The organism is Pseudoxanthomonas mexicana (genome assembly GCF_001556105.1).
GTDB classification, from domain to species: Bacteria; Pseudomonadota; Gammaproteobacteria; order Xanthomonadales; family Xanthomonadaceae; genus Pseudoxanthomonas_A; species Pseudoxanthomonas_A mexicana_A.
The window spans coordinates 1-54,482 of the sequence record NZ_LSIF01000024.1 but is presented as its reverse complement, the minus strand read 5'-3'; the positions used below and the strand labels follow the sequence as shown (position 1 = coordinate 54,482).

44 protein-coding genes and 1 other RNA gene are annotated in these 54,482 nt (G+C 66.7%); 19 read left to right on the top strand and 26 right to left on the bottom strand.

Going from position 1 to position 54,482, the window contains the following annotated elements:
* Positions 1 to 96 precede the first annotated feature (96 nt).
* Both clpA and clpS read right to left on the bottom strand, forming a co-directional pair.
* Positions 97 to 2,376 (bottom strand): ATP-dependent Clp protease ATP-binding subunit ClpA, encoded by a 2,280-nt coding sequence (gene clpA / locus AX730_RS02945; RefSeq protein ID WP_062351711.1) that lies wholly within the window; start codon positions 2,374 to 2,376, stop codon positions 97 to 99.
* Positions 2,377 to 2,527: 151 nt separating this feature from the next.
* On the bottom strand, positions 2,528 to 2,848 hold the full coding sequence (gene clpS / locus AX730_RS02940; protein ID WP_062351708.1) for an ATP-dependent Clp protease adapter ClpS: 321 nt from the start codon (positions 2,846 to 2,848) through the stop codon (positions 2,528 to 2,530).
* Between the two features lie 34 nt (positions 2,849 to 2,882).
* On the opposite strand from clpS, the gene AX730_RS02935 reads away from it, so the two are divergent.
* From AX730_RS02935 to hflD, 4 genes are read left to right on the top strand one after another with little or no spacing between them, the layout of a single operon-like run.
* Positions 2,883 to 3,422, top strand: coding sequence for a hypothetical protein (locus tag AX730_RS02935; protein WP_062351705.1), 540 nt, complete (start codon positions 2,883 to 2,885; stop codon positions 3,420 to 3,422).
* Entirely contained in the window at positions 3,423 to 3,884 is a 462-nt protein-coding gene (locus AX730_RS02930) for an NUDIX hydrolase (RefSeq protein ID WP_062351702.1), read from the top strand.
* Positions 3,881 to 4,999 (top strand): tRNA 2-thiouridine(34) synthase MnmA, encoded by a 1,119-nt coding sequence (gene mnmA, locus AX730_RS02925; protein ID WP_062351698.1) that lies wholly within the window; start codon positions 3,881 to 3,883, stop codon positions 4,997 to 4,999. The genes AX730_RS02930 and mnmA overlap by 4 nt, the downstream gene beginning before the upstream one ends.
* Positions 4,996 to 5,607 carry a high frequency lysogenization protein HflD gene (gene hflD, locus AX730_RS02920; protein WP_062351695.1) on the top strand — a complete coding sequence of 204 codons (612 nt, stop codon included), beginning with the start codon at positions 4,996 to 4,998 and terminating at the stop codon, positions 5,605 to 5,607. Before mnmA ends, hflD begins: the two co-directional genes overlap by 4 nt.
* A gap of 61 nt (positions 5,608 to 5,668) precedes the next feature.
* Here the strand turns inward: hflD and acnB are convergent, their stop codons facing one another.
* The 3 genes from acnB to AX730_RS02905 form a co-directional block, all read right to left on the bottom strand.
* A complete protein-coding gene (gene acnB / locus AX730_RS02915; protein ID WP_062351692.1) occupies positions 5,669 to 8,260 on the bottom strand; it encodes a bifunctional aconitate hydratase 2/2-methylisocitrate dehydratase in 2,592 nt (863 codons plus the stop codon).
* Positions 8,261 to 8,321: 61 nt separating this feature from the next.
* Positions 8,322 to 8,723: a type II toxin-antitoxin system VapC family toxin gene (locus AX730_RS02910; protein WP_062351689.1), complete on the bottom strand. Its 402-nt coding sequence runs from the start codon at positions 8,721 to 8,723 to the stop codon at positions 8,322 to 8,324.
* Complete coding sequence (locus AX730_RS02905) at positions 8,720 to 8,926, bottom strand: AbrB/MazE/SpoVT family DNA-binding domain-containing protein (protein WP_062351686.1); 207 nt, start codon at positions 8,924 to 8,926, stop codon at positions 8,720 to 8,722. Before AX730_RS02905 ends, AX730_RS02910 begins: the two co-directional genes overlap by 4 nt.
* A 213-nt stretch (positions 8,927 to 9,139) precedes the next feature.
* Between AX730_RS02905 and acnA the strand changes: the two genes are divergently transcribed.
* Both acnA and AX730_RS18750 read left to right on the top strand, forming a co-directional pair.
* Positions 9,140 to 11,905, top strand: coding sequence for an aconitate hydratase AcnA (gene acnA, locus AX730_RS02900; RefSeq protein ID WP_062351683.1), 2,766 nt, complete (start codon positions 9,140 to 9,142; stop codon positions 11,903 to 11,905).
* A 307-nt stretch (positions 11,906 to 12,212) separates the two neighbouring features.
* The gene (locus AX730_RS18750; protein WP_157074070.1) at positions 12,213 to 12,428 is read left to right on the top strand and encodes a hypothetical protein; all 216 of its coding nucleotides are present in this window, start codon (positions 12,213 to 12,215) and stop codon (positions 12,426 to 12,428) included.
* Positions 12,429 to 12,442: 14 nt separating this feature from the next.
* Here AX730_RS18750 and AX730_RS18315 read toward each other — a convergent pair whose 3' ends face one another.
* Positions 12,443 to 12,904, bottom strand: a complete 462-nt coding sequence (locus AX730_RS18315; RefSeq protein ID WP_083537674.1) for a hypothetical protein — start codon at positions 12,902 to 12,904, stop codon at positions 12,443 to 12,445.
* 93 nt (positions 12,905 to 12,997) lie between these two features.
* On the opposite strand from AX730_RS18315, the gene AX730_RS02890 reads away from it, so the two are divergent.
* A complete protein-coding gene (locus tag AX730_RS02890) occupies positions 12,998 to 14,677 on the top strand; it encodes a long-chain fatty acid--CoA ligase (RefSeq protein WP_062351681.1) in 1,680 nt (559 codons plus the stop codon).
* Between the two features lie 268 nt (positions 14,678 to 14,945).
* A complete protein-coding gene (locus AX730_RS02885; RefSeq protein WP_062351677.1) occupies positions 14,946 to 15,812 on the top strand; it encodes a crotonase/enoyl-CoA hydratase family protein in 867 nt (288 codons plus the stop codon).
* Positions 15,813 to 15,996: 184 nt separating this feature from the next.
* On the opposite strand, the gene AX730_RS02880 is transcribed toward AX730_RS02885, so the two are convergent.
* The 4 genes from AX730_RS02880 to prfB all read right to left on the bottom strand — a co-directional run bounded on the left by AX730_RS02880 (position 15,997) and on the right by prfB (position 22,401).
* Positions 15,997 to 18,189, bottom strand: a complete 2,193-nt coding sequence (locus AX730_RS02880) for an ATP-binding protein (protein WP_062351674.1) — start codon at positions 18,187 to 18,189, stop codon at positions 15,997 to 15,999.
* A 3-nt stretch (positions 18,190 to 18,192) separates the two neighbouring features.
* Positions 18,193 to 19,278: a cyclic di-GMP phosphodiesterase response regulator RpfG gene (gene rpfG, locus AX730_RS02875; RefSeq protein ID WP_225589368.1), complete on the bottom strand. Its 1,086-nt coding sequence runs from the start codon at positions 19,276 to 19,278 to the stop codon at positions 18,193 to 18,195.
* 411 nt (positions 19,279 to 19,689) lie between these two features.
* Positions 19,690 to 21,213 carry a lysine--tRNA ligase gene (gene lysS / locus AX730_RS02870; RefSeq protein WP_062351668.1) on the bottom strand — a complete coding sequence of 508 codons (1,524 nt, stop codon included), beginning with the start codon at positions 21,211 to 21,213 and terminating at the stop codon, positions 19,690 to 19,692.
* Between the two features lie 62 nt (positions 21,214 to 21,275).
* Positions 21,276 to 22,401, bottom strand: a protein-coding gene (gene prfB, locus AX730_RS02865) for a peptide chain release factor 2 (protein WP_157074069.1) whose coding sequence is annotated in 2 segments (ribosomal slippage) — positions 21,276 to 22,325 and positions 22,327 to 22,401 — 1,125 coding nt in all. Because the reading frame shifts where the segments join, the coding sequence is not laid out codon by codon here.
* Between the two features lie 129 nt (positions 22,402 to 22,530).
* Here prfB and AX730_RS18745 point away from each other — a divergent pair.
* Together AX730_RS18745 and AX730_RS19105 are read left to right on the top strand one after the other, a co-directional pair.
* Positions 22,531 to 23,889: a tetratricopeptide repeat protein gene (locus AX730_RS18745; protein WP_062351662.1), complete on the top strand. Its 1,359-nt coding sequence runs from the start codon at positions 22,531 to 22,533 to the stop codon at positions 23,887 to 23,889.
* Entirely contained in the window at positions 23,877 to 24,413 is a 537-nt protein-coding gene (locus AX730_RS19105) for a GGDEF domain-containing protein (RefSeq protein ID WP_062351659.1), read from the top strand. The genes AX730_RS18745 and AX730_RS19105 overlap by 13 nt, the downstream gene beginning before the upstream one ends.
* A 2-nt stretch (positions 24,414 to 24,415) precedes the next feature.
* On the opposite strand, the gene recJ is transcribed toward AX730_RS19105, so the two are convergent.
* The 13 genes from recJ to hrcA form a co-directional block, all read right to left on the bottom strand.
* Entirely contained in the window at positions 24,416 to 26,143 is a 1,728-nt protein-coding gene (recJ, locus tag AX730_RS02850) for a single-stranded-DNA-specific exonuclease RecJ (protein ID WP_062351656.1), read from the bottom strand.
* On the bottom strand, positions 26,140 to 27,093 hold the full coding sequence (locus AX730_RS02845) for a hypothetical protein (protein WP_062351653.1): 954 nt from the start codon (positions 27,091 to 27,093) through the stop codon (positions 26,140 to 26,142). Before AX730_RS02845 ends, recJ begins: the two co-directional genes overlap by 4 nt.
* A gap of 4 nt (positions 27,094 to 27,097) precedes the next feature.
* Positions 27,098 to 27,562 carry a transcription elongation factor GreA gene (gene greA, locus AX730_RS02840; protein ID WP_198146996.1) on the bottom strand — a complete coding sequence of 155 codons (465 nt, stop codon included), beginning with the start codon at positions 27,560 to 27,562 and terminating at the stop codon, positions 27,098 to 27,100.
* Positions 27,563 to 27,570: 8 nt separating this feature from the next.
* Positions 27,571 to 30,816, bottom strand: coding sequence for a carbamoyl-phosphate synthase large subunit (gene carB / locus AX730_RS02835; RefSeq protein WP_062351647.1), 3,246 nt, complete (start codon positions 30,814 to 30,816; stop codon positions 27,571 to 27,573).
* 89 nt (positions 30,817 to 30,905) lie between these two features.
* Positions 30,906 to 32,033, bottom strand: a complete 1,128-nt coding sequence (gene carA, locus AX730_RS02830; RefSeq protein WP_062351644.1) for a glutamine-hydrolyzing carbamoyl-phosphate synthase small subunit — start codon at positions 32,031 to 32,033, stop codon at positions 30,906 to 30,908.
* 225 nt (positions 32,034 to 32,258) lie between these two features.
* Complete coding sequence (gene dapB / locus AX730_RS02825; protein WP_062351642.1) at positions 32,259 to 32,978, bottom strand: 4-hydroxy-tetrahydrodipicolinate reductase; 720 nt, start codon at positions 32,976 to 32,978, stop codon at positions 32,259 to 32,261.
* Between the two features lie 53 nt (positions 32,979 to 33,031).
* Entirely contained in the window at positions 33,032 to 34,342 is a 1,311-nt protein-coding gene (locus tag AX730_RS02820) for a sensor domain-containing phosphodiesterase (RefSeq protein WP_062351639.1), read from the bottom strand.
* A gap of 126 nt (positions 34,343 to 34,468) precedes the next feature.
* Complete coding sequence (locus AX730_RS02815) at positions 34,469 to 35,596, bottom strand: prephenate dehydrogenase (protein ID WP_083537673.1); 1,128 nt, start codon at positions 35,594 to 35,596, stop codon at positions 34,469 to 34,471.
* A gap of 19 nt (positions 35,597 to 35,615) precedes the next feature.
* Positions 35,616 to 37,493, bottom strand: a complete 1,878-nt coding sequence (locus tag AX730_RS02810) for a DUF3857 domain-containing transglutaminase family protein (protein ID WP_062351636.1) — start codon at positions 37,491 to 37,493, stop codon at positions 35,616 to 35,618.
* Between the two features lie 167 nt (positions 37,494 to 37,660).
* The gene (gene dnaJ, locus AX730_RS02805) at positions 37,661 to 38,782 is read right to left on the bottom strand and encodes a molecular chaperone DnaJ (protein WP_062351633.1); all 1,122 of its coding nucleotides are present in this window, start codon (positions 38,780 to 38,782) and stop codon (positions 37,661 to 37,663) included.
* A 97-nt stretch (positions 38,783 to 38,879) separates the two neighbouring features.
* Complete coding sequence (dnaK, locus tag AX730_RS02800) at positions 38,880 to 40,799, bottom strand: molecular chaperone DnaK (protein WP_062351630.1); 1,920 nt, start codon at positions 40,797 to 40,799, stop codon at positions 38,880 to 38,882.
* A gap of 107 nt (positions 40,800 to 40,906) precedes the next feature.
* On the bottom strand, positions 40,907 to 41,428 hold the full coding sequence (gene grpE, locus AX730_RS02795; RefSeq protein WP_062351719.1) for a nucleotide exchange factor GrpE: 522 nt from the start codon (positions 41,426 to 41,428) through the stop codon (positions 40,907 to 40,909).
* A 41-nt stretch (positions 41,429 to 41,469) separates the two neighbouring features.
* Positions 41,470 to 42,519 (bottom strand): heat-inducible transcriptional repressor HrcA, encoded by a 1,050-nt coding sequence (hrcA, locus tag AX730_RS02790; protein ID WP_062351627.1) that lies wholly within the window; start codon positions 42,517 to 42,519, stop codon positions 41,470 to 41,472.
* Positions 42,520 to 42,609: 90 nt separating this feature from the next.
* On the opposite strand from hrcA, the gene recN reads away from it, so the two are divergent.
* On the top strand, positions 42,610 to 44,277 hold the full coding sequence (recN, locus tag AX730_RS02785; protein ID WP_062351624.1) for a DNA repair protein RecN: 1,668 nt from the start codon (positions 42,610 to 42,612) through the stop codon (positions 44,275 to 44,277).
* A 101-nt stretch (positions 44,278 to 44,378) separates the two neighbouring features.
* Here recN and fur read toward each other — a convergent pair whose 3' ends face one another.
* On the bottom strand, positions 44,379 to 44,783 hold the full coding sequence (gene fur / locus AX730_RS02780; protein ID WP_062351615.1) for a ferric iron uptake transcriptional regulator: 405 nt from the start codon (positions 44,781 to 44,783) through the stop codon (positions 44,379 to 44,381).
* A 102-nt stretch (positions 44,784 to 44,885) separates the two neighbouring features.
* Between fur and AX730_RS02775 the strand changes: the two genes are divergently transcribed.
* A complete protein-coding gene (locus tag AX730_RS02775; protein ID WP_062351613.1) occupies positions 44,886 to 45,287 on the top strand; it encodes an outer membrane protein assembly factor BamE in 402 nt (133 codons plus the stop codon).
* Positions 45,288 to 45,299: 12 nt separating this feature from the next.
* Here the strand turns inward: AX730_RS02775 and AX730_RS02770 are convergent, their stop codons facing one another.
* Complete coding sequence (locus tag AX730_RS02770; RefSeq protein ID WP_062351611.1) at positions 45,300 to 45,545, bottom strand: RnfH family protein; 246 nt, start codon at positions 45,543 to 45,545, stop codon at positions 45,300 to 45,302.
* A 1-nt stretch (position 45,546) separates the two neighbouring features.
* Positions 45,547 to 45,975 (bottom strand): type II toxin-antitoxin system RatA family toxin, encoded by a 429-nt coding sequence (locus tag AX730_RS02765; protein WP_062351716.1) that lies wholly within the window; start codon positions 45,973 to 45,975, stop codon positions 45,547 to 45,549.
* A 41-nt stretch (positions 45,976 to 46,016) separates the two neighbouring features.
* On the opposite strand from AX730_RS02765, the gene smpB reads away from it, so the two are divergent.
* The 7 genes from smpB to AX730_RS02730 form a co-directional block, all read left to right on the top strand.
* Positions 46,017 to 46,505 (top strand): SsrA-binding protein SmpB, encoded by a 489-nt coding sequence (gene smpB, locus AX730_RS02760; RefSeq protein ID WP_062351608.1) that lies wholly within the window; start codon positions 46,017 to 46,019, stop codon positions 46,503 to 46,505.
* A 228-nt stretch (positions 46,506 to 46,733) separates the two neighbouring features.
* Positions 46,734 to 47,087, top strand: a transfer-messenger RNA (tmRNA) gene (ssrA, locus tag AX730_RS02755).
* Positions 47,088 to 47,217: 130 nt separating this feature from the next.
* A complete protein-coding gene (locus AX730_RS02750; protein ID WP_083537671.1) occupies positions 47,218 to 47,898 on the top strand; it encodes a DUF3348 family protein in 681 nt (226 codons plus the stop codon).
* Positions 47,895 to 49,982: a DUF802 domain-containing protein gene (locus tag AX730_RS02745; RefSeq protein WP_062351606.1), complete on the top strand. Its 2,088-nt coding sequence runs from the start codon at positions 47,895 to 47,897 to the stop codon at positions 49,980 to 49,982. Before AX730_RS02750 ends, AX730_RS02745 begins: the two co-directional genes overlap by 4 nt.
* Complete coding sequence (locus AX730_RS02740; protein ID WP_062351603.1) at positions 49,979 to 50,620, top strand: OmpA family protein; 642 nt, start codon at positions 49,979 to 49,981, stop codon at positions 50,618 to 50,620. Before AX730_RS02745 ends, AX730_RS02740 begins: the two co-directional genes overlap by 4 nt.
* Positions 50,620 to 51,246: a DUF2894 domain-containing protein gene (locus AX730_RS02735; RefSeq protein ID WP_062351600.1), complete on the top strand. Its 627-nt coding sequence runs from the start codon at positions 50,620 to 50,622 to the stop codon at positions 51,244 to 51,246. Before AX730_RS02740 ends, AX730_RS02735 begins: the two co-directional genes overlap by 1 nt.
* Before the next feature lie 170 nt (positions 51,247 to 51,416).
* On the top strand, positions 51,417 to 54,482 hold a 3,066-nt coding region (locus AX730_RS02730; RefSeq protein ID WP_062351597.1), incomplete at its 3' end, for a hypothetical protein.

Here is a 54,482-nt window from a genome sequence, read left to right as displayed (position 1 = left end):
GCCATGAAAAACCTCCGAAGGCTGGATGGGTGTCCAACTTCCGGGGGTCAGTTCAAGAGGGCCGCCTTTCTTTTTTTTTCGAGGACAGTCGTATCCTCACACCGTCGCGGGAAGCAACTTTTCTGGCTCCGCCTGCGCATCGACCACCAGATCGCCATCGCGCACGTCGATACTGACGCGGCCACCGTTGACAAGTTTTCCGAACAGCAATTCGTCGGCCAGCGGACGCTTGACCTTGTCCTGGATCAGGCGGGCCATCGGTCGGGCACCCATCAGCGGATCGAAGCCATGCTGGGCCAGCCAGTCGCGAGCGGCCGGCGTGGCAGAAAGGCTGACGTGCTTCTCCTGCAGCAGCATCTCCAGTTCGATGACGAACTTGTCCACCACGCGCAGGATGTGCTCGAAACCCAGTCCCTGGAACTGCACGATGGCATCCAGGCGGTTGCGGAACTCCGGCGTGAAGCTGCGGCGAATCACTTCCATCGCGTCGGTGGAATGGTCCTGCTGCATGAAGCCGATCGTGCGACGGGAAGCCTGTGCGGCGCCAGCATTGGTCGTCATCACGAGGATGACGTTCTTGAAGTTGGCTTCCCGGCCGTTGGTGTCGGTCAGCACGCCGCGGTCCATGACCTGCAACAGGATGTTGAAGATATCCGGGTGTGCCTTCTCCACTTCGTCCAGCAGCAGTACGCAATGCGGCGTCTTGACGATCTTCTCGGTCAGCAGGCCGCCCTGGTCGAAGCCCACGTAACCAGGCGGCGCACCAATCAGGCGACTGACCGAATGCGGCTCCATGTACTCGGACATGTCGAAGCGCACCAGTTCGATGCCCAGTTGCAGCGCCAGTTGCTTGGTCACCTCCGTCTTGCCCACGCCGGTGGGGCCGGCGAAGAGGAAGTTGCCGATCGGCTTCTCCGGATTCGCCAGACCGCTGCGCGCCAGCTTGATCGACGACGCCAGCGTCTCGATGGCCGGGTCCTGGCCGAAGATGACCATCTTCAGGTTGCGCTCCAGGTGCTGCAGCACGTCCTTGTCGGACGAGGACACCTGCTTGGCCGGAATGCGCGCCATCTTGGCGACGATGGTCTCGATCTCCTCGACGTCGATCAGTTCCTTGCGGGTGCCCTCGGGCAGCAGGCGCTGCCGCGCGCCCGCCTCGTCGATGACGTCGATGGCCTTGTCCGGCAGCAGGCGATCGCCGATGTGCTTTACCGACAGGTCCACCGCCGCTTGCAGGGCTTCGTCGGCGTACGTGACACCGTGGTGTGACTCGTACTTCGGCTTCAATCCCTGCAGGATTTCGTAGGTCTCGCCCACCGTCGGTTCGACGATATCGATCTTCTGGAAGCGGCGCGCCAGTGCACGGTCCTTCTCGAAAATGCCGCGATATTCCTGGAATGTGGTCGACCCGATGCAGCGCAGGTCGCCCGACGCCAGCGCCGGCTTGATCAGGTTCGAGGCGTCCATGGTGCCGCCGCTGGCCGAGCCAGCACCGATGATGGTATGGATCTCGTCGACGAACAGGATGGCGCCGGGGATCTTCTTGATCGCCGCCAGCACACCCTTCAGGCGCTTTTCGAAATCACCGCGGTACTTGGTGCCGGCGACCAGCGCGCCGAGGTCCAACGAGTAGATGACGGCGTCCAGCAGGACATCCGGCACCTCGCCTTCGACGATACGCTTGGCCAGGCCCTCGGCCAGGGCAGTCTTGCCCACGCCAGCCTCGCCGACATAGAGCGGATTGTTCTTGCGGCGGCGGCACAGGACCTGGATGGTCCGCTCGATCTCATCTCCACGGCCCACCAGCGGGTCGATCCGGCCTTGCCGGGCCATGTCGTTCAGGTTACTGGCGAATTCGGTCAGGGCATCGCCTTTGCCTTCGCCTTCTCCGCCCTCGGCCTTGCCCTCGCCTTCCGGCTGTCCGGCAGCGTCATTCTCCTCGCCCTGCTTGGCGATGCCATGCGACAGGTAGTTGACGATGTCGAGGCGCGTCACGTCCTGCTGGTTGAGGAAGTAGACCGCATGCGAATCCTTCTCGCCGAAGATTGCCACCAGCACGTTGGCGCCGGTGACCTCCTTCTTGCCAGAGGACTGCACGTGGTAGACGGCGCGCTGCAACACGCGCTGGAAGCCGAGGGTTGGTTGGGTATCGCGGCCATCGTCTTCGGCCAGCCGGGAAACGGAGGCTTCGATGGCCTGTTCCAGGTCCGCACGAAGGCGATTGGCGTCCGCGCCGGTCGCCTTCAGGACGGCTTGTGCCGAGGGGTTTTCGAGCAGAGCGAGCAACAGGTGCTCGACCGTCATGAATTCGTGCCGAGCTTCACGGGCGCGCTTGTAGCACTGGCCAATGGTCTGCTCGAGGTCTTTGCTGAACATGGTTGCCTCCGGGGCCTATGCCGACAATATGCGGCTTGGCGGGCGGTTTTCCATCACCCTACCGGATTTCAGTGTTCAGGGATCGTTGCCTTGCGTCGACCTGGCGGTGCCCCCACACCGTAACCGGCCCGGCGTACCCGCGCCGGTCCCCTCAGGACTTCTCCATCGTGCACAGCAGGGGATGCTGGTTCATACGCGAAAACTCGTTGACCTGGGCCACCTTGGACTCGGCCACCTCGCGGGTGTACACGCCGCAGACACCGCGGCCGCGGGTATGCACGTGCAGCATCACCTGGGTGGCTTTTTCCAGATCCAGGGCGAAAAACTGCTGCAGGACGGTGACCACGAAATCCATCGGGGTGTAGTCGTCGTTGAGCAGCAGGACCTGGTACAGGGGCGGCGGTGCGACCTCGGGCCGGCTGGCTTCCACCATCAGGCCGTGATCGCGTTCGTTTTCGTTCTTGCGGGGCATACGCCGATTATAGGCGCCAGCCCGCATTACCCGCATGGACGCCATGCGTGACCCCGGCCACAATGCACTATCCCAACCCGACGAACCGATCATGAAGCCAACGCTGTCCCGCCTGCCCGTCGCCGCTCTGCTTTGTGCCGCCGCCCTCGCGACTCCGGCGCTGGCGGCCGATGCGTCGGTGGATGCGCGCTTGAAGGCACGCGGTGTCCAGTTCGAGGTGGACGCGGACGGCGACTACAAAGTCACCTATTCCTACAAGCAGGAAAACCGTACCCAGCTCGTCTTCGTGTCCGGCCGAGCCGAACAGGTCAATGGCATCAGCGTGCGGGAGGTCTTCTCGCCTGCCGGCCGCCTGGCCGCAGATGGCATTGACGGCGGCAAGGCCCTGGCGCTGCTCGCCGACAGTCGCAGCAAGAAGATCGGCAGCTGGGAGATCTCGGGCGACGTCCTCTATTTCGTGATCAAGCTGCCCGACAGCGTGGACGCTGCAGCCTTGGAAGCGGCGATGGATATCGCCGCGGAAACCGCGGACAACCAGGAGATCGAACTCTCCGGCGACAAGGACGAGCTGTAAGTGAGCTACCGGGAGGGACGCTTCTGGCAACCGGACGTCACCGTGGCCACGGTGGTGGTCCATGACGGCAAGTTGCTGATGGTGGAAGAGCGCGCGCAGGGCCGACTGGTATTCAACCAGCCGGCCGGCCACCTGGAGCCGGACGAAAGCCTGCTGGAGGCCGCCCGTCGCGAGACGCTGGAGGAGACCGGCTGGGACGTGGCGCCGACAGCGTTCATCGGCGCCTACCAATGGAAGGCCGAGACCGGTCGTCATTACCTGCGCTTCGCATTTGCCGCGGATCCCATCCGTCATCTGCCGGAGCGGCCGCTCGACGACGGCATCGTGCAGGCGGTGTGGCTGACGCCAGCCGAACTGCAGGCAGAGTCCGACCGCCACCGTAGTCCGCTGGTCTGGCAGGTCGTGCAGGACTATCTGTCCGGGCGTCGCCTTCCGCTGTCCACGCTGCAACAGATCGCATGAGCGTGCCGCGTGTCATCGTCGGGGTATCCGGCGGCGTGGATTCGTCCGTCGCCGCCCTGCATCTGGTGCAACAGGGCGAGTCCGTCGCCGGCCTTTTCATGCAGAACTGGGCCGACGACGGCAGCGGCGATTGCCGGGCGGAAGACGACCGGCGCGATGCGGTGGCCGTCTGCGGCCGCTTGGGCATCCCGTTCCATTTCCGTGATTTTTCCAGCGAATACTGGCAAGGCGTGTTCGAGCACTTCCTCGCGGAGTACGCCGCCGGGCGCACGCCCAACCCCGATGTGCTGTGCAATCGCGAGGTGAAGTTCAAGCATTTCCTCGATGCCGCGCGTGAGCTGGGTGCAGAGAAGATCGCGACCGGCCACTACGCGCGCGTCGATCAGGTGGATGGCCGCTGGCGCCTGTTGCGCGGCGTGGATCGCAGCAAGGACCAGAGCTATTTCCTGCACCAGTTGGGGCAATCGCAGTTGTCGGCGACGCTGTTCCCGATCGGCGAACTGCAGAAGACCGAGCTGCGGCGCATCGCGCGCGAGGCTGGCCTGCAGACGCACGACAAGAAGGACTCCACCGGCATCTGCTTCATCGGCGAACGCGACTTCCGCGAATTCCTTGGGCGCTACCTGCCTGCACGCGCTGGTGCCATGCGGGATCCTCAAGGCCAGCTGATCGGCGAGCATCCGGGCGTGTTCTATTTCACCCTCGGCCAGCGCGAAGGCTTGCAGATCGGCGGCGTGCGTGGTCGTCCGCAGGCGCCGTGGTACGTCGTCGGCAAGGACGTGACGAACAACGTGCTGTACGTCGACCAGGACACGCAGAGCCCGTACCTGATGTCCACGCGGCTGTGGACGGAGACGGCGCACTGGGTGGCCGGCAGCCCGCCTGCAGGACGGTTCTCCTGCACCGCGCAGACGCGCTACCGCCAGGCCGACGAGGACTGTGAGGTGGAGGTACTGGACGACGGCAGCGTGCGCGTGCGGTTCATGCAACCGCAGCGCGCCGTCACGCCGGGACAGTCGCTGGTCCTCTACGCTGGCGACGAATGCCTGGGCGGCGCCGTCATCGCACGAACGGACGCCCCTCTCGAAATGAAACTTGCGGAGCAAGCAGCTTGAGCAATCGATATTCCGACCGTGTGCTGGCCCTTGCCGGGCTGGCGCAGGCGCTCCATCTGGTTCGCCGCATCGCGGAAACCGGCCAGTCCGAAGGCGCTGCCGTGCAAGCGGCGCTGGACAGCGTGTTCCGCATCGATGCGGCCACGCCATTGGCCGTGTACGGCCGCGTGGGAGACGTCACCCCCGGCCTGCGCGTGTTGCGCGGCTACCTGGCAAAGGAAGCGCAGGACGACGGTCTGTCGCGCCTGGCGATGTCCGTGCTGCAACTGGAGCGCCGCTTCGTACGGGAAGAGAACACCGTGCATGCGGTCACCCGCGGGCTGGCCGAGATCGCGCCGCGCGCCGAGCAACAGGGCAGCACGCATCCCGATGTCCTGTCGGCATTGGGCGGCCTGTATGCCGATACCATCAGCCATCTGCGCCCGCGCGTGATGGTCCAGGGCAACCCCCACTACCTCGGACAGCCGGGTGTGGTGGCGGAAATCCGCGCGATCCTGCTCGCCGCCGTGCGTTCGGCAGTGCTGTGGCGCCAGATGGGCGGCACGATGTGGGACTTCGTCTTCAGCCGCCGGCAGATGCTGGAAGCGGTGGACGACTGGCTTCCCTGATCCTGTCGGGATGCGCGCAAGAAAAAGGCCCGGCAATGCCGGGCCTTTCCTTTGCTGCCGATCAGGCCGCGACGGTCTTCGCCACGTCCTGGTATTCCTCGATCTGGTCGAAGTTCATGTAGCGGTAGATCTCGGCGCCCTTCTCGTTGATCACGCCAATGTCGGCCATGTACTCGGCCTTGGTCGGGATCTTGCCCAGACGCGAGCAGATCGCGGCCAGTTCCGCCGAGCCGAGGAACACGTTGGAGTTGCGGCCCAGGCGGTTCGGGAAATTGCGGGTCGAGGTCGAGAACACCGTTGCGCCCTCGCGCACCTGCGCCTGGTTGCCCATGCACAGCGAGCAGCCCGGCATTTCCATACGCGCGCCAGCGGTGCCGAACGTGCCGTAGACCCCTTCCTTGGTCAGTTCCGAGGCGTCCATCTTCGTCGGCGGCGCGACCCACAGGCGGGTCGGGATATCGCGCTTGCCTTCCAGCAGCTTGGCGGCGGCGCGGAAGTGGCCGATGTTGGTCATGCACGAACCGATGAACACTTCGTCGATCACGGTGCCGGCGACATCCGACAGCGTCTTCACGTCGTCCGGGTCGTTCGGGCAGGCCAGCAACGGCTCGTGCACGTCGGCCAGGTCGATGTCGATGATCGCGGCGTACTCGGCGTCGGCGTCCGGCTCCAGCAACTGCGGGTCGGCCAGCCACTCTTCCATCTTCGCGATGCGGCGGGCGAGCGAGCGGGCGTCGGCGTAGCCTTCGGCGATCATCCACTTCAGCAGCGTGATGTTGCTGGTGAGGTACTCGATGATCGGCTCCTTGTTCAGGCGCACGGTGCAGCCGGCGGCCGAGCGTTCGGCCGAGGCGTCGGACAGTTCGAACGCCTGCTCCACCTTCAGGTCCGGCAGGCCTTCGATCTCGAGGATGCGGCCGGAGAAGATGTTCTTCTTGCCCGCCTTGGCCACGGTCAGCAGACCGGACTTGAGCGCGTAGTACGGGATCGCATTGACCAGGTCGCGCAGCGTCACGCCCGGCTGCAGTTCACCCTTGAAGCGTACCAGTACCGATTCCGGCATGTCCAGCGGCATCACGCCGGTGGCCGCGGCGAACGCGACCAGGCCCGAGCCGGCCGGGAACGAGATGCCCACCGGGAAGCGCGTATGCGAGTCGCCGCCGGTACCGACGGTGTCGGGCATCAGCATGCGGTTGAGCCAGCTGTGGATCACGCCGTCGCCGGGACGCAGCGAGATGCCGCCGCGGGTGGAGATGAACTCCGGCAGCGTGTGGTGCGTCTTCACGTCGACCGGCTTCGGATACGCCGCGGTGTGGCAGAACGACTGCATGACCAGGTCGGCCGAGAAGCCCAGGCAGGCCAGGTCCTTCAGCTCGTCGCGGGTCATCGGGCCAGTGGTGTCCTGCGAGCCCACCGAGGTCATCTTCGGTTCGCAGTAGGCGCCCGGGCGCACGCCCTGGCCTTCCGGCAGGCCGCAGGCACGGCCGACCATCTTCTGCGCCAGCGAGAAGCCCTTGCCGCTGTCGACCGGCTGCTGCGGCTGGCGGAACAGGTCCGTCGCCGGCAGCTTCAGCGCTTCACGCGCCTTCGCGGTCAGGCCGCGGCCGATGATCAGCGGAATGCGGCCACCGGCGCGCACTTCGTCGAACAGCACGTCCGACTTCACCTGGAACTCGGCGATCACCTGCCCGTCCTTCAGCGCCTTGCCCTCGTACGGGCGCAGCTCGACCACGTCGCCGTGGTTCATCTGCGACACGTCGAGTTCGATCGGCAGCGCGCCGGCATCCTCCATCGTGTTGTAGAAGATCGGCGCGATCTTGCTGCCCAGGCAGACGCCGCCAAAGCGCTTGTTCGGGATGAACGGGATATCCTCGCCGGTGAACCACAGCACGCTGTTGGTCGCCGACTTGCGCGAGGAACCGGTACCGACCACGTCGCCGACATAGGCGACCAGGTGGCCTTTGTCCTTCAGCGCCAAGATTTCCTGGATCGGACCGCGCTTGCCGTCTTCTTCAGGCACGAACGGCGCGTCGGGACGCTTGTTCTTCAGCATCGCCAGCGCGTGCAGCGGGATGTCGGGACGCGTGGTGGCGTCGGGCGCCGGCGACAGGTCGTCGGTATTGGTCTCGCCCGGCACCTTGAACACGGTAATGGTCAGGCTCTGCGGCACTACCGGCTTGCTGGTGAACCACTCGGCATCGGCCCAGCTCTGCAGTACGCCCTGCGCGTGCACGTTGCCCTGCGAGGCCTTTTCCTGCACGTCATGGAAGCTGTCGAACATCAGCAACGTGTGCTTCAGACCCTCTGCCGCCGTCGCGCCCAGCTCGGCGTTGTCCAGCAGCTCGATCAGCGGATGGATGTTGTAGCCGCCCAGCATGGTGCCCAGCAGTTCGGTGGCGCGCTGCGCGGTGATCAGCGGGGTCTTCTCGGTGCCGAAGGCAACGGCGGCCAGGTACGACGCCTTGACCTTGGCGGCATCGTCCACGCCGGCCGGCACGCGATTCGTGATCAGGTCGACCAGAAAGGCCTCTTCGCCGGCGGGCGGGTTCTTCAGCAGCTCAATGACCTCGGCCGTCTGCTGGGCCGACAGCGGCAACGGCGGGATGCCCAGCGCGGCGCGCTCGGCTACGTGGTGGCGGTAGGCTTCCAACATGGGTGACTCCGGTCGTTCGATGGTGCGGTGGAAAGGGGGTAACGATGTACTGGGGCAAGGCTTATTCGGTGACGGGCACGATCAGCTTCAGGCCCTTGAAATAGTCGCGGTGGAAGGCGGTGTCGAAGGTGATCAGGCCGTCGCACTGCAGCAGCGCGTGCGCGCCGACCAGGAAATCGGCGATCGGCCGGGCTTCGCCGTCGCGCTGACGGTGCCGGCGTTGCATTTCGCCCGCACGCAGCGCGGACTTGGCTTCGACGGGGTTGAAATGGACGCCCATCTCCTCCAGCGCGGCCAGCGCGTCGGCGCCGTTGCGCAGCGAGGCACACAGCTGCGCCAGCGCGGCATCGCAGACCACGACGCGTCCGCTCCCAAGGCTCTGGCGCAGGCCGGCTTCGACGGCGTCTGCACGGGCGCCGTCGGTCAGCAGCTCGATCAGGACGGGGGCGTCGACGGCGATCATTCGTTCACGGCGTCCGGGGTGCCGTCGGCGTCGAGGGAAAATTTGCCACGCACGCGCGAAATCGCATCGTCGACGCTCTTCCGCAACACGATGCGGCTACCTTCCAGTTCGACCTTCAGCACGCTGCCCTTGGTCAGGCCCAGCGCATCGCGCACGGCCTTCGGCAGGGTGATCTGGCCGCGCTCTGCAACGGTGGCTTCCATCGGCGGGCCCTCTTGAGTATGGAGAAATTATACATACTTTACTTGGCATACCCCAGCCCGGAGCCCCGCCATCCTGCCCGTTATCTGCCCCTTTGGTCGGATCATCTCCGTCTCATTCATGACGGATAATCCGGGCAAGACTCGACATGACACGCAGCGCCAGCGGCTTATGCTGGTCCCCTGCCCCTTTCCCCAGCTACAGGAGCCTCCGCGATGAGTGATTCCTTCGCCACCCGCCGTTCCCTGGACGTCAACGGCACGTCCTACACCTACTACAGCCTACCGGCCCTGGCCGAGCGGCTGGATCCGAAGGGCGGCTTTGCCCGCCTGCCCTACTCCATGAAGATCCTGCTGGAGAACCTGCTGCGCTGCGAGGATGGCGTCACGGTCCTGCCGGACCACATCCAGGCTGTCGCTGGCTGGGAAGCCGCTAAGGAGCCGGATACCGAGATCGCCTTCATGCCGGCGCGCGTGGTGCTGCAGGACTTCACCGGCGTGCCCTGCGTGGTCGACCTGGCCGCGATGCGCGATGCCGTGGTCAAGCTGGGCGGCAGCCCGGACCAGATCAACCCGCTGATCCCCTCGGAACTGGTGATCGACCACTCCGTGCAGGTCGACGTCTTCGGCAGCCCGGACGCGCTGGACCTCAACGGCAAGATCGAATTCGACCGCAACAAGGAGCGCTACGGCTTCCTGCGCTGGGGCCAGAAGGCGTTCGACAACTTCAAGGTGGTGCCGCCGAATACCGGCATCGTCCACCAGGTGAACCTGGAGAACCTCGCCCGCGTGGTGATGACCGGCGAGAAGGACGGCCAGGCGATCGCCTATCCCGACACCGTCTTCGGCACCGACAGCCACACCACGATGATCAACGGCATCGGCGTGCTGGGCTGGGGCGTGGGCGGCATCGAAGCCGAGGCCGCGATGCTCGGCCAGCCGTCGTCGATGCTGATTCCGCAGGTCGTCGGCTTCAAGCTGAGCGGCAGGCTGCCGGAGGGCGCCACCGCCACCGACCTGGTGCTGACGGTCACCCAGATGCTGCGCAAGCTGGGCGTGGTGGGCAAGTTCGTCGAGTTCTACGGCGACGGCCTGCAGCACCTGCCGCTGGCCGACCGCGCCACCATCGGCAACATGGCGCCGGAGTACGGCGCGACCTGCGGCATCTTCCCGATCGACCACGAATCGTTGAACTACCTGCGCCTGTCCGGCCGCAGCGAGGAGCAGATCGCACTGGTCGAGGCCTACGCGAAGGCGCAGGGCCTGTGGCATACGCCCGACTGCCCGCATGCCGAGTACAGCGCCACGCTGCACCTGGACATGGGCGACGTGAAGCCGTCGCTGGCCGGCCCCAAGCGCCCGCAGGATCGCGTGCTGCTGCAGGACGTGAAGCAGAATTTCCGCGACAACCTCAAGCCATTCGCCGATGCGCGCGACAAGCGCAGCCCGGAAGTGGCGGACTTCGTTTCAGAGGGTGGCGGATCCGCGGTCGGCAACGATGCGCTGAGCCGTGGCTACGCCGACATCGAGACCGAAGGCCAGAAGGTGCGACTCAAGGACGGCGCGGTGGTGATCGCCGCGATCACCTCGTGCACCAATACCTCCAATCCGGCGGTGATGATCGGCGCCGGCCTGCTGGCACGCAATGCGGCGGCCAAGGGGCTGACACGCAAACCGTGGGTCAAGACCTCGCTCGGCCCGGGTTCGCGCGTGGTGACGGATTACCTGGAAAAAGCCGGCGTACTGGACGATCTGGAAAAGCTCGGCTTCTACGTGGTCGGCTACGGCTGCACCACCTGCATCGGCAACTCCGGTCCGCTGCCGACGGAAGTCAGCGCGGGTATCGCGACCGGCGATCTCGTCGTGACCTCGGTGCTGTCGGGCAATCGCAATTTCGAGGGGCGCGTGCACCCCGAAGTGAAGATGAACTATCTCGCCAGTCCGCCGCTGGTGGTCGCGTATGCGATCGCCGGTACCACCGACGTCGACCTAAGCACCGATCCGCTGGGCACCGGCAGCGACGGCCAGCCGGTGTATCTCAAGGACATCTGGCCGAGCAACAAGGAGATCGGCGACTTCATCGCCAGGACCATCGGGCCGGAGATGTTCGCCAAGAACTACGCCGACGTGTTCAAGGGCGATTCGCGCTGGAACACCATCGCCTCGCCCGATGGCGACCTGTACGTATGGGATGGCGACTCCACCTACATCAAGAACCCGCCCTACTTCGACGGCATGACGATGGAGACCGGCAGCATCGACGACGTGCACGATGCACGCGTGCTGGGCCTGTTCGGCGACTCGATCACCACCGACCACATCTCGCCGGCCGGCAACATCAAGAAGGATTCGCCGGCGGGCCGCTTCCTGATCTCGCGTGGCGTGCAGCCGGTGGACTTCAACAGTTACGGCAGCCGCCGCGGCAACGACGATGTGATGGTGCGCGGCACCTTCGCCAACATCCGCATCAAGAACCTGATGTTCGGCGGCGAGGAAGGTGGCAACACGCTGTACTTCGGCAGCACGCCGCCGGAGAAGATGTCGATCTACGACGCGTCGATGAAGTACCAGACACGCGGGGTGCCGCTGGTGGTGATCGCCGGCAAGGAGTACGGCACCGGCTCGTCGCGCGACTGGGCGGCCAAGGGCACCAACCTGCTGGGCGTGAAGGCGGTGATCGCCGAGAGCTTCGAACGCATCCACCGCTCCAACCTGGTCGGCATGGGCGTGCTGCCCTTGCAGTTCAACGACGGCGAGAACGCACAGTCGCTGGGCCTGGACGGTTCGGAGATCTTCGACGTCACCGGCCTGCAGGACGGCGTGGCGAAGACGGCCAAGGTGACGGCCCGCAAGGCCGACGGCCGGACGATCGAGTTCCAGGTCAAGGTACTGATGCTCACGCCGAAGGAAGTCGAGTACTTCCGCCATGGCGGCTTGCTGCACTACGTGCTTCGCCAACTGGCGGCACGCAAGGCGGCATAGCCCGAAGTGGTGGGCGGATACCTGACGATGCTCGGCAGGTATCCGGTGCGGCGACAAGAAGGGTGGACTGCCGGCATGTACGGCGGCCCACGCTGGACCCTTCGCGCCCGTCATGGCGCCACCGCATGACCGTCACCCGTCGGCTGTTCCTCTTGCTGGCCTCACAGGCCATCGCCGTCACTCTGCAGCACGCGCGGCAGGACCAGACCCTACCTTGGCCAAGCGCATCGGCGAACAACTCGTGGCTGGCAACGCCGCGAGCGGGCCGGAAGCGTAGGCAGCGCCCGAGGTGGTCGGATGGTGGACGATGTTCTGTCCCACGTATTCAAACGCTGGCGACGCGGCGCTCGTGAAACAGGGCCAGCGCTATGCGCTGGCCGGTGAGATACAACGGCCACGAGGCGATATGGAAAGCACGAGCGTGGTCCAGATGATGATCAAAAGGCCCGGCCTGAACGATCCGCACTGCTGTCCCTCCGTGACCGACAAGACGCTTCGTTACCAGTGGTCACCGGCAGGCTGATGCCCGCAAAGTGATCACGGGCGATCTTTCCAGCGCGCGTGGTAGACACGCCATTCCCCACCTTCCTGCCGCCACGTGGTGGTGACCCGGTACGTCGCCGCCTGCTCCGGCAACAGACGCCCGCTGCTGCCTGTCAGCAGCAGCGGAAACTCCACCGTTGCGTTCTCACCTTCCACGCGCACATCGAGTAGCCCGATGGTTGCTCCGGTGCGTGCGTTCGCGAGTGCCCGCATGCGCAACAGGTTGTGCAACGCAGCACGATCCATGCCATCCTGACCGGTGAACGCCTCGCTGACACCGTCCATGAAATCGCGTGGGCGCTGCGTCTCGACGGCCGCCTGCATGTCGTCGATACGCTGGCGCAGCCGCGCTTCCGGTGAATCCCGACCGCATCCGGCGATGCCGGCCAGCACGCAGAGAACCATCAGCCAACGCTTCATCGTGGTGCGTGTCATCGACAGCTTCGCCTTTTCCATCCGGAACGGTATGCTCCCGACAGGCGCCTTTTCAGGCGTTTGCCCATTGAATGCCGCAAGGCAACCCGAAGACCCTGGGGAGGGAGTGGAACGATGAGTCAGGAACGTCCGTGGTTCAAGAGTTATCCGCAAGGCGTGCCGCATGAGGTGGACCTGGAGCAATACCGTTCCATCGTGTCCGTCTTCGATGAGGCGATCAGCAAGTACCGCGACCGTCCTGCGTTCCGCAACTTCGGCAAGACCCTGACCTACGGCGAGATCGACACGCTCAGCCGCCAGTTCGCGGCGTACCTGCTGGGCGAGCTGAAGCTCAAGAAGGGCGACCGCGTCGCCATCATGATGCCGAACTGCCTGCAGTACCCGATCGCCATCTTCGGCGCGCTGCGCGCCGGCCTGACGGTGGTGAACGTCAATCCGATGTACACCCCGCGCGAACTCAAGCATCAGCTGGTCGATTCCGGCGCCAGCGTGCTCCTGGTCGTCGACAACTTCGGCAAGACCGCGCAGGAGGCCCTCACCGGCACGCAGGTCAAGCAGGTGATCACCACGGCACTCGGTGATCTGGTCGGATTCCCGAAGGGCGCCATCGTCAATTTCGTACTGAAGTACGTGAAGAAGATGGTGCCCGACTACGATATCCCCGGCGCCGTGCGCTTCAAGGACACGCTGACGCTGGGCCAGTTGCATACGCTGCCCGAGATCGACATCGATTCAGGCGACATCGCCTTCCTGCAGTACACCGGCGGCACCACCGGGGTGGCCAAGGGCGCGATGCTGACGCACCGCAACCTGGTGGCGAACATGCAGCAGGCCGGCGTCTGGGTCGGTACAGGCCTCGATTACGGCAACGAAGTCATCATCACCGCATTGCCGCTGTATCACATCTTCGCGTTGACGGCGAACTGCCTGGTCTTCATGAAGCTGGGCGGCCTCAACCACCTGATCACCAATCCGCGCGACATGCCCGGCTTCGTGAAGGAGTTGAAAGCCACGCGCTTCACCGCGATCACGGGCGTCAACACGCTGTTCAACGGCCTGCTCAACACGCCTGGCTTCGACGAGGTGGATTTCTCCAATTTGAAGATGACGCTCGGCGGCGGCATGGCGGTGCAGCGCGCCGTTGCCGAGAAGTGGAAAAAGGTCACCGGCGTGACGCTGATCGAGGCCTACGGGTTGACCGAAACCTCGCCCGCCGCCTGCATCAATCCGATGGACCTGCAAGACTACAACGGCGCCATCGGCCTGCCGGTGCCTTCCACCGATGCATGCCTGAAGGACGACGATGGCAACATCGTCCCGGTGGGCGAAGTAGGCGAACTGTGCATCAAGGGTCCGCAGGTGATGAAGGGCTACTGGCAGCGCCCCGAGGAAACGGCGAACGTCATGGATGCCGATGGTTGGCTGCACACCGGCGACATGGCGAAGATGGACGAGAAGGGCTTCTTCTACATCGTAGACCGCAAGAAGGACATGATTCTGGTCTCCGGTTTCAACGTGTACCCGAACGAAGTCGAGGACGTGATCGCGGGCTTGGATGGCGTGCTTGAAGTCGCCGCGATTGGCGTGCCGGATGACAAGTCGGGCGAGGCGGTGAAGGTCTTCATCGTGAAGAAGGACCCTGCCCTCACTGCCGAACAGGTGAAAGCGTTCTGCCGCGACAATCTGACCGGCTACAAGCAGCCGCGCCATATCGAGTTCCGCACGGAACTGCCGAAAACGAACGTCGGCAAGATCCTGCGCAAGGAACTCAGGGAGCCGGCAAAAGCCTCCTGACGCACCCTGTTCAGCTTCGTGTGAAGGCCGGCCCAGCGCCGGCCTTTTTCTTTTCCGTCAGGACTTTAGGGCCATATTTAAGACGCTCGTCACAAATATGAGAGCTGGGATGCGATTCGGGTGAATGACGTACCACAAGCGCGCGTGTGCACCGGATTTTAATTATTCGTTCAGGTGTAGGATCGGCGCGTGATGCCACCTGCGTCACATTAATCCGCCACCCGCTTCCCCTGCCGCGCGGGAAAGAAACCCCTTCAAGGAGCTCCCAATGAACAACGTCGAAAAACTGCAGCGCACCCGTGCCTTCCCGACCATCCGCATCGAGTCCGAACCCAGCGGTGATGCGCACTGGTTGTACATGCATTCGGATGTCGCACCGGGCGTGCGCCCCTGCTTCCGCAGCCAGATGCTCGACGACGTGTTGAGCTTCACCAACTCCATCACCCTGCGCGAATCCCAGCGCCAGCCGGGCAAGCTGCGCCATCTAGTGATCGCCTCCGATGCGAATGCCTTCAATCTCGGTGGCGATCTGGAATTGTTCTCCCAGCTGATCCGCGAGAACAACCGCGATCGACTGCTGAGCTATGCGCGCCGCTGCATCGATGGCGTCCACCACCTCAACACAGGCCTGGGCGGTGATGTCCGCACCATCGCGCTGATCCAGGGCGATGCACTGGGCGGCGGCCTCGAGATCGCGCTGTCCTGCCACACCATCGTGGCCGAGGAAGGCGTGGACATGGGCTTGCCGGAAGTGTTGTTCGGCCTCTTCCCGGGCATGGGCGCCTACTCGTTCCTGTGCAAGCGCGTTTCGCCGCAGGTCGCCGAGAAAATCATCCTGGAAGGCAACATCTACACCAGCGACGAGTTGTACAAGATGGGCGTGGTCGACGTGCTGGTCCCGAAGGGCCAGGGTGCCGCCGCTGTGCAGACGATCATCGACAAGCAGCGTCGTTCGCCGCACGCCCACCTGGCCTTGAATGCCTGCCGCAATCTGGCGCAGCCGGTCGGTTACGACGAACTGATGGGCATCACCGAAGTATGGGTGGATACGGCCCTGACACTTGGCGACAAGTCGCTGAAGATGATGGAGCGCATCGTCCGCGCCCAGGAAAAGCGGTCCATCCGCGCTGCCTGAGCAACACCTGCACGTCTGCTGCAATACGGACAACACAGGGGAAATCAGGGGGTTGAAGCGCGCAGAGCGCCTTCAAGGGCGAGTCCGGGTCACCGTACTCGCCAGGGACCTGCCGCTGGCGGGCGACCCACGCGACACCGTTCGATAGTGCACCCGAACGCCCATCCGTCGGCGGGACGTTGTATCAGGACGACGACCCTTCGTTGCCCTTCTCCACCGCACCGCGCACCCGTTGGCGCGCATCGAGCGCGGCGCGGCCGTGGCTCAGGTGCGAGTTCAGGGACGCAAGCCGGTGCCGCCATTCGCGCGTGATCTGCCAGTCGGCGAGGTTCATCATCTCGCCCGCCGCCGCGGCCAGCTTCACCAGGCCGAGGTTGCTGGCCACGCCCTTCAGCGCATGCGCATGTTCGCGAAGATGTTCGCCGTCGCCCCGCTCCATGGCGTGCGCCATGGCGCCGATGCAACCATCCGCGTCGTTGAGGCATTGTTCGATGAACTCACGCTCGAACGCATCACCCATGCCGAGTGCAGTAAGTTCATCCAGCACGCTGACATCGAGTACGCCGTCAGAGACTTCAGCGCGCACCGGCGCTATGGAAGTCGCGGTTGCGGCAACCCGGCCCGACGTCGCGACGTCGGCCAGCGCGTCCAGCAAACGGGACGCCACGACCGGCTTGGCGAGGAAGGCGCGCGCACCTGCCTGTTCGCACCGCTGGATGGATTCGGGGGTGACATCCGCACTGAGGATGAGCACGGGCGTTCGGCTGCCGCTTCCCGCTTCCATCACCCGCAGTTGCTTCAACAGATCCAGGCCACTCAAGCCGGGCATGTGCAGGTCGCAGATGACCGCGTCGTAGGACGCCGATTCCAGCGCGTCGAGCACTTCTTCACCACCGTTGACGCAGGTGATGCGGTGCCCCGCCTTCTGCAACAGGCGCTGCACCACCATGCGGTTGGCCTCGTGGTCGTCGGCCACCAGGATCTGCATGCTACGCACGCGGGCGCGATGGCGCAGGAACGGATCGGAGAACGCGATGATGTTCTCTGCACTGGCGGTCTCGGGTTCGTCCCGCAGCCATTCCGCATGGCCTTGCACCGCCGGCACCATGACGCGCTCGGGCACCGCGTCGAACGGCAGTTCGACCCAGAAGCAGCTACCCCGTTGTTCGTGGCTCTCGAAGCCGATGGTGCCGCCCATGGCCTCGGTCAGGCCCTTGGCGATGGTCGTGCCCAGCCCGGTGCCGCCATAGCGGCGCGACAGACTGCCGTCGGCCTGCTCGAACGCTTCGAACAGCCGCTCGCGCAACGCAACCGGTACGCCAATGCCGGTATCGGTCACCGTGAAACGCAGACGCATCCGATCTCCCTCGACCAGGGTCGGCGTGACCACCATGCGGACTTCGCCCTCATCGGTGAACTTCACCGCATTGCCGGCGAGATTCAGCAGCACCTGCCGCAAATGGCCGGCATCGCCGCGCAGCTTGAGCGGGATCGCATCGTCCACCATGCCTTCGTAACGGACCTGCTTACCGCGTGCCTGCGGCATCAGGATCAGGCCGATGCTTTCCACCAGCTCGCGTGGCGAGAACTCGACCACATTGAGCTTGACCTTGCCCGCCTCGATCGCGGAGATGTCGAGCACGTCCTCGACCAGACCGAGCAGCGTGCGCGTGGACGCCTGGATCGTCGACAGGCATTCGCGCTGTTCGGCGTCCAGCCGCGTCGTCGCCAGCAGTTCCGACATGCCGGCGAGACCGTTGAGCGGCGTGCGGAACTCGTGGCTCATGTTGGCCAGGAAGCGGCTCTTGGCTTCGTTGGCGCGGCGCGCTTCGTCGGTGGCGCGGGTCAGGTCGCGCAGCAGGCCGGAGAGGTACATCGGCACGGCGATCAGGCCCAGTACCAGGCCTACGCCCAGCGTGAGGTTGTCCCGCCAGTAGTCGTTCATGGCGACCACCGCGGCGAACGCGGCGCTGGCCATCGCCACTGCGACCACCAGGTAGCGGTTGCCGTAGCGCAGGCCATTGCCCACCGTGATCCACATCAGCACGACATAGGCCCACGACAACGGCTCGCCCATGCCGTTCATGGCCGCGGCCAGCAGGCCGTAGTCGGCGATCATGCCCAGCCCACGACGCACGTGCGACTGGCCCGGCTTCACCAACAGCCAGGCGAAGATACCCAGGCCGTTGATCAGGCCCGAGGTGATGATGGTCAGGACGATCGTGTACTCGCCCGCCGGCAGCGCGGCGCGCGAGGACGGCAGCAGCGCGTAGAACAGGATGATCGAGATGACCGCGATGCGGATCGCGGCCTGGCCGTGTTCACTGTCGCCGCGATGCGCCAGGCGGGACTTCATCCAGCTGAGGGGACTGGTCATGGCTTACTCCATCCCTGGACGGCTCTGCACCGTCGAGTAGCGTTCGCAGATGTCGTCCAGCCGCGCCCGCCCACGGATCAACGCGTCGACACATGCGGGATCGAACAGGCGACCACGCTGGGCATACAGATACGCCAGTGCGGCATCCTTTTCCCATGCCTTCTTGTACGGCCGCGGCGAGATCAGGGCATCGAACACGTCCGCAACCGCCACTATCCTCGCTTCCAACGGGATCTGCTCACCCACGAGGCCATCCGGGTAACCACTGCCGTCGTAGCGCTCGTGATGGCGCAGTGCGATCAGGGCACCCGTCTGGATGAATCGGTTCTGGCTACCGGACAGCAACTGGTGACCGATCTTGGGGTGGCGGCGCATGACCTCGGTTTCGTCCGCGGTCAGCGGGCCGGCCTTCATCAGCACCGAATCCGGGATGGCGATCTTGCCCATGTCGTGCAGCGGTGCCGCCATCTCGATGGTGCGCACCTCGTCTTCCGGCAGGCCGAGCTGTTCGGCGATCAGGCCGGCCACGTGGGCCATCCGCTCCAGGTACGCGCTGGTGCCGCTGTCGCGGTACTCGATGGCCCGTGCGAGGCGCGACAGGGTCTCCCGCTCGCGCTCCTCGACCTCGTGCATGCTGGACAGCAGGCGCTGCTCCAGCGACAGGGCGCGTTGCTTGACGTTCTCCGACTGCTGGCGCAGCTGCAACAGGTTGCGGCAGCGGGCGCGCAGCTCGCGCGGCCGCACCGGCTTGACCAGGAAATCGATGACGCCAGCTTCCAGCGCCGCCTGGCGGATCGGCTCGTCGCCGACCACGGTGATCAGGATGATCGCGATGTCGCGATGCATCGGCAGCCGGCGGAAACGGCGGGCGAATTCCAGCCCGTCCATGCCCGGCATGCGGTAGTCCAACAGCAGCAGATCGGTGCGGTTCTTCTCGCACCATTCCAGCGCAGCCAGCGGATCGCCGAAATCATGGACGGCCAGCTCGGACGCGATGTCCTCGATGACATGGCGCAGCATCGTGCGCGCAGACGTCTGATCGTCGACGATGACGATGTTCAAAGCGTTACCCACCCCTTGTGGCCACATCACGTGGTTGTCGGGCAAGGATACTCCGGCGGTGGCGGGGCTCGCATCCAACATGTCGGCAGTCCTGTTCGGCGGCACGGCCCCGGGCGGGGTCCGTGGTCCACGAAGGGAACCGATGCCAATCACGGGGCCCCCTCCCCTGATCTCTATCGGCGCGGACGGCGGAAAATTGACCGTCCTGCGCGTGAAACCACGCAGGAACCGTGCCAGCCGTCTCAGTGGCCTGTCGGGACTCAACACATTGACCTCCGTCACGGATTGACGGGCTTCCCGTCCGTCCATGGCGGGCAGCTTGCCGGAATACCGGGCGCAGGCGAAACACGCCCCCAAGCCGGTGGACCCGTCACGTCATCCAGACGGGTACGTATGCTGCCCCTGCGCGTCACTCTGCTACGTGCGGGGTCTGACTGTTCAGGCCTGGCTTTCAGGGCGCATGTAGGGGAACAGCAGCACGTCACGGATCGAATCGGAGCCGGTCAACAACATGACCAGGCGGTCGATGCCGATACCCAGGCCGCCGGTCGGCGGCAGGCCGACTTCCAGTGCGCGGATGTAGTCGGCATCGAAGTGCATGGCTTCGTCATCGCCACCGTCCTTGGCCTGGACCTGGGCCAGGAAACGCGCCGCCTGGTCTTCGGGGTCGTTCAATTCGGAGAAGCCGTTGGCGATCTCCTTGCCGTTGATGAACAGTTCGAAGCGGTCGGTGTAGCCCGGCGCATCGTCGTTGGCGCGGGCCAGCGGCGACACTTCCACCGGGTGGTCGGTGATGAAGGTCGGCTGCACCAGCGTGTGCTCCACCGTCTTCTCGAAGATCTCCAGCAGCAGCTTGCCCCAGCCGTACGACGGCTTCACATGGATCTTCAGCCGCTCGCAGTGACGCACGAGCGCATCGCGGTCTGTGCAGTCGGCAGCGCTGATCTCGGGGTTGTGGTGGCGGACGGCCTCGTCCATGCGCCAGCGGCGGAACGCGGGTTCCAGGTCGATGTCCTCGCCATCCCACGCCACCTGGCCCGTGCCCAGCACCTCGTGCGCGACGTCGCGGATGACGCCTTCGGTCAGGTCCATGATCTCGTTGTACGTGGCGTAGGCCTCGTACAGTTCGAGCATGGTGAACTCGGGGTTGTGGCGGGTACTCACGCCCTCGTTGCGGAAGTTGCGGTTGATCTCGTATACCCGCTCCAGGCCACCGACCACCAGGCGCTTCAGGTACAGCTCCGGCGCCACGCGCAGGTACAGGTCCAGGTCCAGCGCGTTGTGGTGCGTGGTGAATGGCTTGGCCGCGGCGCCACCGGGGATGTAATGCATCATCGGCGTCTCGACCTCGAGGAAGCGCCGCGTGTCCAGCCATTCGCGGATCGCGCGGATGATGCGCGAGCGCTTGATGAAGACGGCACGCGCTTCCGGGGTGACGATCAGGTCGACATAGCGCTGGCGGTAACGCTGCTCCACGTCCGACAGGCCGTGCCACTTGTCCGGCAGCGGACGCAGCGACTTGGTCAGCAGCCGAAGGGCCTCGGCTTTCACCGACAGTTCGCCGGTGCGTGTACGGGTCAGTCCGCCCTCGACGCCGACGATGTCGCCGATGTCCCAGCCCTTGAACGCATCGTAGGTCGCGCCCAGCGTGTTGGACTGCAGGAACAGCTGGATGCGGCCCGACTCGTCCTGGATCTGCACGAAGCTGGCCTTGCCCATCACCCGCTTGGCCATCAGGCGGCCGGCCAGCTTTACCTGCCGGTTGCTGCCCTCCAGCGCCTCGCCGGACCACAGGTCGGCGTCCTCGTACTGCGTCTGCAGGTCGCCCGCGTAGTCGGTGCGGCGGAAATCGTTGGGGAACGCGATGCCCTGCCCGCGCAGCGCAGTCAGTTTGGCGCGACGCTCGGCGATGAGACTGTTCTCGTCGACGGGGGGCTGCGGCGCGGTGGTCTGATCGGTCATGGGGAGGCTGTCTGCTGATGGAGTGCCGGGCATGTCCGGCCGAAAGTGGGTGGAGCGGAACGTCAGGCGTCGATGCGTTTGGAGCCGGCCTCCAGGCCGGATTTCAGGCTGGCCTCGACGAATTCGTCCAGGTCGCCGTCCAGCACCTTCTGCGTATCCGAACGTTCGATGCCGGTGCGCAGGTCCTTGATGCGGCTCTGGTCCAGCACGTAGTTGCGGATCTGGCTGCCCCAGCCGATGTCGGACTTGGTGGCTTCCACCGCGTCGCGCTCGGCGTTGCGCTTCTGGATCTCAAGCTCGTACAGCTTGGCGGCCAGCATCTTCATCGCGTTGTCGCGGTTCTGGTGCTGGCTGCGGCCAGTCTGGCAGGCCACCACGATCCCCGTCGGCACGTGGGTGATGCGCACCGCCGATTCGGTCTTGTTGACGTGCTGGCCACCCGCGCCGGACGAACGGTACACGTCGGTCTTCAGGTCGGCCGGATTGATGTCGATGTCGATGTTGTCGTCGACTTCCGGCGACACGAACACCGAGGTGAAGCTGGTATGGCGGCGGTTGTCGGAGTCGAACGGCGACTTGCGCACCAGCCGGTGCACGCCGGTTTCGGTCTTCAGCCAGCCGTAGGCGAAGTCGCCTTCCACCCGCAGCGTGGCTGACTTGATGCCGGCGACGTCGCCGCCGCTGGCTTCCATCAGTTCGGTCTTCCAGCCGCGCGATTCGCACCAGCGCAGGTACATGCGCAGCAGAATTTCCGCCCAGTCCTGCGCTTCGGTGCCACCGGCACCGGCCTGGATGTCGACGAAGGCGTTGGAGCTGTCCATCTTGCCGGAGAACATGCGCTGGAACTCCAGCTTGCCCACGTGCACGGCGTAGCGCTCGACGTCGGCGACCACGGCCTGCGCGGTGTCCTCGTCGTTCTCCATCTCGGCCAGTTCCAGCAGTTCGCTGCCGCCGGTCAGGCCTTCCTCGATGTCCCGGATGCCGTTGACCGTCTTGTCCAGCAGCGAGCGCTCACGGCCGAGCTGCTGGGCGTACTCGGCGTTGTTCCAGATGTCCGGGCTTTCCAGCTCGCGGTTTACTTCTTCCAGGCGCTCGCGCTTGGCATCGTAGTCAAAGATACCCCCGGAGCGAGGCCAGCCTGTCCTGCAGGTCGGCGATGCGCTGGCGGATGGGATTGAGCTCGATCATGGGTCGTGGGGCGGGGGCTGGAAACGGTCGGCAAGGATACCAGAGGCTCACGCGACGACGTGCCGACGCCCGCCGGCTGGAACGGGACTTGCATCGCTGCAGTCGCGTCCTCCCGAGAGCCGTCCGCATATGCCGACTCCCGCCACCACCCTGCCCGTTCCGCTGCTGCCCTGCCTGCTCGGCCTCGTGCTGATGCTCGGCCTGCCGTCTTCACGTGCCCAGGGCACGCAACCGGTCGTCGACCAGCGCGCCGACGAGGTGAAGCGCTGCCTGCAGTTGCGACGCGATGCTCCCCCGGTCGCGGTCGCGCTGGCGGAGTCGCTGCTGCGCGAGCCCGACCTGGCGGTCGAGGACGAAGTGAAGATCTACAGCTGCCTCGGCATCGCGGCCGGGCTTGCGGGCGACAGGACCCGCGCCGTGGAAGCCGGTGCGCAGATGGAGCGGCTGGTGAAGGAGCACCCCCGCCTGCCCGTGCAGTTCCGTGCACGCGCCTATTCGCAGGCCGGCTCCGTGTTCCACGGCGCAGGCCAGATCCATCGCGCGGAAGCCGCCTACCTGCATGCGCAGGGCCTGGCCGCCCAGCTGCCGGCCGAGGAGGCCGCCCTGTTCCAGGCCACCACGCTGACCAACATCGGCCTGATCCATGCGGACTACCTCGATTCCCCGGAAGTCGCGGATGGCTATTACCGCAAAGCCCTGGCGGCCGCGGGCTCGGTCGGCCTGGAGGATCCGCTGATCCTGCACAACCACGCCCTCAACCTGGTCCGGCTCGGCCGCACCGACGAGGCGATGGCCGTGATCGACGAAGGCGAAGCGCTGGCGCGCCGCAAGCAGGCGCAATCGGTGGTCGATCGCCTGCGCGCCGAGCGCGCCGGTCTCTGGATCGCACAGGGCCGCCTCGCCCAGGCACGGCCGCTGCTCGACGCCGCCATCAAGGCCCAGCAGGACAGCGCCGACAAGCCCGGTCTGGCGGGATCGCTGGCGAAGCTGTCGACGTTGCAACGCCTGTCGGGCGACTACGCGGGTGCACTGGCGACCGCGAAGCGCGCCTGGTCGAACGTGGACGGCACCCCGCATCCGCAGAAGCAGCGCGAAGTGCTGCGCGCCTGGATGGCCGCGCACGCCGCGCAGGGCCAGGCGGACGACGCCATGGACGTCGGCGCACGCCTGCATGCGCTGGAAATGCAGACGCTGAAGGAACAACGGCTGGAGCTGCTGGCCGATCTGCAGGCCCGCAGCGAGAGCGCCGCCGCGCAGCGCGAACTGGAGACGATGCGCCACCAGGCGCAGATCCGCGTACTGAACGACGAAAAGTCGACGCTGCTGCGCCGCTACGGCGTCGCCCTGCTGGTGCTGCTGGTGCTAGCCGGTGTCGGATTCGGCCTGTTGCAGCGTCGCAAGAACCGGCAACTACGGAAGGTCAGCGCCACCGACTCACTGACGGGCATCAGCACCTGGCCGCCGGCACCCGCCACGTGCTGTTCCTGATCGACATCGATCACTTCAAGAAAGTCAACGACGGTTTCGGCCACCACGCCGGCGACCAGGTGCTGATCGCGCTGGCGCGCCGCCTGCGCGACATCGGTCGCGTCGACGATGTCATCGCCCGCTGGGGCGGCGAGGAGTTCCTGATGGCCTGCGCCGACCTGACCGAGGCGCAGGCCTGCACGGTTGCGTCGCGGCTGCACGAAGCGCTGTGTGAAGTGCACGAGTTGGCACCGCGCCAGCAGTGGCCGTTGACCGTGTCGCTGGGTTTCGCACCGTTCCCGTTCTTCGACAACGCCGCCAGCGGCTGGGACTACGCGTTGCGCATGGCGGACCGCGCCCTGTACGCCGCCAAGGATCGCCGCAATGCGTGGGCCGGACTATGGGGCCGCGCGCTGCCGGGCGGCACCGCGCTGCAAGCGCTGCTGGAAGCGCCCGAGGACGCCGTCCGCAGCGGCGCCATCGAACTGGTGGCCAGTTATGCGGTGGAACGTCTGCCGCAGGTGCCGGCGACGCGCGCGGCCTGAAGTCAATCCGCCGGTGACCAGTGCCGGATCAGCAACTGGATGCCGCGCCGATCCTTCCAGTCGTCGGTATCGAGCTGGTACGCGGCTTCGATGCGTGTCGGTGGCGCGTGGTCGTGCCAGCCGTTGAACTGGATCGCATTCAGCGCGATCGCCTGGCCTGCCCGGCGCAGCGAGAACTTCAGGTGCTTCTCGCCGACCACGCGCCAGTCGAGCACGTCGAACACACCATCGAATACCGGCTCGGGAAATCCCTGCCCCCACGGGCCAGCGGCGCGCAGCACGTCGGCGTGAGCGCGGTCGAATTCGTCCGCCGCCAGTTCGCCATCGCTGAGCACCTCCTCACGCAGCAGGTCATCGTCCAGCCTGCTGGTGGCGTACCGGTGGAAGGCCGTGCGGAACTGCGGCAACGCGCTCTCGTCCATCGACAGTCCTGCCGCCATCGCGTGGCCACCGAAGCGCTGGATCAAGCCGGGATGCAGGGCATCGACTGCCGCCAGCGCGTCACGGATGTGGAAGCCCGGGATCGAACGCGCCGAGCCGCGCAAGGTGGTGCTGCCAGGCTCGGCTGGCGCGAACGCGATCACCGGTCGATGCAGCCGTTCCTTGATCTTCGATGCCACCAGACCGACCACGCCCGGGTGCCATTCCGGATCGAACAGGCACGGCGCCAGCGGCACCGGCGCGCCTTCCGCACTGTCGATGCGGGCCAGCGCCGCCTGCGCCTCGTCGACCATCTGCTGCTGCACGCCGCGACGTTCGGCGTTGATGCCGTCCAGCACACGCGCCATCTCGTCCGCCTGGGTGGCGTCGTCCGTCAGCAGGCAGGCGATGCCGAGTGCCATGTCCTCCAGGCGTCCGGCGGCATTCAGGCGCGGAGCGATGGCGAAGCCGATGTCGGCGGCCGTCAGTCGCGCAGGATCGCGCCCTGCCACGCGGATCAATGCCTGCAGGCCGGCGCATCCCTGCCCTGCGCGCAGGCGGCGCAGGCCGGCCCCCACAAGGGCGCGGTTGTTGGCGTCCAGCGGCACCAGGTCGGCAACCGTGCCGATGGCGACGAGATCGAGCAGCGTGGAGAGATCCGGCTCCGCGCCCGCGAACGCGCCGCGTTCGCGCAGTACACGGCGCAACGCCAGCAGCACGTAGAACATCACACCGACGCCGGCCAGCATCTTGCTGGGGAACGGATCGCCGCGCAGGTTCGGATTGACGATGACGTCGGCCAGCGGCAATACCTCGCCCGGCAAGTGATGGTCGGTGACCAGCACCTGCCAGCCGCGTGCTTTCGCTTCGGCGATACCGGCATGGCAGGCGATGCCGTGGTCGACCGTCACCAGCAGGTCGGGCTGCAATGCCGCCAGTTCGTCCACCAGCGCGGCCGACAGGCCGTAGCCATGGACCATGCGGTTGGGCACCGCCGGCGTGACCCGCGTGGCGCCCAGCAGGACGAGGCCGCGCACGCCCACCGCGCAAGCGGTGGCACCATCGCAGTCGAAGTCGCCGACGATGACGATGTGCCGGTCCTGCGCGATCGCGTCCGCCAGCAACGCGGTGGCCTCGCCCAGCCCGCCCAGCAAGTCGGGCGGCAACAACTGCGCCAGCCTCGGCTGCGCCTGCTCGACCGACAGCGCGCCACGGGCTTCGTAGATGCGCCGCAGCAGCGGCGGCACGCTGTCCGGCCATTGCCCGCCGGGCGCGATGGCACGACGACGGATACGCGGGGACGGCGTCATGCCGGAACGTGGTCCGGGCGTACCGTGTCCAGCCGATTCAGTGGACCGCGCCACAGGCGCCAGCGTTGTTCGCGACGCAGCGTGAACAGCGCACCGTCCTCGAAATCGAGGTTCAGCGCATCGAGTTCGCGCTTGCGCAGCGCGTCCAGCAGCGGCCGCAACGCATCGCTGCACAGCAGGTCGAGGTTGCGCAGGTGGCGCAGGTCGATCAGCGCATCCACCCCGCCCTCGCCGTTGGCATGCACGGCCTCGATGCCGGCCATCTGCGCCAGCGACTGCAGCAGCACGTCGTTGCCCTTCACCTGGCGGAATCCGGTGATCACCGCGTCCGGCAGCACGCCTCCGCCCCAGAACCACAGCGAGTTCACCGGTGGCTTGCCCTGCGCCGCCCGTTGCGCGTTCCATGGGTGGTTATGCAGCAGCACCTGGGCCTCGCTGAGCAGCGCCCGCCAGCGGCGGCCCGCATCGCCTTCGGGCAGGTGCGCGAACAGGTCGTCGCCGAGCACGTCGCCGGCAGATGCGAACGCCGGCAGCTTCGCGTCCACCGGCAGGCGCAGGTACCAGCGCGCCGGATTCGGTGCATCGAGCAACATGCCGGCATCGCCGAACAGGGGCTTCAGCGACGGCAACAGTTGCGTGGTGTCTTCGTCGGTGAGCGCGAGCGCTTCGCCATAGGCCAGCATGCGTGCACCGGTCATGTCGGGCGACACACGCGCCGGATCGGCACGCAGCCATGTCGCACCAGCCGCATCGCGCGCGTCACGCTGGCGCGTCAGCGCGGCGACCGGCCAGTGGTCGGGGACCAACTGGAACTGGCGGCGCAGTTGTGCGCGCTCACCCGCCTCGCCTTCGCTGCGATCGGCGCGCCCGAGCGCCCTGGCGACGTCCGGGGGCAGAGCGTGCCCGACCAGGCGGGTGCGGGCAGGCAACAGCAGGGTGGCCTGGGCCATCGGCTCAGTCGGCGTAGGAAACGCTGACGATTTCGTATTCGCGCTGGCCGGCCGGCGCGTCGATGGTGACGCTGTCGCCTTCATGCTTGCCGATCAGCGCACGCGCCAGGGGCGAGGAGATGGCGATCAGGCCCAGCTTGATGTCGGCCTCGAGGTCGCCGACGATCTGGTAGCGCTTCTCTTCATCCGTATCCACGTCGGCCAGTACCACCCTGGCGCCGAACACGATGCGCGAACCCGCATTGAGCTTGCTGACGTCGATGATCTCCGAGTGCGACAGTTCGCCTTCGAGCTGCTTGATGCGGCCTTCGATGAACCCCTGCTGCTCGCGCGCAGCGTGGTACTCGGCGTTCTCCTTGAGATCGCCGTGCGCACGCGCCTCCGCGATGGCGGTGATCACTTCCGGACGCTTGACCGTCTTCAGCAGGTCAAGCTCCTGCCGCAGGCGCTGTGCGCCTTCCATCGTCAATGGGGCTCTCACCCTTGAAGCTCCTTGTGCAGTTCCTGCAACGCCAGCACCGGGCCCGTGCCGCGGTATTCCAGCGAGTGCACCAGCGCCTTGGCGCCGGCGACAGTGGTTGAGTACGTGACGCGATGCTGCAAGGCCTCGCGCCGGATCGAGAAGGAGTCGGCGATCGCCTGGCGTCCTTCCGTGGTGTTGACGATATACACGATTTCGCCGTTCTTGATCAGGTCGACCACGTGCGGGCGGCCTTCCTGCACTTTGTTGATCTGCTCGCAGGCGATGCCGTGCTCACCCAACCACGCCGCCGTGCCTGCCGTCGCCACGATGCTGTAGCCGCGGCCGACCAGCTCCTGGGCGACGGGCAGCACGCGCTTCTTGTCCGGGTCGCGCACCGAAATGAACACCTTGCCCACCGGCGGCGCCTTGATGCCACCGGCCTCCTGTGCGCGCGCCATCGCTGCGCCGAAGCTGCGGCCGACGCCCATCACTTCGCCGGTGGAGCGCATCTCCGGGCCAAGAATGGGATCGACACCCTGGAACTTGGCGAACGGGAAGATCGCTTCCTTGACCGAGTAGTAGTCCGGCACGATTTCCTTGGTCGCGCCCTGCCCGGCCAGCGTCTTGCCGGCCATGCAGCGGGCCGCGATCTTGGCCAGCGGCATCCCCGTGGCCTTGGACACGAACGGCACCGTGCGCGAGGCGCGCGGGTTCACTTCCAGCAGATAGACGATGTCGTCGCTGCCGTCTTCGCCGGACTGGATGGCGAACTGGGTGTTCATCAGGCCGACCACCTTCAGCGCCTTGGCCAGCTCGACCACCTGGCGGCGCAGTTCGTCCTGCGTCTTCGCCGACAGCGAATACGGCGGCAGCGAGCACGACGAATCGCCCGAGTGCACGCCGGCTTCCTCGATGTGCTCCATCACGCCGCCGATCAGCACGTTGCCTTCCGCGTCGGCGATGATGTCCACATCCACTTCCACGGCATTGTCGAGGAAGCGGTCCAGCAGCACCGGCGAATCGTTGGAGACCTTCACCGCATCGCGCACGTAGCGGGCCAGGTCGGATTCGCCGTACACGATTTCCATCGCGCGGCCACCCAGCACGTACGACGGGCGCACCACCAGCGGATAGCCGATCTCGCGCGCCAGTAGCAGCGCTTCCTGATCGTTGCGGGCGATGCGGTTAGGCGGTTGCTTCAGGCCGAGCTTGTCGACCAGTTGCTGGAAGCGCTCGCGGTCCTCGGCAAGGTCGATCGAATCCGGGCTGGTGCCGATGACCGGCACGCCGTTGGCTTCCAGCGCACGCGCGAGCTTCAGCGGGGTCTGGCCGCCGTACTGCACGATGACGCCCTTCGGTTGTTCCAGCTCGACGATTTCCAGCACGTCTTCCAGCGTCAGCGGCTCGAAGTACAGGCGGTCGGAGGTGTCGTAGTCGGTGGAGACGGTTTCCGGGTTGCAGTTGACCATGATGGTCTCGAACCCGTCCTCGCGCAGCGCGAGCGCCGCGTGCACGCAGCAGTAGTCGAACTCGATGCCCTGGCCGATGCGGTTGGGGCCGCCGCCGAGGATCATGATCTTGTCGCGATTGGTCGGCTGTGCTTCGCACTCGTCCTCGTAGGTCGAGTACAGGTAGGCGGTGCTGGTGGCGAATTCGGCCGCGCAGGAGTCCACGCGCTTGTAGACCGGCTTCACGCCCAGCGCCTTGCGCAGCACGCGCACCGCGGTTTCATTGGTGTTCGCCAGCTGTGCCAGGCGCGCATCGGAGAAGCCCATGCGCTTCAGGCGGCGCATGCGTGCCTTGTCCAGCGACCCCAGGCCATCGGCGGCGAGCTGCTGCTCGGCGGCGATGATCTCTTCCATCTGGTCGAGGAACCACGGATCGATGAACGACAGCGCGTGTACCTGTTCCACTGTCATGCCGGCGCGGAACGCATCGGCCACGAAGAACAGACGCTCCGGGCCCGGCGCCTTCAGCTCGCGGCGCAGCTTGGCCAGATCGTCCTCGTCGGCCAGATCGAGGCCGGTGGGGGCGAGGCCGACCTTGCCGGTTTCCAGGCCACGCAGCGCCTTCTGCAGCGATTCCTGGAAGGTGCGGCCCATCGCCATCACCTCGCCCACCGACTTCATCTGGGTGGTGAGGCGCGCGTCGGCCTGCGGGAACTTCTCGAATGCGAAACGCGGGATCTTGGTGACGACGTAATCGATCGCCGGCTCGAACGAAGCCGGCGTCAATCCACCGGTGATCTCGTTCTTCAGTTCATCCAGCGTGTAGCCCACGGCCAGCTTGGCCGCGACCTTGGCGATCGGGAAGCCGGTGGCCTTGGAGGCGAGCGCCGAGGAGCGCGACACGCGCGGATTCATTTCGATGACGACGACGCGACCGGTCTGCGCATTGATGCCGAACTGCACGTTCGAGCCACCGGTGTCCACGCCGATCTTGCGCAGCACCGCGATGGAGGCGTCGCGCAGGCGCTGGTATTCCTTGTCGGTCAGGGTCTGCGCCGGGGCGACGGTGATGCTGTCGCCGGTGTGCACGCCCATCGGGTCGAGGTTCTCGATGGAGCAGACGATGATGCAGTTGTCCGCGGTGTCGCGGACCACTTCCATCTCGAATTCCTTCCAGCCCAGCACCGACTCCTCCACCAGCACTTCGGTGGTCGGCGACAGTTCCAGGCCGCGGGTGACGATGTCGACCAGTTCCTCGCGGTTGTAGGCGATGCCGCCGCCGCTGCCGCCCAGGGTGAAGCTGGGACGGATGATGGTGGGATAGCCGACGCGGGTCTGGATTTCCAGGGCTTCGTCCAGCGTGCGCGCGACCGCGGCCTTCGGACACTCCAGCCCGATCTCCCTCATCGCCACACGGAACAGTTCGCGGTCCTCGGCCATGCGGATGGCATCGCGCTTGGCGCCGATCAGCTCGACGCCGTACTTCTCCAGCACCCCATTGTCGGCCAGATCCAGCGCGCAGTTCAGCGCGGTCTGGCCGCCCATCGTCGGCAGCAGCGCATCGGGCTTCTCCTTGGCGATGATCTTCTCGACCGTCTGCCAGTTGATCGGCTCGATGTACACCGCGTCCGCCATCTCCGGGTCGGTCATGATGGTCGCCGGGTTACTGTTGACCAGCACCACCCGATAGCCCTCTTCGCGCAGTGCCTTGCAGGCCTGTGCGCCGGAGTAGTCGAACTCACAGGCCTGGCCGATGACGATCGGGCCTGCGCCGATGATCAGGATGGTTTTAAGGTCGTTGCGCTTGGGCATGCTGTCCTCGGTTCTTCGCGTGGCCGCCGCGCGCGCTGCGCGGCGTGCGGCCGGTAAACACAGGTGGTGCGGTTCGGTGCTGCGTTGGCTCAGCGCGCGGCGTCCATCGACTGGACGAAGCGGTCGAACAGCGGTGCGACGTCATGCGGGCCCGGCGATGCTTCCGGGTGGCCCTGGAAGGAGAACGCGGGGGCATCGGTCAGTTCGATGCCCTGGTTGGTGCCATCGAACAGCGAGCGGTGGATCACCCGCACGTTGGCCGGCAGTGACGCTTCGTCCACCGCGAAGCCGTGGTTCTGCGAGGTGATCATCACGCGGCCGCTGTCGAGGTCCTGTACCGGGTGGTTGGCGCCGTGGTGGCCGTGGCCCATCTTCATGGTCTGCGCGCCCGCGGCGAGCGCCAGCAGCTGATGACCGAGGCAGATGCCGAAGGTCGGCACCTGCTTCGCGATGAATTCGCGGATCGCGGTGATCGCGTAATCGCACGGCGCCGGATCGCCCGGACCGTTGGACAGGAACACACCGTCGGGCTGCAGCGCCAACACATCGGCGGCACTGGTCTGTGCGGGCACGACGGTGACGTCGCAGCCGCGCTCGGCCAGCATGCGCAGGATGTTGTGCTTCACGCCGAAGTCGTAGGCCACGACCTTGAACTTCGCCGGCGCTTGCACGAAGGCGTTGCGGTCCAGATCCAGCTGGCCATCGCGCCACGGATAGGCCTTGTCGGTGGTGACCACCTTCGCTAGGTCCATGCCCTTCAGGCCGGGGAACTTGCGAGCGGCTTCCAGCGCCTTTTCGACATCCAGGTCATCGCCGGCCATCAGCGCGCCGTTCTGGGCGCCGCGTTCGCGCAGGATGCGGGTCAGCTTGCGGGTGTCGATGCCGGCGATGGCGACGATGCCGCGTGTCGACAGCCACTCCGGTAGCGCCTGCTGGTTGCGCCAGCTGCTGGGGCGGCGCGGCACGTCACGCACGATCAAGCCGGCACACCAGACCTTGGATGCTTCGTCGTCCTGGTCGGTGCAGCCGGTGTTGCCGATATGGGGATACGTCAGGGTGACGAGCTGGCGGGCGTACGACGGGTCGGTCAGGATTTCCTGGTAACCGGTCATGGCGGTGTTGAAAACCACTTCGCCGACCGAAAGGCCGTCTGCGCCTACGGATTCGCCCTCGAATACGGTGCCGTCTTCGAGTACGAGAATTGCGGGTCGTGTCACGGGGTTCGCCTTGGGGTGAAGGAACCCTGCCCCACCGACTTGCGGCTGCAAGAAACCGCGAACGCGGCTTTTATCCGGTCCGTGGCGATGGGTAACAGGCGAGGGCGAATTGTACGGGGATGGCCTGTTCAGCGCTACCTTTTTTTCCCTCGTCAGACCATTGGCAGACCGCTGGCGGAGAACGTGTTCAGGTTTGCGCGTCGCGTTGACACGCGGACAATGCACTCAATCGAGCAGGTCGCGCACCCGATAGCGGCCGGCCGGTCGGTCGACCAGCCTGGACGCCACATGCAGCGCGCCACGGGCGAACACATCGCGGTGGGTCGCACGGTGGACCAGTTCGATGCGCTCTCCAAGGCCAGCGAACTGCACCGTATGTTCGCCGACGATGTCGCCCGCCCTCAGGCTGGCGTAATGGACCTCGGCACCGGCACTGCCAGCCGCCTGCCCCAGGGTCAACGCGGTCCCGGAAGGCGCATCCTTCTTGTGGACATGATGCGATTCCACGACATCCACATCCCATCCCGGCAATACGACGGCCGCCCGCTCCACCAACTCGGCCAGCACGGCGACGCCCAGGCTGAAGTTCGTCGCCCAGACCAACGGGATGCGCACAGCCGCCTGCGTCACGGCCGTCATCTGTGCGTCGGAAATTCCCGTCGTGCCTGAGACCAGCGGCGCACCACGCTCGACACACAAGGCGAGGATCGGATCGAAGCCATCCGGCAGGCTGAAATCGACCGCGACATCGAACGCCGGCACACCGGCCAATTCGCTGGCGGCGAAATACGGCACGCCGTCGACGACGCGCGGCGACGGCGAACGTCGCGTGACCGCGGCGACCACCTGATAGCCGGCCGACGGCTCAGCCGCCAGCCGCAGCAGCGCCTGCCCCATGCGTCCGGAGGCGCCGTGGATGAGAAGACGTGTCGGTGTGGTGTCCATGCCTGCATGGTATCCGCCCGTCGCGGCGCTGGCGACCACGGCACCCGTCGGCCTCAAGGCACCTCGGGGTGCCCGAGATGGTAACCCTGCGCATAGGGCACGCCGAGTTGCTTGAGGGTTTCAAGCTGTTCCGGTGTTTCCACGCCTTCGGCCACGATCTCGGCGCGGGTGCCGCGTGCGAACGTCAGCAGGGCGGCTATCAACGACTGCATGCGCGGCCGCTGGTCGACCTCGCGCACAAGGGTGAAATCCAGTTTGATGATGTCCGGCGCCAGGCGCAGCACATGACGCAGGCTGGAGAATCCCGCGCCGGTATCGTCGACGGCGATACGCATGCCCAGTGCCTGCAGGGCGGAAAGGCATGCGTTGAGCTGCGTGTAATCCTCGACCGGCGTGTGTTCGGTGATCTCGAGTACCAGCCGGTGCGGCTCATGCGCCTCGAGCATGGCCTTGAGTTCGGCGCTGCAGACCGTTTCCGGCGACACGTTGATCGCGAGGTAGGCATCCGCGGGAATGCGCGGGAGATGACCGAGCGCCACGCGTGCCGCCGCCAGTTCCAGCTCGATGCTCATGCCGTGGCGGGCGGCTTCCTCGAACCATCGCCCGGTCGACATGTCGTATTCCACCGGAAACCGCGCCAGCGCTTCGTAGCCGACAATCGCGCCGTCCTCCAGACGCACGATCGGTTGCAGCGCGGCACTCAGCTGCGCATCGCCCAGTACCGCATGCAGGCGCGCGCGCGCCTCGCTGGACTGTTGCCGATCGCGCTCACCCTGCCCTTTCCTCTGTTCGAGCGCTGCACGCATCTGTGCGTGTTCGATCGCCTTGTACAGGCTGGCGGCGACCAGCGTACTCAGCTGGTCGAGCGTGCGTTGATCGGTATCGCCGTAAGCACCCGGCGTCGTGGAGACGACCTTGAGCACGCCCACCGCCTGTCGCCGGAAGTACAACGGCGCCACCAGCATGGAGCGCAGGCCGACGTTGCGGCAGGCGTCGCGATTGACGCGTGGATCGGTTTCGCTGTCGTCACAGCGCAGCACGCGCCCTTCCTCCAGGCATCGGCCGGACAGGCTGCCCTGCACCGGCAGCATCAGGCCGACCTGATTGCCGGCGATGCCGCTCGCCGACCAGTAGCGCATCTTGTCGCCGTCGCGGATCTCCAGCACCGCGCCCGCCGAGCGTGTGAGTTCCTGCGCGCGATACGTGATCGCATCGACCACATCCTGGGGGTCCGGACCTGCGGCAGCGATCTCGCTCTGCGCCGCCACGATCCGCGTCAGCAGCGCGACCGCATCCTCCTGGGCCATCGCGGCGGCGGCGGGCCGCACGGATGAAAGCGAAACCAGCTTGTTCTCTTGGACCATCTCCGTCACTCCCTGCGGATGATGAGCGCCAGGACGCGCACGCAGCCCGACAGGCACGATGCTAGAGCCTGTCATGTCACAGTGTCGAGTAAACCGGTTTACTTGCGCGCAGGTTGTCCAGTATCGCTATGCAGCGCCCTGAGGCAGGACACGACCGAGTTGGTTCGCGACGATGTCATCGATCGTGCGCTGCAATGCGTCCGCATCCACCTCGGCATCGAAACCGATCCGGAAATGCACGTCGCCTTCGGGCGTGCGCGAGGAATGGATGGACGACAGGCTGACAGCGTGGCGCTCGAAGACATCCAACAGGGCCCGGAGCGAGCCGGGCCGATCTTCCGGCAAATGCACGCTGAGCGCCTTCGCACCCGCAAGATCGGCGAGCAGGTAACCGATCCGTTCGTAACTGTAATTGCCTTCGGCGAGGGCGGCGTCGCCCATGGCCGTGCGGTTGTCGCGCAGGAACTCATCGCGGAAATGCGCTCGGGCAGCATCGGTACCGTCGCCGACCAGCGAGGCCATGCGCGTGATCTGCTCGCCCAGCGCACGCAGGATTTCCCCTGCATGCGGATTGCCGAACTGGATGTCTTCGTAGATCGCGGGATTCAACGACAGGATGCGCGCCATCACGGCGGCATCCATTTCGAACGACGCCGAGCGGAACGGCATCACGGCCGCGAGATCGCCCACCTGTGCGGCCTGCCCCCTCAGGACGCCCGCCTGCGCCAGATGGGTCGCGTGGACCATCGCCTGCACCAGCGCCATGACCCGGTCATGCTGTTCGGGCAAGGCGCGCACGCATTCGGCATCGAGCGCGTGCACCAGACGGTCCACCCAAGTGCGCCACTGATCCAGCCTGGCTTCGCACAGCACCATCACCCGGCCTTTCAGCGTCGGCGCTTTCGGCGGTGCAGTCATCGGATGCAGCCCGACGACCTCCGCCCGTGAGCGCAACATCGTGTCCACGGGCACGGACTTGATGGACGTGACGTCCAGCCACAACTTGCCGGCCTCGCTGCCCGCCGCCAACGCCGTGTAGCGTTCGATCACCGCGGCGGTACGCCGGATGGGGATGGAGAACACCAGCACATCGGCATGCCGCACGAGGTCGGCCTCGCCGGTGGATGACACGTCCGCCGGATCATGGCCGATGACCTGCAACCCCATCCTGTCCTGGAAGAAGCGTTGCAGCCAGCGGCCATAGGCACCGGCGCTGCCGACGATGCCGATCAGCGGCCGACCAGACACCTCCATGGCATGCCTTGCATGGGGCTCAGTCGGCACCGGCGTCCGCCCCCAGATAGACGATCTGCTCACGCAGGCCGGGCATGAGGCGCTGCATGGTCCGCGCGTAGGCGGCGTTGTAGTCGGCCGAACACACGGGCCCCGGCGTGCGGTCGTCCAGCCGCCGGCTGATGCGGATCCGGTTGCCTTCGCGCCGATGGGTCGCCCGATACGCGAGGTTGCCTTCTTCCACTTCGATGTCGCGTGGCAGCGTGGCGATACGCACGGCAGCGGGAAACTCGATCACGTAATCCTCTTCCGAGTAGATGCCGCCGCAGCCGCTTTCGCCGGGCGGCTGCTCGCTGCTGCCGACGCCACGGGCCACGATGCCGCCGATCGGCGCGAAGCTGATGAACCACGGCTGCGGCTGCATGCCACCGGACGTGGGCAGCATGCGCGCCACCTCGAAATCGGCGTCGATGCTGAAATCGTCCTGCAGCGGACCCGCATCTGGGTAACGGACGCTTCCCTTCGCCGTCAGTGCCATGCGTTCGAAGTAGCGGCGTACCATCTTGTCGGCCTCGGCAGCCGGCAGGTCGCGGAACTGGTCACGCGCCGCCACCGCCAGTCGCCCGCTCAGTTCGACGCGCTGCGTGCCCTTGATCGAACCATCCGCGGCGACCCGCAGTTCGGTGGTCAGCTTCTGGCCGTCGCGTCCGGCCTCCCGCAACGGCGTCATCGCATCGTCGTGGTGCCCTTCGACCAGCAGCACCGGCTTGCCGGCGGAACCCCCGGGCAACGACCCGAACGGGACCGTCGCCGCAGTGGAATCGGCATACAGGTCCAGGCTGGGGATATAGGTGATGACATGGTTGACCACGGAAGCTACCGGCACCTTCGGCAAGGTATAGGTGCCCCCCGCATTGATCAGTGCCTGCGTACTGGGAATCCCCTTGGCCGACAGCAGCGCCTGCAGCAGCGTCGCGTGGTCCTTGCAGTCGCCCATCCTGTTGTCCAGCACCGCATCGAGGTCGCGTGGCACCACGGCGCCCAAGCCGATGCAGTTGCCGGCGTAGGTGATGTTGCGCGACACCCATTCGTACAGGCGGCGCGCCACCTCGCGCGGATCGCGGGCATCGCCGGCGACTTCGTCCGCCAGGGTCCGGATACGTGGTGTCGGCACGGCCTTGGCGTTCGCCGGCCCGCCATAGGCCTGCGCGATCTGCGCGTAATCGCGGAAGGTCGAATAGGCATAGCCGGGATAGCGTTCGTGATTGAACACGCTGTCCCGCAGGCTTTCGCGCGCCACCGGCGTGCGATTGCGCCATGTCCATTCGATCACGCGACGGCCGTCGCGCTCCCGTCGGCTCTCCTGCATCTGCCACTGCTGGTGGCTGGCCTGCAACGTGGCGGGTGCATCGACGGTGATCTTGACGTCACCGTAGTACTGCGAGGGATTGAAGTTCTCGATCATCGAGAACTGGCCCGGAAACATCGGCTGGGAGGCCGTCAGGCGATAGGCGAACACGGTGGTGTCGCCCTGCGCCAATGCCGGGAAGACCACGGTCAGCGTGGTGAGGTCGGAGTAGACCGGAGAGTCGCCACCCTGACCGGAGGCGGCCTGCACTTGATAGTTGCCGGACGGCACATCGATCCTGCGACCATCGGGTTTGAGCGTGTAGGCCGCGACGACGTCGGCCTTCTGGATGCTGGTGCTGTAACTGACCGATGCCGTCTTCGCGGCTTCAAGCGCGCTTTCCTTCAACACCTTGATCGCCGTCTCGCGCGTTTCGACATAGCTGCCGTCCGCGTTGACCAGGTAGGCGACGCGCTCGTGCTCGGTCTGCAGGGCGCGGTCGTCCGCCGCGTGCGCCGACACCGTCCCCAGGCCAGCCAACAGGCAAGCCAGCATGGCGCTTCCCTTCATCCCCACTCCTGTCCCCGTCCGCATGTCCTGCGTCCTCCCTGTCCGATGGTGAGCCCCGCCGGCTGGCGAGGACGTCATCGTAGCAACGGCGGAAGGCGCCCGGCGCTGGACGAGAAAACGCCCGGACGGTGCCGGGCGTTTCGGACTCACGATCCCACCGCGGGACCTCAGGATGTCATGCGGCCCCAGAAGCCCTTGACGCCATCGAGGAAGGTTGCCGATTTCGGGGAGTGCTTGCGCGCCTCCTCGCCGCTGAAGGTGGCCTCGAACTTCTCCAGCAGCTCGCGCTGCTCGGCCGTCAGGTTGACCGGCGTTTCCACCATCACGCGGCAGTACAGGTCGCCCTCGCTTCGGCTGCGCACGGACTTGACGCCCTTGCCGCGCAACCGGAACAGCTTGCCGGTCTGGGTTTCGGCGGGAATGCGGATTTCCGCCTCGCCATGCAGCGTCGGCACGCGCACGGTGTCGCCCAGGGCGGCCTGCGAAATGCGGATCGGCACTTCGCAATGCAGGTCGTCACCGTCGCGCTGGAAGATGTCGTGCTCGCGCACGCGCACTTCCACGTACAGGTCGCCCGGCGGCGTACCCGGCGGACCGGCCTCGCCTTCCCCGGTCAGGCGGATGCGATCGCCGTTGTCCACGCCGGCCGGGATCTTGACCGACAGGACCTTCTCTTCCTCGATGCGACCGGCGCCATGGCACTCGGTGCAGGGATTCTTGATGGTCTGGCCGCGACCACCGCAGGCCGGACACGCTTGTTGCATCGCGAAGATGCCGCGTTGCATGCGGACGTTGCCACGCCCGCCGCAGGTCGTGCAGGTGTCGACCTTGCCGTCCGCCGAGCCCGACCCCTTGCAGGGCTCGCAGGCCGCCAGGGACGGGATCTCGATGCGTTTCTCGGCCCCGGCGACGGCCTCCTCCAGGTCCAGCTCCATCACGTAGCCGACATCGGCGCCGCGACGTGCGGCGCGCGCACCGCCTCCGCCGAAGATGTTGCCGAAGATGTCGCCGAAGATGTCGCCCATGTCCGGACCGCCGGGACCGCCTCCGCCGCCCATGCCATGCTCGAAGGCGGCATGCCCATGCGCATCGTAGGTGCGCCGCTTGGCGCCGTCCGACAACACTTCGTAGGCTTCCTTGCATTCCTTGAACGCCGCTTCCGCCGCGGCGTCACCCGGGTTGCGGTCCGGGTGATGCTTCATCGCACAGCGGCGATAGGCCTTCTTCAGGTCTTCGTCGCTGGCGTCCCGGGCCACACCCAGGACTTCGTAGTAATCGCGCTTGCTCATGTGTTGTCAGGCTGGTCTCGCTGGGTCGCCGGATGGCAAAACGGGAGGCCGTGGCAGGCCACGTCTCCCGTTCGCCGCATCCCTCCGTGAGTCGGGATTACTTCTTGTCGTCCTTGACTTCGGTGAACTCGGCATCGACCACGTCGTCGGCCGGCGCAGACGCGCCACCGGCTGGACCACCGCCGGGCTGGTCGGCCGAGGCCGCCGCCGCGTACAGCGACTGCCCAGCCTCTTCCAGCGCCTTCGCCTTGGCCTCGATCTGTGCCTTCTCGTCGCCCTTCATCGCGGTTTCAAGATCGGCCAGCGCCGCCTCGACCTTGCCGATCACGTCACCCGGCACCTTGCTGCCATGCTCGGTGATGGCGTTGCGGGTGGCGTGGATCAGGCCATCGGCGTGATTGCGTGCCTGCACCAGTTCCTGGAACTTCTTGTCTTCCTCGCGGTGCGCCTCGGCGTCGGCGACCATGCGCGCGATCTCGTCCTCGGACAGGCCCGAGCCAGCCTTGATCTCGACCTTCTGTTCCTTGTTGGTCTTCTTGTCCTTGGCGCTGACGTGCAGGATGCCGTTGGCGTCGATGTCGAACGACACTTCCACCTGCGGCATGCCGCGCGGTGCGGCATCGATGCCGGACAGGTCGAACTTCGCCAGCGACTTGTTGAAGCGGGCCTGCTCGCGCTCGCCCTGCAGCACGTGCACCGTCACCGCGGACTGGTTGTCCTCGGCGGTGGAGAAGGTCTGCGAGGCCTTGGTCGGGATGGTGGTGTTCTTCTCGATGATCTTGGTGAACACGCCGCCCAGCGTCTCGATGCCCAGCGACAGCGGGGTCACGTCGAGCAGCAGCACGTCCTTGACGTCGCCGGCCAGCACGCCGCCCTGGATCGCGGCGCCGAGGGCGACCGCTTCGTCCGGATTGACGTCCTTGCGCGGGTCCTTGCCGAAGAACTCGGCCACCGCCTGCTGCACCTTCGGCATGCGGGTCTGGCCGCCGACCAGGATCACCTCGCCGATGTCGCTGGCGCGCAGGCCGGCATCGTTCAGCGCGATGCGGCACGGCTCGATGGTCTTCTTCACCAGGTCTTCCACCAACGCTTCCAGCTTGGCGCGGGTCAGCTTGATGTTGAGGTGCTTCGGGCCGGAGGCGTCAGCGGTGACGTACGGCAGGTTCACTTCGGTCTGCTGCGTGCTGGACAGCTCGATCTTGGCGCGCTCGGCAGCGTCCTTCAGGCGCTGCAGCGCCAAGGGATCCTTGCGCAGATCGATGCCCTGGTCCTTCTGGAACTCTTCCACGAGGTAGTCGATGACGCGCTTGTCGAAGTCTTCGCCACCCAGGAAGGTGTCGCCGTTGGTCGCCAGCACTTCGAACTGCTTCTCGCCGTCGACGTTGGCGATCTCGATGATCGACACGTCGAACGTGCCGCCGCCCAGGTCATAGACGACGATCTTGCGGTCCGCGCCGCCCTCGCCCTTGTCCAGGCCGTAGGCCAGCGCAGCGGCGGTGGGTTCGTTGATGATGCGCTTGACGTCGAGGCCGGCGATCTTGCCCGCGTCCTTGGTCGCCTGGCGCTGGCTGTCGTTGAAGTAGGCCGGCACGGTGATGACGGCTTCGGTGACGGTCTCGCCCAGGAAGGCTTCGGCCGTCTTCTTCATCTTCTCCAGGATGCGCGCGGAGATTTCCTGCGCCGACAGCTTCTTGCCGTCGTTGGTCTGCACCCAGGCATCGCCGTTGTCGTGCGCGATGATGTCGTACGGGACCAGATCCAGGTCCTTCTTCACTTCGGCGTCGGTGAACTTGCGGCCGATCAGGCGCTTCACCGCGTAGAAGGTGTTCTTGGGATTGGTCACCGCCTGGCGCTTGGCCGAGGCGCCGACCAGCACTTCGCCGTCCTTGGTGTAGGCGACGATGGAGGGCGTGGTGCGGTCGCCTTCCGAGTTCTCGATGACGCGGGCCTTGCCGCCGTCCATGATCGCCACGCACGAGTTCGTCGTGCCCAGGTCGATGCCGATGATCTTGCCCATGATGGATGTCGCTCCTAGCAAATTCTGTTTGGATCCGGCGATTGGCCGGGTGGATGGTCCCGATATAGGGGTGCGATGGCGCCGTTCAAGCACCTTCGCGCGGGTGTTCAGTCGTGCTTGGCCACGACGACCAGCGCCGGCCGCAGCAGGCGGCCGTTGAGCACGTAGCCCTTCTGGAACACCTGCACCACGCTGCCCGGGGCAGCGCCTGGCGCATCGGCCTGGCTGATGGCCTGGTGGTGGTCCGGATTGAAGGCTTCGCCGGTCGGATCGAGCAGCGTCAGGCCGTTGTCGCCGGCCACCTTGAGCAGCTGCTTGAAGGTCAGCTCCAGGCCGTCCTTCAACGGGCTCGGCTCGGTGCCGGCGGCGCTCAGTCCGGCATCCAGGCTGTCGAACACCGGCAGCAGGTCGCCCAATAGGCGTTCGTTGGCGAACTTGCGGGCCTGTTCGATATCGCGGGCCACGCGCTTGCGCTGGTTCTCCAGGTCGGCGCGTTCCAGCAAGGTCGTCGCGCGCAACTGGTCCAGCTCGTTGCGCAGGGTTTCCAGCTCCGCCAGCAGCGCGGCGTCGGTGTCGGAGGACTCGGGCGGCAGGCCGTGGGTGGCGTCGTGGTCGTTCTGTTCGTTCATTTCGGTTCCCTGGCGGCAGGTCCAGCCGCCCAACCGGGAACCTATGGGGCCGTGGATTCCGGATTCAAGGCCGCGCCCAGCACATCGGCGGCCGCCTGCACCACCGGAATGACCCGGTCGTACGCCATCCGGGTAGGCCCGATCACGCCCAGCACGCCCAGCACCTGCCCGCCCGCCATGTAGGGCGCGGTGACCACGGACACGCCATCGTGCGGTGCCAGCCCGGTGTCTTCGCCGATGAAGATGCGCACGCCCGGCGCGCGGATCGTGCGTTCCAGCAGCTGCAGGATCTCGCGTTTGCGGGCGAAGGCCTCGAACAGGTCGCGCAGGCGCTCCAGGTCGGACAGCTCCTGCACGCCCATAAGCCGGGTCTGCCCGGCCAGCACCACGTCGTCGCTGGGGGGCGTCAGTGCCTGCTCGGCCAGTTCGATGGATTCGGCCAGCAGCCCTTCCATTTCGGTCTGGGCCCGGCGCAGGTCACGCAGCAGATTGGCGCGGATTTCCGCCAGGGGCCTGCCGGCGAACTGCGTGTTCAGGTAATTGGAGATGCGTTCGAGTTCGGAGCGCTCGTACACGCGCCGTGTCTCGATCACGCGGTTCTGCACGTCGTTGTCGGCGAATACGAGGATCGCCATCACCCGCTGCCCATCCAGCGGCACGAAGTCGATGTAGCGGAAGGCGAACTGCTCGCGTCGCGGCACGCTGACCACGCCGACGAAATGGGTCATCGCCGACAGCAGCTCGGAGGCGTTGCCCAGCAGTGCCTGCGTACCCGCGCCGGCGGACAGTTCGGCGCGAAGGCGCGCTACCTCGCCATCGCCCAGCGATTTCACCTGCACCAGGCTGTCGACGAACACCCGATAGCCTTGTGCGGTCGGGATGCGGCCGGCCGAGGTGTGCGGCGAACTCAGCAGCCCGACTTCTTCCAATTCGGACAGGATGTTGCGGATGGTCGCAGGACTCACTTCCAGCCCCGCATGCCGTGCCAGCGTCTGCGACCCCACCGGTTCGCCGTCATGGATGTAGCGCGAGATCAGCGTGCGCAGCAACTGGCGGGCGCGCGGATCCAGCGGGGGCGACGGCGTGGTCATGACAGCTAGATAACGTCGGGCCAGCGGCATTGCAAGCCGGCATGGCCGGCAGTCTCAGACGATGAGCCGGCACCGCTTACAATCCGTCGCATGCTCAGACATCTCGCCATCAAGGATTTCGCCGTCGTCCGCACCGCCGAACTGGAGTTCGGCACGGGCATGACCGTCATTTCGGGCGAGACCGGGGCCGGCAAGTCCCTGCTGGTGGACGCCCTGGGCTTCCTGTCTGGCCTGCGCGCCGACAGCGGCGTGGTCCGCCACGGCGCGGAACGCGCGGAGCTGTCCGCCGAGTTCGCTGCGACGGTCGGGTCACCGGCACAGGCGTGGCTGGCGGACAACGAACTCGATGACGATGGCCAGTGCCAGCTGCGCCGGGTGATCCGTGCCGATGGCGGCTCGCGCGCCTGGATCAACGGCCGCAGCGTGACGCTCTCGCAGCTGGCCGACCTGGCCGGCCGGCTGGTGGAAATCCACGGCCAGCACGAGCACCAGGCCTTGCTCGCGCGCAACAGCCAGCTGGAACTCCTGGACGCCTTCGCCCGCAACGACCACGAGCGCAACGCCGTGCGCGAGGCCGCACGGCAATGGAATGTCCTGCTCCGCGAGCGCGAGCAGCTGTCGGGACAGGGCGATGTCTCGGACCGGATCAACTATCTCGAACACCAACTCGCCGAACTGCAACGCGAAGACCTCGCGCCGGCCGCGCTGGACACGCTGGTGGCCAGCCACCGCCGGCAGGCGCACGCCACCGGCCTGATCCAGGCCTGCGACGTGGCGTTGGGCCAATTTGCCGGCGACGACAGCCCATCGCCGACCCGCCAGTTGCAACAGGTGCGTGCCGACCTTGCCCGGCAGGCGGAACACGAGCCCCGCCTGCGCGACGTCGACGCGCTGCTCGAGGGCGCCGCGATCCAGATCGAGGAAGCGCTGTCGTTGCTGGGCCAGGTCCGCGACGACCTCGATGGCGACCCCCTCCAGCTTGATGAGCTGGAACGCAAGCTGGCCCGTGTGCACGACCTGGCCCGCAAGCACCGAGTGCCGTTGGACGGCCTGAAGGAACTGCACGACCGCCTGGCTGCCGAACTGGAATCGCTGCGCGGTGCCGGCGAGCGCCTGCTGCAGCTCAATGGCGAGATCGACGCAATCAAGGCGCTATGGCGCACGGCTGCCGCCGCGTTGACGCACACGCGCCAGCGCGCTGCCAAGACGCTCGGCGACACCACCACCGGCCTGATCGCGGAGTTGGGCATGGGCGGCGGCCGCTTCGAAATCGCCATGGAATCGCAGGATGGCGACCGGCCGGATCCCACCGGCGCCGAACGCGTGGAGTTCCTGGTCTCTGCCAACGCTGGCCAGCCGCCGCGCCCCCTTCGCAAGGTGGCGTCCGGCGGTGAACTGGCCCGCATCTCACTGGCGATCGAAGTGGCTGCACTCGGCCTGGATGCAGTGCCGACCATGATCTTCGATGAAGTGGACACCGGCATCGGCGGCGCCGTGGCCGAGATCGTCGGCCAGAAGCTGCGTGCGCTCGGCGCGCAGCGGCAGGTCCTGTGCGTCACCCATCTGCCGCAGGTCGCCGCGCAGGGACATGCGCATTACCGCGTCAGCAAGGCGCCGGTGGATGGCATGACCCAGAGTGCGGTGGAGAAGCTGGCGACGAAACAGCGCGAGGAGGAACTCGCGCGCATGCTGGGCGGCGTCGAGGTCAGCAAGGAAGCCCACGCGGCGGCCAAGCGGCTGCTCGCCAACGCGGTCTGACGCCTCCATGCTTCTTTGATGTGGGAGCGGCGTAAGTCGCGATGCAGGGCCGGTGATGCCGCATCGCGACTTACGTCGCTCCCACCGTCCTCCCCTGGATATCAGCGCTTCTTGCGCACGTAGAGCACCAGCGAGTGCTCTTCCAGTTCGTAGCCGTGCTTGGCGGCGATCTCGCGCTGCAGCTTTTCGATCTCGGCGCTTTCGAACTCGATGATCTTGCCGGTGTCCACGTCCACCATGTGGTCGTGGTGCCCGCCACGGTCGAGTTCATAGACGGCCTGGCCGCCCTCGAAATTGTGCTTCAGCACCAGGCCCGCGGCCTCGAACTGCGTCAGCACGCGGTACACCGTCGCCAGGCCGATCTCGTCGCCATGGCCAAGCAGCTGTCGATAGATGTCTTCCGCGCTCAGGTGGTGCTGGCTGTTCTTCTGCTCCAGCAACTCCAGGATGCGCATGCGCGGGTGGGTGACCTTGAGGCCGACTTTGCGAAGGTCCTGCGATTCCATGGCGTCTCCGTTCACTCTCGGTTTAGCGCCAGCTGCCTGAAGCTCGGTTGCGGCGGTCTGCGGGAGTGTATCATCGGCCCGGTTTCCCACCGTACCTGTCCAATGCGCAAATTCCTGCTGGTTGCCGTCCTCGCTTCCGCCACTGCCGGCTGCGGCATCCTCTACAAGCAGCCGATCTACCAGGGCAACCTGATCGAGAAGACGGCCGTGGACCAGTTGCAGGCGGGCCAGAGCAAACAGCAGGTGCAGTCGCTACTCGGCAGCCCGTCGATCGCCGATCCGTTCCATGCCAACCGCTGGGACTACACCGCGAGCAACCGTACCAACCGCCGCGGCACGACCGACATCAAGAACCTCACCCTGATCTTCAACGGCGACACGCTTGCCAGCTGGGAAGGCGAATACTTCCCCGAAGCCGACCTGGAATTGTCGCGCGACGTGCGCAAGTTCGGTCCGAACCTCGCCAAGGAAAAGAAGAAGGGCGGGCGCGGCCGCCGCCGCTGAGGCGGGAACGGATCAGCCGCGCGCCCTGCGCCTGCGCGCGTCCTTCGGATCGATCAGCAACGGCCGCAGCACTTCCACGCGGTCGTTTTCATTGAGCACCGTCCCGGCCGTGGCGTTCACGCCATGGATCGCGATCGCGTGCGCGCCCTCATTGAAGCCACTGGCGGCCAGCGCATCAGCCACCGTCGCACCGTCGGCCAGCTCCAGCAAGACCGAATCGAACCGGTGCGGCCACGCGCGGATCACCTCCACGCGCATGTCATTCCCCGCGGTCGGCAGCGCGCACGAAGTCGTCCACCATGCGATCCGCCAATCCCTGGAACCCCAGCGCCATCGCGGGTGCCAGCAGGCGGCTGGCCGGCTCGAACTCGAGTGTCAGCGTGACCTTGCAGGCCGACTCGTCCAGCGCATGGAAATCCCAGCGGCCATGCAGCTTGCGGAACGGGCCGTCGACCAGGTTCATGTCGATGCGATGCGGCCTGTCCAGTAGGTTTTCGGTAGTGAACCACGTGCGCAGCGCACCCAGCCCCAGGTCCAGCCGCGCGACCAGCCGCTGCTCGCCCTGCTCGATCAGGTCGGCCGCGCTGCACCAGTCGAACCGGCGCGGGTAAGCCGCCACGTCGTTGACCAGGTCGAACATCCGGGTGGCCGAGTGTTCGACCAGGGCGCTGCGGCGGATCGTATGCATGTGGCTCGCGTAGGGTTCCGCCTTCGGCGACAATAGGACGGATGGCAAAGAAACCGGACAAGAATAAAGCAACGGGCACGATCGCGCTGAACAAGCGCGCGCGGCACGAGTACCACTTCGAAGCGCGCCACGAGGCGGGACTGGCCCTGCAGGGCTGGGAGCTGAAGGCGATCCGCGCCGGTCGCGCCAACATCACCGAGGCCTACGCGACGATCCGCAACGGCGAGCTCTTCCTGTTCGGTGCGCAGATCACGCCGCTGATCCAGGCCTCCAGCCACGTGGTGACCGACGACCGTCGCACCCGCAAGCTGCTGCTGCACCGGAACGAGATCGACAGCCTGATCGGCAAGGTCGAACGCGACGGTTACACGCTGGTGCCTACCTCGCTGTACTGGAAAGGCAACAAGGTGAAAGCCGAACTGGCACTGGCCAAGGGCAAGCAGACCCACGACAAGCGCGCCACCGAGAAGGACCGCGACTGGGCGCGCGAGAAGTCGCGCGTGATGCGCCGGCACAATCGGGATGCGTGATTCCATCGCGTGACGCGATGGAATCCCCAGGCTTCGCCTAGCGAATCCTGGGGCCCGACGCACGCTGCCGATCCCCCATTCGCGCTGACGCGCGAATTCGCCCCCCTTTACCCAGGGGGCATGAAGGCATGGCCCATGCATCATGCAGCTGAACGCGCCAGCCGCGTCGCCTTGTCTCAACCCCACCCCGCCCCTACACTTCTCTTCGTCAGGTTGTTTCTGACTCCCGGGGGTGCACTGGCTTCGACGGGGGTTGCAAAGTTACCTGGTGCATGCCGAGGGGGCAGCTTTCCTCGTAAATCCAGCGGCAAAACTCTAGTTGCCAACGACGACAACTACGCTCTCGCCGCTTAAGGCGTAAGCCCCGAACCCACTTGTGCCCGTGCTCGTGGATGTAGGGTCATTATCACGGAACCGGCTGTGACGGCTGCCTGTCAGTCATGGCTTAACCAAAACAGGCTGGTTCCCGGATGCGCTTTGCGCGCCGTGCTGTCAGGGAACGAGACCTAACGGAGCGCTAAGCATGTAGTACCGGGGATGGCGTGCCTTCGGACGGGGGTTCAATTCCCCCCACCTCCACCATCTTGAAGAGAAGCCGGAACCGCGAGGTTCCGGCTTTTTCTTTGCCTGCCGCCGGGCTCGACTCAGATTGCTGTCGAATCCGGCATTGGCAGGTCAGCCGGCTTGGTGCTTCCTGTAAAATCACCGTCTTTTGAGCGTCATCGTGGCTTTACCGCAGCAACGGGCGGCCGTTTCGGCTCCCGCCTTCGTCCGGCAACTCGCCCGGCTGGGCGACCTCGACCTTCCTTCCACCGCCCCCGCGTTATCCGAACGGCTGGGCCAGTGGCTCGACTGGAACCGCGCCATCGCGCTGTCCCGGGCCCTCGATGGAACGCCGGCAGGCTCCCGCGACGCGATCCCGGTCGACGCCGAAGGCACCGCCTGCGCGCGCGTCCGCGCGACGCTGACCGCCGCCATCCTGCGCCGCGACAAGCTCGACGGGTTGTCCGGCGACGACGTGGCGCCGTTCCACCGCCACTGCCTGGACCTGCAGCGCTCGATGCAGGCCGCTACCGGCCAGCTGCGCGGGCGCCTGCGCGACGCGCTGGCGAAGGGCACGGCCGACCAGGCGCGGCTGGCCGAGGTCGACGCCGTCATGGAGATGACCCTCAGTCCGCGCGAGCAGACCCTGCTGGCGACCACCCCCACCCTGCTCGGCCAGCAGTTCGACCGACTGAAGCAGGCCAATGCCGATGCGGCGGACGACACGTGGCTGGCCACGTTCCGCCGCGACTTGCAGGACGTGCTGCTCGCCGAGCTCGACGTCCGCTTCCATCCCATCGATGCGCTGCTCGCCGCGCTTCGTTCTTCACCTGTTTCCGGAACACCATGAACCGACATGTCCTGCTCGCGCCCCTGTTCCTGCTGGGTCTCGCCATCGTCACCTGGATCGGGGCCGGCTACGTCGGCACGCACACGCTGGGTGCGGTGGTCACGCTGGTGATCGGCGCCTGTTACCTGGCGGGCGTGTTCGAACTGCATCGCTACCGGCAGGCGACCGACACTCTGCTGCGTGCCGTCGCGGACACCTCGGCCGCCAAGGACGGATTGTCGGCGTGGCTGTCGTCGCTGCACGCGAGCCTGCGCCCCTCGGTGCGCCAGCGCATCGAAGGCGAACGCGTCGCCCTGCCCGCCCCGGCATTGACGCCGTACCTGGTCGGCCTGTTGGTGCTGCTCGGCATGCTCGGTACGCTGCTCGGCATGATGGCGACGCTGCGCGGTACCGGCCTGGCGCTGGAAAGCGCCACCGACATCGACGCCATCCGCGGCTCGCTGGCGGCGCCGGTGAAGGGTCTGGGCTTCGCGTTCGGCACCTCGATCGCCGGCGTGGCGGCCTCGGCTGTACTCGGCCTGCTCGCCGCCCTCTGCCGGCGCGAGCGGCTGCACGCGGTGCATCTGCTCGATGCCGAAATCACCACGTCCCTGCACGCGCATTCGCAGGCGTTCCAGCGCGAGGAATCGTTCCGTCTGCTGCAGCAGCAGGCTGCGCTGATGCCGGACCTGGTGGAACGCCTGCAGGCGATGGTGGCCTCGATCGAGCAGCAGAACACCGCCGCCGGCGAACGCCTGGCGACGCATCAGCATGCCTTCCACGCGCGCACCGAAGCGGCACAGGCGCAGTGGGCCGTGTCGTTCGAGCAGACCTTGAAGGCCGGCGTCGACGCGAGCGCGCGTGCGGTGGTCGCCGCGCTGCAACCATCGACCGAAGCGACGCTGGCCGGACTCGCCCGCGAAAGTGCCGCGATGCAGAACACCGTCACCGAGGCCGTGCAGCGGCAACTGGATGGACTGAGCGCTGGCTTCGGCGCCGCTACCACGGCGGCAGCGGCCAGCTGGACCACGGCGATCGAGCAGCAGCAGCGTTCGAACGCCGCGCTCACCGGCGACATGCAGGCGCTGACCGATCGCCTGTCCAGCGCATTCGACACGCGCGCCTCCGCGCTGATCGACGGCGTGTCGTCGCGACTGGAGCGAAACGCCACCACGCTGTCGGACCGCTGGGACCAGGCGCTCGCGCAGCAGGAAGCCACCAGCGCCGGCATCGCCGCGCGCAACGAACAAGCCCTGGCCGCCCACGCCGCCGACATGCAGCGCCACGCCGCATCGCTGCTCGATGCGATCGCGTCGTCGCATGCCGAGGTCCAGCAGGCGCTCGTCGCGCAGGATGAACCGCGTCTCGCGGCGTGGGCAGAGCGGCTGGCGGCGACCGGCGCCACCCTGCAAACGCAGTGGGAGCAAGCCGGCGCACGCACCGCGATCCTGCAGCAGGACATCTGCGACGCCCTGTCGCGCAGCGCGCAGGAGATCACCTCGCAAGCGCAAGCGCACTCCACCCAGACCATTGCCGAGATCTCGCAACTCGTGCAGGTCGCTTCGGAAGCGCCGCGCGCGGCGGCCGACGTCATCGCCGAACTGCGACAGAAGCTGTCCGACAGCATGGTCCGCGACACCGCGATGCTGGAAGAACGCAACCAGTTGATGGGCACGCTGCAGACCCTGCTCGATGCGGTGAACCACGCCTCCACCGAACAGCGCGGCGCCATCGATGCGCTGATCGCCACCTCGGCCGACCTGCTCGACCGCGTCGGCACCCGCTTCACCGACCATGTCGAAGCCGAGACCGGCAAGCTCGGCGATATCGCCGCGCAGGTCGCCGCCGGCGCCACCGAAGTCGCCAGCCTCGGCGACGCACTCGGCACCGCGGTACAGCGGTTCGGCCAGTCGAACGAGGCACTGCTGGTCCGCCTGGAAGGCATCGAAGGCGCGCTCGACCGTTCGCTGGCACGCAGCGACGACCAGTTGGCCTACTACGTGGCGCAGGCGCGCGAAGTCATCGACCTCAGCCTGTCCGCGCAGCGCCAGATCACCCTTGACCTGCAACAGCTGGGCGGCGCGCAGCCGGCGGAGGCCGCGTGAGCGTCGAGACCGGTGACGACGCCGATCTCGGCGCACCCGTCTGGGCCAGCTTCGGCGACCTGATGTCGGTGCTGCTGGGCGCCTTCGTACTGGTGCTGGTCGGCGTGATCGCCGTGCAGGCGCAGCTCTCGCAGCGGCTGGACGAGGAAGTGAAACGGCGCGAGCTGGAAGCGCAGCAGCGCAAGGCGCTGGAAGAGGCGCTCGCCGAACCACTGGCCGAAGGGCGCGTGACGATCGTGGATGGCCGCATCGGCATCCGCGGCAACGTGCTGTTCGCGCTGAACTCCGACCAGCTGCAGCCGGAAGGCCGCGAGCTGCTGAAGGGCCTGGCCGCGCCGCTGGCCGGTTACCTGCGTACGCGCGACGAGATCCTGATGGTCAGCGGCTTCACTGACGACCGCCAGGTGAGCGGCAGCAACCGCCAGTTCGCCGACAACTGGGAACTCTCCGCGCAACGCTCGCTGACCGTCACGCGCACGCTGATCGCCGACGGCGTGCCGTCGTCATCGGTGTTCGCGGCGGCGTTCGGTGCCGAACAGCCGGTCAGCGCGAACGACAGCGAGGACGGCCGCGCGCGCAACCGCCGCGTCGAGATCGCGCCGATGCCGCGTCCCACCACACGCAAGGCAGCCCCCTGATGGATGGCGGCGCCCTGCCCGCTACTGCACAACTGCAGGCCTGGCGCTCGCGCGGCGCCGAGCGCATGGACCCCGTGCGCTTCGCCTTCATCGATGCATTGGCAGCGCGCACGCAGGCGCACACCGGCGAAGCGCGACGCTTGCTCGATGCACGCCTGACCCACCTGATCAGCACCTATGCCGATGATCTCGCCAGTTGGACCGCACCGCCGCAAGACGCGATCGCGTCGGCCAGCGACACCGCATTGCGCAGCGTGGTGTCTGCGCTTCAGCAACGCTCCCCCGCCACGCCGGGCGCCACCGCTGAAACGCCTTTGCCCCCGGTGCCGGCGGTGCTCGACGAGGCACGCCGGGTGTGGAGCCAGGTGCGCACCGACAGCCAACTGCGCGCCTCGCTCGACGACGTCCCCGCCGATGCCGGTCCGCTCAATTCGGGCATGCTGGTGCATCGCGCACTGCACCTGATGCGCGAGGTGTCGCCGGGCTACCTGCAGCACTTCATCGCCTACACCGACACGCTGTCGTCGCTGGAGCGCCTGCAACTCCATCTTGGCGCGCAGACCCCGGCAGGCGCAGACCCTGCGAAACCCGCCGGCCGCAGCCGGGCCCGCAAGCGCCGCAGCTAGCGTTCCCGCCTCCCGATGGGAGCGTGCCGCACGCTATCTCCGTCCGCGCGGTAGCTACGCAAGGCCTCGAAACGTAAACGCATGAACGTGCGGCGACGGTGGCCTCATCCCGAATCGCGACGCGTTGGCTGATAACGATGCCCCCGGGCTTGAGGCTAGCGAGGATCGCCATGTCGGACGCCGACACCACGCGCACGCAGGACCGGATCCTGCCGGACACGATCCCCGCGGAGGAGCGCAGCGCACTGCACGAGCGCGAAGCGGCACTGCGCCGCGATGGCGAACACACCCCCCTGCGCTCCACCGCCGGCCTGGCCCTGTCCGGCGGCGGCATCCGCAGCGCGACGTTCTGCATCGGCCTGCTGCGCGGACTGGCGCGCAACGGCGTACTGCCGCGGCTCGACTATCTGTCCACGGTGTCGGGCGGCGGCTATGCCGGCGCGGCGTTCGGGCGACTGGTCTGCGCGCTGGGCCTGACGCGTGCGCAGGCGCTGCTCCAGCGCAACGATTCGATGGCGCTGGCGTGGCTGCGCCGTTACGGCCGCTATCTGACGCCACGCGGCGCGCGCGACTACGGCGCGGCGTTCGCCACCTACCTGCGCGCCGGCATCGCCATCCATCTCGAGTTCGGCCTGATGGCCATGCTGGTGGGCTGCCTGCTGGTGCTGCCGCACTTCCTGCAGAACGACCTCAGCCTGCTCGCCACCGAGCAATGGGAAGGCTGGCCCAGTGCGTGGTGGCCGCTCGCCGCGGCGTGCTGGTTGCTGCTGGTGCCGGGCAGTCTGGTCAGTTACTGGATGCTGCGCGACGTGATTCCCGCCCCCGGGAACGCGGAGCCGAGAGGCGCACGCATCGCCTTCGGCGACCTGGTCGTCATCGCCGCCACGGCCGCGACGGCGGTCTGGATCGGCATCACGCTGTGGGCGCCCGGCTCGGGCTGGTGGCGGGCGCCGCCGTTGCTGGTGGCGCTGATGCTGGGCCTGGCCAGCGTGGCCGTGCACGGTGCGGTGCTGGCCGTGCGCTGCCTGCGCTCGCGCGGGCTGGGCCGCAGCGTGGCCAATGCGCAGTTGCGCAACCGCATGACCTCGCAACTGCGGCTCTTCAATCTGGTCACCCTGCTGCTGATCGCCGCGGGTGCGCTGGACCTGCTGAGCTGGTGGTTCATGAACGTGCTGCAGTCCGGCAGCGCGTGGGTCTACGGCGGGCTGGGCGTGGGCGGTGTGCTGCTGGCGGTGGTGCGCGCCTATGCCGAGCCGCTGCAGAAGCTGGCCAATGCCGACGACGGTCCGTCGCTGGGCATGGGGCCGCGCCTGCTGAACCTGATGGGCATGGGCGTGGCGCTGCTGTTGCTGCTGGCATGGGTGACGCTGGTGCAGTGGTGGGTGTTCGATGCGGTACTGGCGGTCGCGCAGTTGCCGGTGCTCGACAACCGCGGCGGACGACTCGGCCTGCTCGCCGCAGCGCTGGTCGCGTGGCTGCTGCTGACCGCATGGAACGCGGAGACCGCCAACACCTCATCGATGCACAACTTCTACCGCGCACGGTTGACGCGTGCCTACCTGGGCGTCGGCAATCCGGCGCGGAAGCTGGACGACATGCCGTCGCCGGGAAAGGCCGGGGCCGACAACCCGGAGCGCGTGTCCGATGTCACCAGCGTCGTGCCCGGTGATGACGTGGCACTGGCCGACTACCGGCCCGAGCTGCAAGGCGGTCCGCTGCACCTGGTCAACGTCTGCCTCAACCAGACGCGTGGCGGGCGCAGCGGTCTGTACAACGCCGACCGCAAGGGCGAGCCGATGGTGGCCTCCGCGCGCGGGCTGGAAGTCGCGCGCGAGGGCACGCCGGTGCTGCTGCAGACCGGGCTGGACACACTGGGTCGCTGGATCGCCATCTCCGGCGCGGCCGCGGCACCGGGTGCGGGCGCGTACACCACGCGTGGCTGGGCGTTGTTGCTGTTCCTTGCCGGCGCACGGCTGGGCTACTGGCTGAAGGTGGGACGCGCGCGCGCATTCCAGCCGGCGTCGCGATTCCGCGAAGCGGTGCGCGGCTCCAAGGCCGGTCGCCTGCTGTCCGAGGCGATGGGCAAGTTCCATGGCCAGAGCGCGGCGAGCTGGTACCTGTCCGACGGCGGCCACTTCGACAACACCGGCGTGCACGCGCTGCTGCGGCGGCAGCTGGACTTCATCATCCTGGCCGACTGCGGCGCCGATCCGCAGTACCAGTTCGGCGACCTGGAGAACCTGGTGCGCAAGGCGCGCATCGACTTCGGCACCGACATCGAGTTCTACACGCACGAAAGCGCGGCCCGGCTGTCGCTGCCGACCGACAGCCAGATCAACATCCTGGCGCCGGAAGACCTGCGCAACCTGTACACCGCGCGCGGCGTGCTGCTGGCGCGCATCCGCTATCCGGAGGTCGGCGGCGAGCGTCGCGTCGGTACGCTGCTGGTGGTGAAGCCCAACCTGCACTGGGCGCTGGACAGCGACGTGCTGGCCTATGCCAGCCGCAATCCGCTGTTCCCGCAGCAGCCGACGTCGGACCAGTTCTTCGACGAGGCGCAGTGGGAGAGCTACCACCGGCTGGGCGAGGATTTCGGCGAGGCATTGCATCCGCGCTGGCTGGCGCGCATTCCCGGCTGGTCTTCGCCGGTGGAAGGCGATGACGAACTGCCGCCGCTGCGTCGCCTGCAATTCCGTCCGAGTGAAGCGGATGCGCAGGCGGTGCCGTTCTGGCGCGTCAATGCGAAGACCGCGGCGCTCGGTGCCACCGTGGGCCTGGGCGTGCTGGTGACGCTGCTGGTGCCGCTGATGCAGGTGTTCGACCGCATCGAGGTCAGCCGGCAGGCGCAGGTGGACCGCACGCTGCAGCACGTCGATACGGTGACCGCCGCGCTGGACGAGTGGCAGGACACCATCGACCTGCCGCCCGCGGCCAGCGACGCGGAGAAGATCGCAATGGCCGCGCTGTACCGCCAGGTGGCCGACGTGCGCGTGGAGGATGCCGGTGACAGCGACGCGGGCGCGCTGGTGTACCGCGCGCAGCAGCAGTGCGGCATCCTGCCGGGCAAGACGCTGGGCACGTTCTGCAGGCAGGCGGCGGCGTTCGAGGACCGCGAACGGTCGGCACTATGCGGCTACGTGTGCACGCAGCCGGGCACGCGCTACTACGGCTACTGGCAAGAGAGCCGCGACATCACGCCACAGGAAGAGATGCTGCTGGACCTGTCGCCGCAGGTC

Coding starts and splice junctions, on each gene's coding strand:
- clpA (WP_062351711.1), bottom strand. CDS start 2,376: ATGTTCAGCAAAGACCTCGAGCAGACCATTGGCCAGTGCTACAAGCGC.
- clpS (WP_062351708.1), bottom strand. CDS start 2,848: ATGCCCCGCAAGAACGAAAACGAACGCGATCACGGCCTGATGGTGGAA.
- AX730_RS02935 (WP_062351705.1), top strand. CDS start 2,883: ATGGACGCCATGCGTGACCCCGGCCACAATGCACTATCCCAACCCGAC.
- mnmA (WP_062351698.1), top strand. CDS start 3,881: ATGAGCGTGCCGCGTGTCATCGTCGGGGTATCCGGCGGCGTGGATTCG.
- acnB (WP_062351692.1), bottom strand. CDS start 8,260: ATGTTGGAAGCCTACCGCCACCACGTAGCCGAGCGCGCCGCGCTGGGC.
- AX730_RS02910 (WP_062351689.1), bottom strand. CDS start 8,723: ATGATCGCCGTCGACGCCCCCGTCCTGATCGAGCTGCTGACCGACGGC.
- AX730_RS02905 (WP_062351686.1), bottom strand. CDS start 8,926: ATGGAAGCCACCGTTGCAGAGCGCGGCCAGATCACCCTGCCGAAGGCC.
- acnA (WP_062351683.1), top strand. CDS start 9,140: ATGAGTGATTCCTTCGCCACCCGCCGTTCCCTGGACGTCAACGGCACG.
- AX730_RS18750 (WP_157074070.1), top strand. CDS start 12,213: ATGTTCTGTCCCACGTATTCAAACGCTGGCGACGCGGCGCTCGTGAAA.
- AX730_RS18315 (WP_083537674.1), bottom strand. CDS start 12,904: ATGGAAAAGGCGAAGCTGTCGATGACACGCACCACGATGAAGCGTTGG.
- AX730_RS02890 (WP_062351681.1), top strand. CDS start 12,998: ATGAGTCAGGAACGTCCGTGGTTCAAGAGTTATCCGCAAGGCGTGCCG.
- AX730_RS02885 (WP_062351677.1), top strand. CDS start 14,946: ATGAACAACGTCGAAAAACTGCAGCGCACCCGTGCCTTCCCGACCATC.
- AX730_RS02880 (WP_062351674.1), bottom strand. CDS start 18,189: ATGACCAGTCCCCTCAGCTGGATGAAGTCCCGCCTGGCGCATCGCGGC.
- rpfG (WP_225589368.1), bottom strand. CDS start 19,278: ATGTGGCCACAAGGGGTGGGTAACGCTTTGAACATCGTCATCGTCGAC.
- lysS (WP_062351668.1), bottom strand. CDS start 21,213: ATGACCGATCAGACCACCGCGCCGCAGCCCCCCGTCGACGAGAACAGT.
- AX730_RS18745 (WP_062351662.1), top strand. CDS start 22,531: ATGCCGACTCCCGCCACCACCCTGCCCGTTCCGCTGCTGCCCTGCCTG.
- recJ (WP_062351656.1), bottom strand. CDS start 26,143: ATGACGCCGTCCCCGCGTATCCGTCGTCGTGCCATCGCGCCCGGCGGG.
- AX730_RS02845 (WP_062351653.1), bottom strand. CDS start 27,093: ATGGCCCAGGCCACCCTGCTGTTGCCTGCCCGCACCCGCCTGGTCGGG.
- carB (WP_062351647.1), bottom strand. CDS start 30,816: ATGCCCAAGCGCAACGACCTTAAAACCATCCTGATCATCGGCGCAGGC.
- dapB (WP_062351642.1), bottom strand. CDS start 32,978: ATGGACACCACACCGACACGTCTTCTCATCCACGGCGCCTCCGGACGC.
- AX730_RS02820 (WP_062351639.1), bottom strand. CDS start 34,342: ATGGTCCAAGAGAACAAGCTGGTTTCGCTTTCATCCGTGCGGCCCGCC.
- AX730_RS02815 (WP_083537673.1), bottom strand. CDS start 35,596: ATGGAGGTGTCTGGTCGGCCGCTGATCGGCATCGTCGGCAGCGCCGGT.
- AX730_RS02810 (WP_062351636.1), bottom strand. CDS start 37,493: ATGAAGGGAAGCGCCATGCTGGCTTGCCTGTTGGCTGGCCTGGGGACG.
- dnaJ (WP_062351633.1), bottom strand. CDS start 38,782: ATGAGCAAGCGCGATTACTACGAAGTCCTGGGTGTGGCCCGGGACGCC.
- dnaK (WP_062351630.1), bottom strand. CDS start 40,799: ATGGGCAAGATCATCGGCATCGACCTGGGCACGACGAACTCGTGCGTG.
- grpE (WP_062351719.1), bottom strand. CDS start 41,428: ATGAACGAACAGAACGACCACGACGCCACCCACGGCCTGCCGCCCGAG.
- hrcA (WP_062351627.1), bottom strand. CDS start 42,519: ATGACCACGCCGTCGCCCCCGCTGGATCCGCGCGCCCGCCAGTTGCTG.
- recN (WP_062351624.1), top strand. CDS start 42,610: ATGCTCAGACATCTCGCCATCAAGGATTTCGCCGTCGTCCGCACCGCC.
- fur (WP_062351615.1), bottom strand. CDS start 44,783: ATGGAATCGCAGGACCTTCGCAAAGTCGGCCTCAAGGTCACCCACCCG.
- AX730_RS02775 (WP_062351613.1), top strand. CDS start 44,886: ATGCGCAAATTCCTGCTGGTTGCCGTCCTCGCTTCCGCCACTGCCGGC.
- AX730_RS02770 (WP_062351611.1), bottom strand. CDS start 45,545: ATGCGCGTGGAGGTGATCCGCGCGTGGCCGCACCGGTTCGATTCGGTC.
- AX730_RS02765 (WP_062351716.1), bottom strand. CDS start 45,975: ATGCATACGATCCGCCGCAGCGCCCTGGTCGAACACTCGGCCACCCGG.
- smpB (WP_062351608.1), top strand. CDS start 46,017: ATGGCAAAGAAACCGGACAAGAATAAAGCAACGGGCACGATCGCGCTG.
- AX730_RS02745 (WP_062351606.1), top strand. CDS start 47,895: ATGAACCGACATGTCCTGCTCGCGCCCCTGTTCCTGCTGGGTCTCGCC.
- AX730_RS02735 (WP_062351600.1), top strand. CDS start 50,620: ATGGATGGCGGCGCCCTGCCCGCTACTGCACAACTGCAGGCCTGGCGC.